Source organism: Desulfoplanes sp. PS50 (genome assembly GCF_053851535.1).
This window is the reverse complement of record NZ_JBSPZA010000016.1, coordinates 1-55,743: the sequence shown is the minus strand read 5'-3', so window position 1 is coordinate 55,743 and position 55,743 is coordinate 1. Positions and strand designations below refer to the sequence as shown.

Here is a 55,743-nt window from a genome sequence, read left to right as displayed (position 1 = left end):
TTTCAACTACTGATCGCCTTAGCATCTCTATGGCCTCATGGATGTCGTTTTGGGTTGTATGTCGCCCCAAAGAGACTCGAATCGTCCCTTTCGCTGTTTCACGATCACATCCAATTTTCTCAAGCACGTGAGATACCGTGATTGCATGATTGGAGCAAGCCGAACCCTCAGAAACAGCGAGTGTCTGTAGATTGTCGATGAGCAGATCGGCAGGAACTTTTGGAAAAGCGATTGAAAAGACCCCTGGCAATCTAGGAGTGGTCAGCGAGTGAACTATGCTTTCTGGAAATGCTCTTGCTATCCGCTCTAATAACTCTTTTTCGAGTCGAACGATTTCCGCTGAGCCATTCTTTTGAACATACCCTTGGCAAATGGAGCAAGCTTTACCGAAGCCAACTATACCTGGAACGTTATTTGTCCCAGGGCGCAAACCATGCTCCTGCCCCCCTCCACGAAACGGTCGTGCCCAAGGCCATTTCCGGGCACCTCCTCGGACAAAAAGCGCCCCCACCCCCTTGGGGCCGTACATTTTGTGGGCGCTAAATGAGGCAAAATCACAATTGACCACCTGTACATCGAATGGCACCTTGCCAAGCACTTGGGCAGCGTCAGTGTGGAAATAGGCCCCGTTCTCGTGGGCTAGATCAGCCAGCTCAGCTACAGGCTGCAGCGTCCCCAGTTCATTGTTGGCAGCCTGCACTGAAACCAGCAAAGTCTCCGGGGTGATGAGCTTTCTAGCAGCATCCAAATTGGTTACACCAGTCTGGTCTACGGGCAGCTCAACAACCTCAAATCCATGTTTTTCCAGTAGGTGGGCGGGCTCAAGGACCGACTTGTGTTCAATGGTCGATACCGCGATCCGTTTTCGGTCGGAGCGGGGCGTCAGTAGCACGCCCAGAAACAGCAGATTGTTGCTCTCGGTAGCTCCCGAGGTAAAAATCATTTCGGCAGGGAGCGCATTGGCCAAAGCGGCAACCTGCTCCCTGGCTGTTCTGACCGCCAACTCGGCCCGTCGCCCCATCAGGTGTCCGCTGGAGGGATTACCATATTCTTCATTCCAGTAACGCTGCATCGCCTCCACGACTTCCGGGGCGCATGGTGTTGTCGAATTATGGTCCCAGTAAATCATTGAAAAAAATCCTAAAGATGACAGATGTTGCAAGAGAGAGACTCGCCATCGTCGGAGTCATAGCCCCAAATATCTTTCAGTTTCTGATGTCCCTTAAAAGCATTCGTCTCACGCTCTTTCCTTTTTGCGTGCTCTTCCATAATTGCCTCTGCGCGTTGGGCCAGCTCATCAAGGGTCTCACCCTGATTCCAGGTATACCGTTCACCTGTTTCTGGATCGTATTTTTCGTATTTTTTTGCTTCTTCAAAAAGTTCAGGGTGATTTTGAAGCAATCCTACCCATTCACGCTTTTGCTGATAGAAGCAAAAATAACATCCTGACCGGGACCGCCACTCATAATAACGAGGCACCCCCAGCCCTGACTCATTAAGAATCCTTTCCACATCTTCAAGACGTATATTATTTTCAACAAAGGGTAAGACTGTTTTCATATTGGGTTTTGTTGAAATGTAGCCTGTACGGTGAGGTTCATCTGCTCGTATGCCGACATAGCTGATTACAGGATCGTTGCCTATGAAATCTTCGTAAGGCTTCAGTTTTAGATACTCTGTACACCAGCGAGACTTTGGAGATGGCAGGAAACCTTTCTTGATTTGAAGGATCTCGTCGAACCCATATCCCGATGAGTATTTAAGAAAATGAATCTTTTTGCCGAGAAAAGTTTCTAGTTTAACCAAGTACTCATACGTCTCATCAAGCTCCTTTTCTGTGTCACAGAAAACATATTCGACATCCGGAATCTTGCCCAACATGTAAACAGCTAGAGCAGAGCTATCTTTACCCCCTGACAGTGCCAGAATATGTCGCACAGGCTTATCGGATTTTGCAGATATTTGAGTATCGGAATACATCAGGAACTCCTTGCAATCTAATTCTGGTTCGACTCAATTGTGCTCAATAGCTCCCTTAAGGCAGCGGCAAGGGCGCGGGAATTGCCTTTCCCTCTTAGTTTGCTGAGCTGAGGTTCCAGCATTATCCGGAAGGCCTCCTTTTGCTCGAGCTCCTTGTCAGTCAAGACAGGACCAGCATCCCCATAGTTAAGCCAAGTCTGCCGGAACAGCTCCCCCATACCTTTTGCCAACCCTTCAAAACTCTCTAAGTCCATGTCAGTCCACTGCTCAAAAGGCCGGTTGGCGATCAGAGACAATGCTGGGCGTGCGTTGTGGTCGTCGGCAATGCCGTTATTTACACAGTTGAGAAAGGGGGTCAGCACCTCATGCTTAATACGTGGCACGAGCCATGCCGCTCTACGCTCGAGCTCGTGCCACCCATCGATGTTTTCGGCAAGCCCACAGTTACGGAGCAAGACCTTCCTTTTCTTCTCAAGCAACTTTGGGCCGTGGTTGTTTAAGGTGGAAAGACTGTTATTGAGCTGCTCAAAAAAATAATCCACGTCTCTTTCACGCCTCTGCCCCTGCATGAATGGCTGCAGCCCAAAACAACGTGGCAGGTCGACAAAAAGGAGCTGTTCCGGTGAAGCCGCGTGCAGCAGGCAGTCGCGCACTTTTACTGCCGCAGCATTCCCGATCTGGGTTGTTTTCTGCGTGACGGGTGGCAACGAATTCAATACACGATACAGTGCACGCACGACCGAGGCCGTCTTAGGAGCCTGTTTTAAACCTGTGGCCAGACGTTCCACAACCGCCTTGCGGGTGCCATCAAGCTTTGCGCCCGAAACCGCAAATAGGTCAGGCCTTCTTTGCAGCAGCTCCAGGTGGGCCGACAGGACTTCGGGAATAAAAGTACCTTCCCTATAAAGAAACAACTCATCCTGGTAATGGAGGTAAAAGGCAACAAATATAATTGGATGAACACCATCCGGAAGACCATATGGGACATTTGCAAGCTGTTCAAACAGGTCGACAAGTTCGATCCGCTGAATATTTTCCGCGAATACTATATCCTCAATCAAATCCCACGATGGCCGTAGGTTGCAGCTATTGCCCTCAGAAGGAGGTCCGAAGTCCCACCGCTGACGGTCAGCATTAAAGAAGTGAACCCCAGAAGCACGTAACACGGATTCATATACGCTGCGTTCAGGAGGGTAGCCTTCAATGCCAAGACACTCCTCACCGCGCCTTTCCAACATGCGCTCCAACAGACAACGTCGTGCTGCTGAAGCAGCGCTTGAAAGTTTTTTTCTGACGACCAGCTCATTTCGGACCATGGGGGTTAAATGGTATATTTGGTCACATGCTAGGGATAGCAATTTTGTTACATCAACAGGCTTTTGCGGCTGCTGGTCTTGACCGTGCCATATCCATTGACAAGAATTGCCCACCGGCGCAGGACGAGGATCTAGCAACGTCTGAATATGTTGGGCGATGTGCTGTTCTCCCATAGCGAGCCTCAAGTTTAACTCGCGCCGGGCAATGCGGTCATCACGGAGTTCAGGCGTATTTTTTTCGACCCAACGTAAGCAAGCTACCTCCTCCGCGACACCGCGTAAGGCATCAACTTGTGTGGGCAGAGCAATAATGAGCCTTTTTTGTCCTTTGGTCGCTTCGAGAGCTTCAGCCTTCAGTCGCTCTATGTTGGCTTGTGGCAGCAACACAATAATGGTGCCTGCTGCATCTTCAAATCTGTCAGCTGCCTTCAGAATACTTTTGCTCAAACTCTCCGCATACATCAGATTGAAATAACGGTTGACACCAGTTTTCAGGCTGTGGCGACGGGCAACGAGAGTCCTGGCAGGAAGGTGATGGCAAAGAGCCTCCAAGGGCGACACACTTTCAATCTGAAGCTTTCTCCTACCTTCATTCATTCGGGCTTCGATATCGACATCGCTGCCCTCCCAAACCCGATATGAGTTGTCCAATCGTCGATAAGTGACTACCGACTGCTGTCTCAAAAACTCCAGGTCCTGATCTAGTGTTGCCGGGCTAGAAACAGCACTCCTGAGAATTTGCGCTGTGGCGCGAAGAGGACATATTTCTGACAAGACATTTAAAAGCGCCACTGTCTGCACAATTTCAAGTTGGGCGTGACTTAGATAGTGACGGCTATTTATAATGTCGTTGGCCTCCAATAAACGTTTCGCGTGCGGCAAGCGAGCTAGCCCCGCCTCAAAGTTAGCTAATAAATAGGCATAGATATGATGCAGACGGATAAAGTTGTCACCCCCGTCAACAGGATGGTCAATATGATACTGGAAGGCAAATGGCTCGCAGCTGGTTAAATAAGAAAAAATGGATCGTTCATTCTGTGCGAGCCTTCTGAATAAGTAGGGCATTGCCAGCAATAAGCTAGGGTGCAATGGCCATGAGCGACGAGCTATTTTTTCAAATTCGGCATATTCCAGGCCAAAAGGGAGTGAGATTGCTCCCTTTTTGATGTCCAACAAAGCGTAATCCAACTCATCCGCTATTGGCTTTGGCAAATTGACAGCTGGATGTAATGCTGAAGCTATAAGCCTTATTGTGGTGCCCGCTGACTCGCTGAATTGAATAGACTGAAAACGCTCCTGGACCTTGTTCCACTCATTACGAAGAGTTCGATCAGACAGCTCAACATAGTCGTCAAACATTTGGTGCAGGGTAATGAGAAACAGCAGAGGTGTTTTCGATTGGCGGCTGGCGTATTCCGCCAACTCCTGGAAAATATATACGTCGCCACCTGCTCGATCCTGAAGGGCGTATTCCAGTGTTTTCCCCGCCTCGTCAACAAGCAAGAGAACGCCAGTGAAAAATTGTTTCTCCGCCTCTTTCTGAACGTCAGTCAGAAAACCAACCACAATGGCAGTGTCTCGCCAAGCCTTTCGCCGAAGCGCCTCCTCAATTCGAGCATGGAGATCCCTCACTGATGTAGAAGGTTTCATGCCCCTGACGGCCTCGAGCATTCCTTCCAACAGCAATTGCGCGATGGGGCGACGACGAGCCGTAACCGGGACAAGAAGAAATCCCTCTCGGCCGTCTTTGGTTTTGCGAATTTGCCGCAACTTTGCATTCAGCTTGGAGTATTCCGGGGCAAGCATTTTAGCTGCCTGGTCAACCTTCCTGGCATCCCGATCCAAAAGCTGACAAAGAAAAACCGCAAATGCTGATTTCCCGGTTCCGTATGGACCGGTCAAAGCGAAGGCCCGCTGCCCCTTTTCAGATAACAACCCTTCGCTCAGTTGCTCCAGCGCCTGAGCTACATTGGGGGTTACAATGTAACCGGACGCACTGCCAATGTTCTGCCAGTCGTTATGAAGGTTGACAGAGCGCAAAAATCGAGGCGCTACCGCAACATAATGAGATCTTTTCAGGCCTTTGCCCATCACACATCCCCTCGGCAGTAATAGCTGCTTAGCAACTCTTCGGCTTCATCGAGGGCTACATTGCAATGCACTTGTGCAACACCAGCGGACTCTGTGAAATCGAACCGATTCCCCCAAATCGAGTTTTCATGTAATTCCTGAACGGCCTCAATCAATGCGTTTTCATCCAGCATAAACACTTGCCCAGGGCTTCCTTCCTTGTAGAGCACTCCCTGAATTGTCATTGCGCTCTTGTTTTCTCGTCCGAAATACTCGCAGATTGCATAACCAATAATTTCTGCGGGAAGAGAAGCTTTGGCCCCGATTGAAAAGCGGTAAAAGTCTCCTCCACTCATCGCCTGAATTAAGTTCAGCTCTTGCAGGGGACAATCGAATGATTCCTCTCCGGATTTTTTTTTCTCAAATCGCTTGAGTCCGCAATAAGAGCGGATAAAGCAGTCGACATCTCTCATAATAATGTTGTCGGATGGAGATTTCTTGCCTGCATCAACAAAACGCAAGGCTGCTTCAGCCACATCCTGTTTCGAAAATTCAGGCTTTCGGAGGTAAGAGAAGAGAGCCGTGCCTGAAGTCTTATAGTTCAGGTTTGTAGTAAGTTTCCAATGCAACAACCACCAGGAAGCTTGGTCCTCCAAAAAAGGATCCCAGCCTGATCTCTCGTCCAATAGTTTCTTCCCGAAACGGGTAACAACATCGTCTTCGATGATCCCGGTCAAATCGCACCAGTACTTAATGCTATCGACCATGTTTTTTCCAACGCCCAAATCAACAATAGCTGATTCGTGAGAAAAGCTTTTTCTGTTTGCGGTGAACTCGTAGCCCTTCTCCAACCAACCATAGCGGAGGGAAAAAGTCTGATGTCCTGAAAATTTTACTCGCTGGTTATTCATGAATCGCCTTTACTCACTTATCAGTTGTGACATTTACCCTGTCAGCCGCACCACCAGAGCGGACCCATGCGTCTACCTCGTCCTGCTTGAACATCCAACGACGACCGACGCGATGACCAGGCATAGCCCGTTGTTCGATCCACTTGTAGACCGTCTCGTTGCTTACATTCAGATATTTGCAAATGTCATCGACTGTCAGCCATCTCTCATCCATAGCCTTCGTCCTTCGTTCATCAAGTTTTCGGTAAAAGCCCGAAGGCCTCCGGGAGTCCCGAAATCCGGACACAATGCCGCAAATTAACCTCCATAAACTACATTGATGGGTTGCCAAAATCAAGCGTTTTGTGCCGATTAGTGCCGACTTTTCCAAAAAACGGCCTGATTGTCGTTGGTGACCCGGTGGCCGTTTTGAGGCGCATGCATGGTGTAAGTCCATACAGCACAGGCGATTGTGCCCCTGGATGCCGCCACCATCACCCGCTGGTACATGCTGTGCCCGCCGGGCCGAAAGCCTTCCAGCCGGTCGATGGGCGGTAGATCGCGCTGAGGATCGGTGAAGGTCACCAGTTCCCCATAGATCAGATCCCAGTCGCCGGTCGGGCGGCCGAAGCGCGGTGTGCCGCTCTCCTGCTGCCTGCGGGCGTCGGCCAGCGGATCGTCGGTGCCCCGGGCCAGGATCAGACCTTCCGGCACCTCAAGCGCCGGGAACCCGGCATGGAGGTGGTAGAGCCTGCCCCAGACCACGGCCGGTTCGGTGCTGCGGGCCTGGGCGCAGAAACGTTGATGGTTCCAGTAGCCCCGTTTCAGGGTGCCGTAGACGAAGAGCCGGAGGATGGCCTCGGGAGAGTCTTCCGGGTTTGTGCTGACTCGGGCCGTCCCTGGCCCTCGCCCTGCGGGCGCACTTTCAGTGCGTCCAAATCCGCTGTCCTGCGGATTTGTCAGCTTCGAGGGTTCTTCAATGTTCATGCATTCACTCCTTCTGGAATTGTCCCTTTGCGCTCCTGGGGGATAAAGCGAAATTCGCTGTTCTCGATGGCCCGCACATCCGCGTGGCGGATGGTGAGCATGGTCATGGGCGGCACCTCTAGCTCGCGCCAGCCCTTCTCGTTATCCACGGCAAAGTCGATGAAAGCGTCGTCCGAGGCGTAGAGCAAAACCCGGTGCTGGCGGTGGATGCGCAGGCAGAGTGGCTTGTTGCCCTTGAGTACGGTGATGGTGCCGGGGTCGAGCCGTGAGGCCAGCACGGCGCTCATCTGACCGCGACAGAGGGCAAGCGCCTTCTTCAGGCCCTCCTGGTCGATGGGGCCTTCGGGCGCGAAGCGGTCGGCCAGGCGGAAGATCAGCTCGCTATCCACCTCGGCGTAGCGCGGCAGCCCGAGACGGCGGAACAGATAATCGGCGTTGTAGATGGTGCCGTTGTGGGTGCCGATGACGATCCCGGCCCGGATGGGATGATTGTTGCGATTATTGAACTCGTTGCCCCGGGTGCGCCAGCGGGTGTGGCCCATAAGGATGGTGGTCTCGTTGTCGACCTGCCCAAGCAGCTCCTGAAACGGCTTCTCGTAGACCAGCTCGTGCGCCCGCATCGGCCGCTTGAAGATGCGGTGGCTGCCGTCGGTCTTGAGCCAGGCCAGACCGGAGGCGTGCGGTCCGCGTTCCTCGCTGTGCAGCAGCATGCGGATGAAGAGCTCGCGCAGGTAATCCCGCTCGTTGGGCCGTCTGCGCTTGCGGCCGAAGATGATGCCTACTTGTCCGCACATGGAGCCGGGTCCTCCTTGCCGCCGAAGTTCTTACCGAGCGGTCTCGTCCCTTCGAGGACGAAGGCCGCGTATTCGCGCCGGTGGTCCGCCAGCCACTCGGCCACCTCCGGGTAGCCCATCTCGGCGGTCAGCCGGGTCACCTCCGGGTGGTCGAGCATGTTGGTGCGCCCGGAGAGCCGCACCGTCTCTAGGGCTTCGAGGAAGCGTTCCGGCCAGGGATCGCTGGCCTTGTCGTCGGGCAGAAACTCGATCAGGCCGTGCCGAGCCAGACGGGTGAGAAACTCGGCGGCCGCAGCGGCGGCGTCCTCCGGCAGTGGATAGGTCGGTCCGCCTTCAATGCCGGAGAGCACCTCGGTCATGTAGTCCCGGGGGGCTCGGCTGGCGGTAAAAGGTGTCTGGCCGCGCATCAGCTCGACCACTTCGAGGCAGTCGTCGGCTTGCAGGGTTTCCCCGCTGCCTGGGATCGGTTCGCCGTCCAGCGTGGTGGAGCGGATCAGAATCTTCATGGGGCACCTCCTTAAACAGTGAGGCCGGGAACTTGCCCGGCCTCGTTGGTGAGAGTGGTTGTTTCGTCCGGAAGGACGTCCTGCGGTTTGGGGCGTCCGTTCTTGAAGGCTGCGTCGCCGGGCATGTTGGCCATCAGATGCTTGCGGGCGGTCTTGAACTCATCGCCGATCAGCCCGAGGTGGAGCAGGAAGACCCGGAAGTCGTACTTGGCGCTCTGGGGATCGAAGTCTCGCTTGCGGCTGGAGGCGGCCCGACCATTGAGCGCCTTGGCGGCGACGGCGAGGCAGAATTGCAGGTAGGCCTTGATCCGCCCCGCGTGGAGGGACGCCTCGAACCAGCGGAACTCCACCGTGCCCCGGTACCAGACGTTGTGCAGGTTGACCCCGTGGTATCGGCTGTTGTCGTAGTGCTGGGGCTGGCGGTTGTGGTAGCCGTACCAGATGCGGTTGAGCTGGTCCTTGGTGCGGGGGCGATGCTGTTCGATGCGCTGGATCAGCTCGTCGCTGACCGGCCGGGTGTAGCGGTTGAGCCGGTCGCGGCTGATGCCGAGGGCGTGGAGGATCAGCGGCTCCTGCTTGTAGATGATCTTGGCCAGGTTACCCAGGTGCCTTCCGTCGAAGGGCGCGGCGTCGATATGGATGTGGATGCCGCACTGGCTGTTGATCTTGCCTCCGGCGCGGCGGATGGCCCGGACCACCTCCTGCAGTTGCGGGATATCGTCGTAGCCGAGCACCGGGCTGACCACCTCGGCCCGCAGATGGGCCGGGACGCTGGTCAGGGAGGCGTCCCCCACCACCTTCCAGACGCGGCCGCGCAGGTCCTCGACCTCCCAGGGGTCATAGCTGCTGGGGATGCCGACATGGCGGACCGTGCCGCCCACCACCGAGTGGATGGCCCAGGCGATCTGTTCCCGGGTGCGTTTTACGGTCTCGATCTCGATCCCGTAGTGGATCTCTTTCAGGTTCATGCGTGCCTCCGTCGTTCATGGCGCTTCTAAGTCGTTGTCAGGCAAGGCTTTTTAGCCTCTGCTTACACCATGAATGAATGCTTCTTTCCAGACACAAATCAAGTAGAAGAACAGCCAAAGCCGACATTTAACACCTTTATTTTCAATGACTTGCGAGTTTGGCCGGATTGGGCGGCGCACAGACGGCAGAAACCCCGGAACGGGCTGGCCGTATCCGGGGTTTCTGGGTTGGCGGTGGCAATGAGCCGGATCAGCCGGAGGCGGTATCAGAGGTGATCAGGCTGGCGTGCAGTTCGAGGTTACGCGACTCGTCGGCCCGCATCCGCGCCAGCAGCGCCGTGAAGGCCTCCGCTTCGGCGGTTTTACATCTGCATCGCACCACCAAGAGCTTGATACAAAGCCATATTGTTTTGGAGTTCCGACAGCCGCGCTACCGCCAGCGCTCGTTCGGCATCTCGCCGACTTTCCTGGGCATCCAGCCAGGACTGAAGTGCTGTAGCCCCCGACCGATAGCGTATTTTTGCTAACTCCTCGGCTTTGACGGACAAGGCCAGATACTCTTCCCGTTGCTTGACCTCCTCGGCAAAATGGCTGCGAGCGGACAACGCATTTTCGACGTCGCTCAGGGCTGAGTACAGCGTCTGCCTGAAATTGACAACGGCTTCTTCGTAATCGGTCTTTGCGATCTCGACATTCAGCTCCATCGTGTTCCACTCGATAAAAGGCAGCGATAATCCCGCCCCCAGGATGGTGTAGGGGTTCTTTAGAACGTCGGTCAGACTTGTGCTGCTCGTGCCGAGTGAACCGGTGAGAGTGAAGCTCGGGTAATAGCTGGCACGGGTATTGTCGACGTTTGCCAGATACTTTTTCAGTCGGAATTCTGCGGCCTGGAGGTCGGGGCGTTGGGCAAGGATGCTGGCTGGCAGGCCCGCATCCACTTGTGGCAATGACCCGGAAGGCAAGCGTTGCAGTTCCGGCAACGTGTTTTCCGGGGATTGGTCGAACAGGATCGCCAGTGCGTTACGCGCCTCATTGCGCTGTTGCTGCAACTGCGTTAGCTGGGCTTTTTGACTGACAATGGTCTGTTGAGCCTGAATCTTGTCTTGGCCCGAAACGGCTCCGGCTGCGTATTTGACTTCCACCAGCCCCAGGATTTTCTCGGCATTGGCAATGCTTGCCTCAACCGATGCGATACGGTCATTCAGATAGGCGATGGTCCAATAGTTCGTCGCAACTGTGCCGACCAGCGATAACGCAGTGCTTTGGCGATCGAATTCAGTCGCTTCAGTTTCCCAACTGCTGGCATCGCGAGCACCCGCTAATTTCCCCCAAAGGTCCAACTCATAGCTTGCCGATAGAGCCGCACCGCTCGAATCTGTGTCGACGTGGTTTGTCAGGTCGCGGCTCCGGCGGCTGCTGGCAGTCGCCGACAGTGACGGAGTCAGGTTGGTTCCGGTCAGCCGTGATGAGAGCTGCGCCCTCTTGACCTTGATGGTGGCAGCTGCCAGGTTGTTATTGGTTTTGAGTGCCCGCTCGATCAGTTCACTCAGGACAGGATCGTTAAAATCACGCCACCACTGTGCAGCGGTGGCTACTGAAGAACCGGTGACACCCGTTGCCTGCCATTGCTGCGGCATTGAAACATCAGGCCGGTTGTATTCGCTGCGATGGAGTAAACCACTACACCCTCCCAACATAGTGGCAACCAGGAGGATCAAGGCATAGCGGATTGTTGATTTACGTTTCATGTGGAGATTACTCCCGAGCCAATGCTTCGATCGGGTCGAGTCGTGCTGCGTTGCGAGCAGGCATGAAACCGAAGACAACACCGATCAGAGATGAGCAGAGAAAAGCCGAAATGATCGACATAAAGGAAAACTGCATGGAGAAACTGCTGACGAACATGGAAAAGACTTTGCCGACGCCGAAGGAGCAGAGGATTCCGATCATCCCTCCGAGCAGGCAGACCAGGACCGATTCGATGAGGAACTGCTGCATGATGTCCTCCTGACGCGCCCCGACCGCCATCCGGATGCCGATCTCGTGGGTGCGCTCCGTGACCGATACCAGCATGATGTTCATGACGCCGATACCGCCGACGATGAGGGACACGACGGCGATTGCCGAAATCATCAGCTTCAGTGTAGTGGTGGTTTTGTTGATGGTCTTCATGATGCTGTCGCTGCTGTTGGTATAAAAATCCTTGCGGCCGTGCCTCTGCGCCATCAATTTCGTGATGCTCTGTTCTGCGACCTGGTTGGAGATACCGTCCTTGACCCTCACCGTGATCGAGTTGAAATGCTGCTGCCCCAGCAACCGGTTCATCGCGGAGCTGTAGGGTATCCAGACCTGGAGGTACGAGCTGCTCCCCATCGGGCCGTCCTTTTCCTTGGTGACGCCGATCACCCGGCACGGAAGCTCACCGACAAAAAGGATCTGACCAATAGGGTCCTCCGAGGCGAAGAACTTCTTGCGGGTGTTCTGGTCGATCACCGCCACCTGCCCCTGCTGTTTCACGTCGTCGGCAGAAAAGGCGATACCGTCGGCTATCTCATACCCCTTAACCCGGAAATACTGTTCGCTCACGCCGTTCACCCATGCATTAGCAGTCAGGTTCTTAAAGCGGAGCAATTGGCTTCCACCGGTAGCCGGTGAGGCACTGTCGACATACACCTGAGCCTTCAATGCCTCCAGATCGGATGGCACGAGGGTCTGAATACTGGCGGCGTCTTCATCGCCCCAATCTTTGCCAGGGTTGATATCGATGACATTCGTCCCCATGGCGCTGATGTCCTTGATGACCTTCTGCTGCGCTCCCTGACCCAGTGCGACCACCGAAACCACCGAAGTGATCCCGATGATGATCCCCAACATGGTCAACAGGGTTCGCATGCGGTGCGAGAGCATGGCGATGAGCGCCATCTTGAAGGTCTCGGCAAACCGGCCCCAGTTGGCTTGGATAAAGTTGCTGGGCTGGTTGGTTGTTGCCTTGGGGGGCAGAGTGGCGGCCTCCGATGGCTGCTGTTGCGAATTGGCCTGGTCGCGAATGATTTCGCCGTCGCTGATCTCGATGATCCGTTCGGCGTGGCTTGCTACCTGCTGGTCATGAGTGACGAGGATGATGGTATGGCCGCCCGCATGCAGTTCATGCAGGACCGCCATCATCTCCTTGCCACTTTGACTGTCCAGGGCACCGGTCGGTTCATCCGCAAGAATGACATCGCCGCCGTTCATCAGCGCCCTGGCGACACTGACCCGCTGCTGCTGGCCGCCGGAAAGCTGGTTGGGGCGATGCTCGCAGCGGTCGGCCAACCCCAGACGCTCAAGTAGCTTACGAGCACGCTCCTGACGGGACTGCTTGTTGCTTCCCGCGTAGATCGCCGGGATTTCCGCGTTCTGAGTCGCGGTCAGATGGGGCAACAGATGGTAGCGCTGGAAGATAAAGCCGAAGTAGTCACGTCGCAAGCCAGCCAATTCGTCATCAGAGAGGCTGGCGGTCTCACGACCGTCGATCCGGTAGCTGCCATCGCTTGGGCGATCCAGACAACCGAGGATATTCATCAGCGTCGACTTTCCTGAGCCGGACGCACCGATGATGGCAACCATTTCTCCAGCATGGATGGTCAGGTCAATCCCTTTCAGGACTTCGATTTCTTGATCGCCCGTTGGGAAGCGCCGGACCAGGCCGCGTATTTCGAGTAACGACTTGCTCATGTCATCACCCTCTGGGAGGCCTGGGCATACTGCCTGAGTCAGCTGCAGGAAGGTTGGAGCTGTCACCAATGATGACTTTGTCTCCCTCGTTTAGCCCATTCAGGACCTGAACCTGGACGTTGTTGGAAATTCCGGTATGGATCGTCCGGGTTTCCGCCTGCTCACCAGTCAGAACGCGGACTGTCGCCTTGCCATCCATCTGTTTTGACCCGAGGGCCGATATCGGAATGCTAAGTGCTTGCTTGGCCTCATTGAGCACGACGGCAACTTGAGCGGTCATGGAGACTTTGAAGGTGTGATCAGGGTTGGGCACCTCGAACAACCCGTAGTAATAAATGGCTGAGCTGGAGCTGCTTGTTCCTGTCGAGGTTGTCCCACTCGACACTGGTCCGGGTTCTACAGCCCGCAAGGTTCCGTAGTAGCGGGTATCGCTGTCCCCCAAGAGGGTGAAATAGGTCGTGAGTCCAGGCTTGACCCGCACCACATCCGCTTCGGAGATCTTGGCCTTGACCGTCATGGTGTCCAAGGTCGCCAAAGTCAAAATGGTCGTGGCCGACTGGTTCGAGACCACGGTCTGCCCCTCCTCGGTATCGATGGAAATCACGGTCCCGTCGATGGGGGCATGAATGCGGGTGTAGCCAAGATTGGCCTTGGCCGTGTCGACCGCGATAAGCGCCTTTTTGATCTGGGCGTCCAGGGCCGCGATGTCGTACCTGGTGACATCCATCTGGGCCTGTGCGCTCTCCAGATCAGCTTGTGACGCGGCATCCTTGGCATTCATCTCGCTCTGGCGTTGATATTCAGCGTCATACTGTTTTAGCAGGGCCTGCTTTGACCGGCGCTGTGCTTTCAAGTTTTCTACCTGGGCCTCAGCATCCTTGAGATTGTTCTGCGGAAGAACCGGATCGATCTCGGCCAGCAATTGCCCCTTTTTCACCGTATCTCCCAGGTCGACGTGCAGGGTCTTGAGCTGCCCGTTAACCTGCGCCCCCACCGCGACAGTCTTGTAGGCCTTCAAGATGCCGGTGGCGAGGACGCTTTCTTCCAGATCCATGCGGGTTACCGGGGCGGTGATGTAGGTCACCTTCGGGGGAGAGAAATATATTTTGGCGGCGGCCACACCGGCAGTGATCAGGCATAGTGCCAATATGCCGATCATGATGGACTTCTTGTTGCGCATAATCATGAGTTGACTTCCTTGCTGCGAATGGTGTTGATCCCGGCCAAGGCGAATGCGACTACATGGTCCGCAAAAGCGTTTATGTCCTCTATGAAGAGGGGCACCTCACCAGCATGGGAACGCTTGGCGATTCTCTGCATCACCATGGGGTGAACACACATGCTGATGATGCTGATCTCACAGAATTGGACGTCCTGCTCGGTTGATTTCGGGCCGAGGAGTTCACGGACGAGCGTGAGGGTCTGTTGCCGCATGGGGATGAGTTCATTCTTCATCACTTCCTGCAACAGGCCTGTGGGGTTGACCATTTCCATCTGAGCGATGAAAAAGTCTTTGTTGTTCTCATCGGCAATACGTTGAATCGTTGAGGTCAGTTGGCCACGCAGTCTTTCCTCAGCTGGAGCCGACTCACTGACGCCACCGCTTAGGGGATAATTCTCTATCGACTCTTTAAAGGAATGTCGCCACGCTTGCTGGTAGAGGGCCTCCTTACTGCCGAAGTGATAGTTGACGGCCGAGACATTGGCTTCGGCCCGCGCACAGATTTCGGCAACCGTAGCGTCTCTGAAACCTTTTTCGATGAAGACATCACCTGCTGCTGCCAAAAGCTTTTCCTTTTTTGCTTCTGATTTTTTTCAGGCCATATCTGCCTCCAAAAAACAATACGGTTATTTCAAATAACAATTTGAAATAACCGTATGAAAATGTCAAGCGGAAATTTATTGTCTCTATAGGAATGAATCAGAAGATTTGCTGCTCGCTAGTTTCTGGGTTGGCGGTGGCAGTGAGCCGGTCAGCCGGAAGCGGTTTCGCCGGTGATCAGGCTGGCGTGCAGTTCGAGGTTGCGCGACTCGTCGGCCCGCATCCGCGCCAGCAGCGCCGTGAAGGCCTCCGCTTCGGTGGCCGGGAGCTTTGATGCCCGTTCCAGCCGCGCCAGGCGCTGGTGCAGATTCTCCAGCAGGCCCAGGGCGTGGTCGCGGATCAGCCCGTCGCGCTTCTCCTGCGGCGAAGGGATGAACTCGGTCAGTCCGCCTTTGCGTCGAACGATCATGGCCGTGCCTCCTTAGCTCAGGGTCGCGCCCAGCGAATGGATGCGCGGGTAGATCAGCGGCGTGCCGGTCATCTCGGCCTTGTAGCGGACCTTGTTGCCGGTGTTGTCGGTGAAGGTGCGCACCAGGGTGTACTCGGTCCAGTTCTCGTCGATGGGCCGGGTGTCCTGGATGGTCATCGCCTCCCAGGTCAGGCCGCCGTCGTTGCTGGCGAACCATTGCAGGGTGGTGCCGCTGGGGATTTGCATCTGCACATAGGCCTTGGTCGATTCCACGCCCTGGGTCAGCTCGTTCTCGCGGGTCAGGTATGCCCCGGTGGTCTTGTTGAGGTAGTCCACCAGGTTGACGTCGCGGAAGTTGATGGCCGGGGTGTCGTTGGAAAGCGAGCTGCTCAGGCGCACGCGGATCTGGACCCGGGTGGCGAGGTTGGGCAGCCGCTCCTCCTCTGCGGGAACCATGGCGTCCCAGGTCACGCCGCCGTCGGTGGAGTATTCCCAGTCGAGGCCGGTGCCCTGGGGGATGGCCGAGTACTCGTCGAGGTTGATGTCGGAGAACTGCACGCCGGTGATCGGCTGGAAGCGGATCATGCCCTCGGATTGGAAGTTGTAGCCGTAGATCTTCATCGCCAGGTCGGAGCCGTTGAGCGGCGTCCAGGTCTCGGCGTTGGAGCTCTCCAGCAGCACGCCTTCCATATAGGTCTGCCGGGTGATGATGCCCCAGCGGCCCATCTTGCCCAGGGTGGCGGTGCGCACCTTGTAATTGGTGCTGTTGGTCAGCAGCACCACGGAATAGCTGGTGTTGGCCTCGGCGTAGAACGGGTCGTCGAAGCGAATGCGGGTCTCGCCGCTCAGGCTGATCTCGTTCGGGGCCAGCACTTTCTCGGCGAACACCACGCCGTTGGGCAGACCGGTGGTGACGCCGCGAATCTGCACCGTGACCGGAATGCTCGGGTCCCTGGCGGTGAACTGCAGTCCGATGCTGGAAATCACCTGGTTTTGGGTGAAGCTGAAAGTCTGGGCCAGCGGATCGCGGGGCACGAAGATGGTCTGGGTGCGCCAGACCACCTGCACCACGGGCACGCGGATGATGCGGTTCTCGATGATGCGCTCGATGCGGGTGATGACCAGCGGATCGTTGATCTGCAGGCTGGCCCGGGCCGAGTAGACGCCGTCGGCCATCTCCACGATGCGGTTGCCGTTGCGGGCGTTGGTCGGGATGGTGAAGGAGGCGCTGACCCGACCGGCCTCGTCGCTGATCAGGTTGCTGGCCATCACCTGGCCGTCGCAGCGCAGTACGATGCCGGATTTGCTCGGGGTGAAGTTGATGCCGGTGACGGCGATGCCGGTCTGGCCGCGCCGCCCGAGGTTGGGCGTGATCTGCAGCATGGCCGGGGGCTTGTCGAACACGGCGTAGGGGTTGATGTTCCGCTCCTCGGACCAGTCGTTCTGTTCCACCAGCACGGTCTCGTTGCCCGGCAGCAGTGCCAGGCTGCCGAAGAAGCTCGCGTTGCTGCCCGCCTGATCGACCGAGAGCACCGTGGAGTGAGGAATGCGGTCCGGCGCGACGAAACGGGCGATCTCGTTGACTCGGGCGTCCCATTCGGCGTGGTAGATGTCTGACTGGGCGGTGTTCGAGAAGTCGTCCGAGTAGATGCCTTTCTTGGTCTGGGCGTCCCGGTTCTGCAGCTCGTTGTTCATCTGGTACTGGGCGTCGTTGTACTTCAGGTCCTCGACGTCTTGGATGATGTCGTGGATCTGGTCCATGGTGATGCGGGTCAGGCCGAAGTTGCGGATCTCCATGTCGGTGGAGTTGGGCGGGCAGTCGATGCTGCACAGCCCCAGGGCGTTTTCCGGCACGATGGGCAGCTTCGGAAAATCCGCCGGAGCCCCTTCCAGCCGTTTGATCTCGGTGGTGGTGGCGTAAACGATGTCGCGGCGGCCGAGGTAATAGTCGTAGTCCAGGCTGCAGTTGGAGCCGTTCACCGGCTGATCGCCGAGGCTGCCGCGCCCGAAATTGATCACGTTGAGGTTACCCAGCTCGAGCTGCACTGGCGACATGGTGAGCCCGGCGGTGTTGGTGGCCGGAGGCGAAACGGTGCCGATCTCCTCGACGCCGTCGTCGACGTAGGATAGCGCCTCGCTGCCCAGTTCCATCAGGCGCTTGTAGTCGGTGCGTGCGCCGTTGGTGGCGGCCCGGTAGACGCGATAGCCGGTCGCGCCGCTGACCGGCAGCCAGGAGAGCTTGTTCATCTCCCCGGCGGCGGTTGCCCGGGCGATGACCGCAGCGGCGTTGAAGGCCGTCTCGCCGGTGGCGTTGTAGGCAGTCACCAGATAGAAGTAGTTTCCGGCCGCCGGATGGTTGGCCTGCCCGAACCAGCCGCTGTCCACGTAGTCGGTGCCCTTGACCATCTGCTTGGTGTAGGTCCAGCGCACCGTGTAGGTGGTGCCGATGGCCGGTTCGTTGCCGGAGCCGAGCCAGTCGACATGGTTGCCCGACTGTTGCCAGTCCACGCCCTCCTGGAAGATGGTCGCCCCTTGGCTGACCTCGAGGATGTCCACCACGGGATTGGGGTCGAGCAGGTCTTCGCCGCCGCCCACCGAGCCGCGAGTGACGTTGCGGGTAATCTCGACGATGGCCTCCACCTGGGTCGTCTCCTTGAGCGGCGTGGAGTTGACCGGATAGCGGTGCTTGTTGATGTCGAAGGTCTTCTGCTCCCCGCGCACCGACTTGGTGGCGATGGATTTGGGCACCAGGGTCGAAGTGGGCAGATCGCGCTGATGCCGGAAGCCCTGGATGTAGGCGCGTCCGGCGTTGGTGATCGCCTCCACGCTGTCGTCGTCGACGCCGCCGATGAAGGTGTCGAAGCCCCGCACCAGATAGCTTCCGGCCTGGTCGAAGGTGCGCTCGGCCAGATTCTGAATCAGGGAATTGAGCCCTTCGGCGGCGGCGAAGGAGAGCTGGTCCTCGGTGATCGAGGAGACGGTGATCCGGCTGCCCGGCAGCGTGCCCAGCAGATCCCGCAGGTAGAGGTTGGACTTCTCCTGCACCGTGGGCGTGACATCGCCGCTCTCCCGGTCGAACTTGTAGATCGGGATCACCCGGCGCTCGGCCACGTTGTTGGGCAGCGTCTGGCCGCTGGTGTCTGTCGCCTTGAGAGAAAGAACCCATTTTTCCCGTTCGGCGGTGGGCTCGCCGGTGGCCGGATTGATCAGGGCCGGGTCCTGGGTGTAGCCGTAGTTGTACTTCAGCAGCTCCACATAGACGTAATCGGCCCCGCTGGTGGTGGCCGGATCATAGGTCAGGGTCGCGCCGCTCACCTGTTCCAGATGGCCGTCGATGTAGACCACGCCCGGGGCCATGGTCAGGACGTTGGCGGCCGCGCTGACCTCGAGGCCCATGATGATGGAGCCTTCCTTGAACAGGATGTCGGCGATCTTGCGCCGCTCCAGGTTGATGATGTCCTGCTGCTCGTTGAGTTCGGAATCCAGCAGGTCGCGATCCTGATGGTAGCGGATGCGCTTGTAGTTCTTGGTCGGGTCGAATGTCTCGCGTGAGATGCTCATGTTTGAATCCTCCAGTTAGATCTTGATGATCCCGACCAGCTCCACGCGGGTGTCGGAAATCTTGTTGAAGTCGGGAATGTTCTTCACCTCGTACAGGTAGCCCGGACGCAGCAACTCGCCGGTCGGGTTGGTGTCCTGATGGAACACGCCTCCCATGGCGAGATCCCCGGTGACGCTTTGCACGTACTGCACGTCGCCGCCGAAGAAGCCGTATTCGCGGATGGTGATGCCGTTGGCCTCTGCCTCGTCGAAGCGGAAGAAAATGCCGATGGTGTTGGTCTCCTCGCCGGTTTCGAGGTAGCGCACGCCGTTGACCAGCAGCGCCCCTTCGGCGTCCTCCTTGAGGAAAGTCCGCTTGTAGTAGCGCTTGCGGGCGCGTTCGTTTCTGAGCCCGGTCTGACCGATGTCCGGCGCGGGCGGATTCTGCGGGTCGCTGAAGCTGGCATCCCCGTCGCCGATGGCGCAGTGGGTGATGCCGTCCACGGCCTGGCCGAGGAGGAGTTTGGCCGTCAGTATCCGGCCGGTTTTGACGATGAGTCCCAGTGCCATTGCTGTTCTCCTTTAGGTCTGAATTTCGTGGTCTTGATCGATGAGCACCGCGAACAGGATCTGGCGCGTGTCGGCCAGCAGCCCGGCCGGGATCGCGATGCGCTGAACGGTGTCGGAGCGGCTGATGTGTGCGCCGGATGTCCGGACGCTGGTGTCGATACTCCGCAGCCAGGGGCGCGTCACCCGCACCGCCGCGTCAACATCGACGCCCAGACGGCCATGGACGACGAGCCACAGGTCGGCGCTCCGGTTCAGGCGGTTGTTCACGCGAAGCGCGAGGTCGGATCGACGTTCGAGCCGATGGGCGACCCGCATTGCGCTGTCGGCCCGAACCATCACCGTGCGCCTGGCCGGTGCCCCGGAAAACAGCTCGAAAAGCGCTCCGGGTTGCGCCGCTCCAATGGCGAGCAGTTCCGGCCGCCGTGTGCCTCTGCGGGTGGTGATGGATGCCAGTTGTCCCTTATGCACGGCCACGGCGAATCCTCCCGCTGAGCTTGAGCGCCTGGCCCCGGTTCATGGACATAAGCGTTTCCGGACGACGCTGGCCGGTGATCGTGCTGATGGGTTTGAGCTTTCCGCTATGCGTTGCCATGGGGTTATTCCTTCACCGCGCACCAGCCGCCGGTGGTCAGGTTGAACACGCGGTAGCTGTCCGTTCCGATTTGAATGGTGTCTTCCGAGGCGACGTTGCCGCCGCCCACGGAGAAGATCTCGATGAGTTCGCCGCGCAGTTCCTGGTAGGCAGCGGAACCGGACATCGAGGCGAGCCAGGGAAAAAGGATGGTGGTGCCGTAGCGCATCTCCGGATCGGTTTCGCCCTGGAGACCGCCGTTGGCCGCGCCGCAGCGGCCCTGCTGGCCGGAGGCGGAAGTCCAGCCGTCGAACTTGTTCACGGCGTAGAAGGTGCCCGGCGCGTTGTAGTAACTGTTTATGACCGGCTGCGGGTCCTCGCCGATCTTTGCCCCCGAGGCGTAATCCCGAACGAGGGCCTCCACAGTAATGGTGTTCGGCGTGGCTGCGGTGTCGATGGCGCTCACCCGCACGCGTTCGATGCCCGCGTCGTCCTTGATCACATAGTCTTGTCCGGGTGTGACTACGGTGGCGTCGTTGACCTGAAGCACCACGCCGCTTCCGGAGGTGACCGCCGCCTGCGTGAGCGCGATGGCCCCGGACCAGAAGCGTTTCAGCAAGCCGCTGTAATGGCCGTAGTAGGTAGAGACGAGCTTGGTCACCACGAAAACGTGATCCAGGTCGGCGAACAGCCAGAAGATGAAGTCGGCGCTGTCCTCCACCCGCAGGTAGGTGTAACTGGTGTGCGAAGCCTCGTTGACGCCGGTGTGGGTGGCCGCGTCCCAATACTGGAATGCGGCGACGTGAATCCGCCCGGAGGTGGTGCTGATACGGAACTGCAGATAGACGTCCTCGGCCCCGGATTCCCCGTGAGACTTGAAAACGAAATACGGCTGCGGGTCGGCCGACTGGTCGTCATGCAGTGTCCAGCCGATGGTGGTCACCAGAAAGGTCCGCAGTTGATTGAGCAGGTCGAGCCGACCGTGGGCGAGTCCTTGAATGCTGTGGTATGCCATGGCGGCCTCCTTAGAGAATTGGGTTTTCCGTGCCGGTCAGGCGCAGCTTGATGTCGAGTTTGTTTTGCACCGGCGTGCCCGGGAGCACGGTGCAGCGCCGCCAGAAAGACAGCGTCTGCTGGAAGGCCTTGTCGCCGAGATTCAGCGGTGCGCCCTGGGTGGCGGTGTCGAGTCCGGCCTGGGTCAGGGATAGTCGGTACCAGACCGATTCGTCGGTGCCGGTTTCGTCGATGGGATCGAGCACCAGCCCGGTGTAGTCGTAGCCGGAATAGACAGTCGTCCCGGCGTCGTGCGCGGTCGGAGCGGTGTTGGCCACGCCCCGCTGAACGATGAGATTGACGGTTCGGCCGCCGCTTTCGACGAGCATCTGCTCGCCGTCGATGATGATGAGTTCGCCGTCGGCAAAGCGCGGTTCGGCCAGCGCGATGGCGGTCTGCGCCGCGTCGATGGCCGAGGCAAGGCCAGTCTGCTCGTTGGCGACGTAGAGTTGCCGATCCTTGATCTCGCCGTCGGTGCCGTTGTAGCTCTCGGCCTCGGGACGGCTGAAATCCCCCTCGGAAATCTGCTGGGTCAGCGCTTCGTCAAGATAGAGGTGAATTGCCATGGGTTCTCCTTCAGGTGGGCCACTGGGTGGCGCGATAGTTATTAGTGGCGGCCTCGAACCCGGCCTGCGTGGGCGCGTGCAGGTCCTGCTGACGGAACAGCCAGCGGTAGGACGGCCGCGACCAGCGGAATCCGGCCTGGTTGAGGCGCATGCGGCTGACGCGCATGGGGCGGGTCCGATCCACGGAAAGGCGCAGGCCGGTGGTGTTGAGCGGGCTTGCGCCCAGCTTCATGGTCTCGACCCGATGGCGCTGGAGAGAGCCCGTGTCCACGTAGACTTCAAGCGAGGCCCGTTCGCCGGTCAGATTCGCATTGCTCAGATACCGGGTGTTCAGGGTGTTCGCGTTGAGCCGGAACACAGGCCCTCTCCGCCGCCATCGGTCGATCCGGTCGACGGCCAAAGTGACGTCCGCGTCGCAGCCAGCGGTGGAGGCGAGCAGCAGATTGCTGATGCCGCCCTGGTTGGCGGTGAGGTCGAGACCTTCGTTGAGCCTGGCGCGGCCAAGCTGGAAGCAGAGGCGGTGCCGGGATTCCAGGGGCAGACGCAGGTCGTACTTGGCTTCCGCCCGTTCGACCGGTTCCGCCTGCGTGTCGAAAAAGAAGTCCTTCTGCCGAAAGCAGTAGCGCAGCTCGGTCTCGCCATGGGTCAGCGATTTGCGGTTGAGATGGCTCTCGCCCAGCCCGAAGCCGCTTTCCAGCACATCGCCTTCGAAATCGCGGCCGGTGTAGATGGGCGTGCAGAAGGAAACCCGGTCCTCCCCGATACGGGTGTACGGCAACCGCCAGTCGTTGAGGGCCTTGTGGTTCAGACGCACCCGGTTCTGGCGGCCGTGAAAACGGGAGACCTTCACGGCGGCCCGGTCGATCTCCGGGATCATCTCCGTGGTGCTGGTGAGCTGCAGCAGCTCCCAGGCCCTCTGCTTGTTGGTCAGGTGACGACATGAACCGAGCGAGGATCGTCCGAGGACGAAGGTTTCGTCGGGAAACGCCAGCACGATCCGGCGCACGGCGTTGGTATGCCCGAAATCGAGCATCGCGCCGCCTTCGATCCATTCCAGGAGGAACTGGAGCCAAAAACAGCGCGTGCCCGCCGGGTGGTGAAACACCAGGGCGTCGCGCAGCCCTTCGGTCTGGTTGAGGCACAGCACACGAAACACGCCGAGGCTGAACACCAGCCCGGGCAGCTTGGCGCTGCTGAGTCGGGAACGGGCATTGAGACGCAGAGCCGAGCGGAAGGTCTCCTGCAGTTCTCCCTGCCAACCGAGCGCGTCAAAGTCGCGTTCGATGGCCGGGATGGTGCCCTTGCGGCGATAGATTTCGACCGCCTCCCACACGCGGCGGCGCTGACAGTCCGGCGAACAGGTGCCGTCCACTTCGAGGCCGACCAGTCTCGCCAGCAGCGGCAGAAAGCGTTCGTCGCAATGATCGACGTCGAAGATGGTCGGGAAGTCGTCGATAGCCTGCTTGAGCTCGTCCAGCGTTCCGGCGGGAAGGCTCAGAAAGGTGCGCAGGTCACCGGCCTCGTCGTTGTGCTCGTAAAGCGGCGGCAGCAGGCCGAGCAGATTGTCCTTGAACCAATCCGACATCAACCGGCCCTCCGCAGATCGAGGTTGACGCTGCCGAGAACCGGGATTTCGCCGTGGCGCAGCAGGATGTCCTGCCTGGGCGCGTAGAGATGCATGTGGCTGACGCCACGCACGCCATCGATCAGGGCCACCAGGTCGGAGAAGTGAATGGTCTGGCCGAAAGAGACTTGGTCGAAGGAAAAGAAATCGGAGAGCGCGGCTTCGATGCGGCTACGCACGTTTTCCAGCGGTTCACCGGGCCAGACGTAGACCTCGGCGTCGATGGAAACGGGGCGGTAGATCGGATCGAACAGGTTGATCTCGACCGTGATGACCTTGCGGCGTTCGAGAAACTCCGCGAGGTCCCGCTTGAGCAGCGCCGAGGGCATTCCGCCGCCGTTGGGGGCGATGGCCAGTTGGACGTTGTAATAGCGAATGTTCTGGCAGGCATTGGTGTCGAGCACCTTGGCCTTGGCGACGCCGGGGTAACCTTCGGCGAGCGCCTGGTAATCCTCCAGGGTGACGGCCTTCCAGAGACTGCGCAGCTCTGCCGGTGCCTGTCTGCGGGCGTGTTCGAGGGCTTCCCGCGAAGCGCCGCCAGTGGCGGGAACAGGATTGGTGACGGTCAGGGAGACCTGGCCGCCGTCGAGGTAGACCGGGCTCAGCAGTTGGGTGATCCGATTCGGACCGAGATTGCCCTGGTCTCCGATGGTCTGCAGATAGCTGACGGTGATGGCGCTTCCCTGAGCGGGTACAGCGCCGCTTTGCCCGTCGCCGAAAATCAGGGTAGAGATGTCGAGGGCGTCCAGGTCGGCCATGAAATGACGGCTGTCGGCCAGGCTGTCCTGGAAATGATCGACCTCGCTCCAGGCGTCGTCCCCCACCGTAACGGTGATGGTGCCCTGGGCGATGGCGTCGCCGGTCAGGCGGATGCGCTGGAATGGCAGCCCCGTCGATGTGAAGGTCTCGGTGCGGCGCACGCCTTGACGGGCCGGGATGTCTACCGAGAGCACGCCTCGCGGGATCAGGCCGTCCTCGACTGTCTCGAAATCCGCCTCGCCGTCATTCAGCAAGGCGCGGCAGGCCGTACCCGCCGGAATGGTCAAATCCTTGCCAAGCGGAGCGGAGAGCCGAAAACGCAGCGTGGTGGTGGAGGCCACCGGCGAATCCAGCCGGTAGCCGATGAGCTTGCAGAGGTTGATGACGTTCTGCCGCTGGCGGGCCGTGGGCAGGAAGGCCTCCGCCGCCTGGGCGTCCAGGTAGTAGGCCAGCATGTCGCCCACGCCGCAGAACAGATCGAGCAGGACGACGCCGAGATCGGAGTGGTTGAAATCGGTCCAGCGGTCGGTGAGCTGCGGGATCTTCGCCAACAGCTCCTGGCGGATCGATTCGTAATCCTTGTTGATATATCCGATGCTTGCGCGGCCCATGGTCTCTCCGGTTTTCGGCGGGTATGCGAGAGCGCCTGATGCTCTCGCCACGCCGGTTACTTACCGGAAGGGGCCTGGATGTGTCGGAGGCGGGATGCCTCAGAGCGGGCCGCGCAGTTGCCAGACGGGATTGGGCTGCCCGGAGGTGTTGTTGAGGTAGTGGGATTCCTTCTTGCCCTCGAAATAGAACAGGCCGATGCGACCAGACTCCGACGTGGTGATCCGGTGAACGGTGCCAGCGGCGTTGTCTTCCGCCTGGCTCTGGGTGTCGAAGCCCAGACCGCTCGCAGCCAGATAGAGGGAATGCTCGCTCTGGGGCGTTTCCGTTTCAGGTGCTCCCTTGAAGACCAGGTAATGGCCGTGATTGTCACCCGGATCGCTAACGATCCATTTGCCGTTGCGATCCTGATAGGCTCCCTCGATGTAGGCGACTTCGTATTCCCCGGCTGGCCAGATGAAGGAATCGTCCGGATCGGGGCTCATCTCGGCTGCGTCGAACCAGAGCAGATTGAACAGCGAGCGCACGTCCGGCGACAGGCGCACGCTGCGCACCGGCTGCGGTTCCGGCTCGGGCTCCGGCTGGGGATAGCTGGGCGCGGGATGGTTCGGGTCTTCTCTGTAGAAGGGATAGACCAGGTTGCCGTCCACCTGGCTCTGGATCACCCGGTAGGCGATATGCACCAGCAGCAGGTTGCAGTCGATGTTCAGCGGCCGGTCGTCGAAGCGCACCTCCGTGATGATCACCCGCTTTTCCCAGCGCTTGATGGCGTCGATCACGTAATGGCGCAGCAGACCCTTGAGCACCTCGTCGTTCTGTTCGAACACCAGATCCTTCAGCCTGGAGCCGAACTCCGGATTCATGAACCGTTCGCCGATCCGGGTGCCGAGGATCTGCAGGATGCTTTCGCGGATATGTTCGTGCTCCCGCGAGGTGGCGGCCGAGATCTGGGTGCCGCCGGATACCGACTGAAACCGGAACGGGTAGCGCAATCCCTTGCCGAGAAAGTCATAGCTCATCAGGTACGCTCCTCGCAGTCGATGCCGCACTGTCCCGAGCAGCCGCTTTCCGAAGTGTCGTCGTCGATAGCTTCTCCCTGGAAACGGATCACCAGATCCAGGCCGCTCTTGAGCCCCAGGTGAATGGTTCCGTCCGCCTCGATCAGCCCGCCGTGGCCGGACTTGCCGCACTGGAATCCCTTGGCTCCCCCGGAAAGCAGACGAACGGTGATGGTCTCGCCGATGCCCTCGATGCGGCCGATGCCGATGATGTCGATTGGTCCGGCCGGGTTGATCAGGGTGATGAACCGCTCCCGGTGATCGACGTCGAGACGGATGCCCTCGGGCAGATCCACCGCGAAGCGTTCCGCGCCCATGGCGGTCGGATCGATCCCGGCGGGCAGTCCGCTGATACCGGCTGCCTCCCGGGTCGCGCTCAGATAGGACTCGACCAGGGTGTAAAGGCGTCCCGGGGCGACCTCGACGGCCGTGCCGGGTCCGGGGGTGACGACCTGCTGCTCCCCGGCGTCGATGACGCAGATTCGCTGGTCGTCAGTGGTCCGCAGGATCATGCCGTCGGGCAAGGTGAAGAGCCGGTTGCCGTCCGGCAGATCCCGGGGTTCGGTGCCCACAGGCAGTTCGACGAAGGGATAGAAATCGGGCTCCGGCTCGATCTGAACCTGGTCCAGGTACTCCTGGGTCCTGGCCTGCTGGGCCTCCAGATAGGCCTGGGCCTGGCCGCGCATCGCCTCCGAAGCGGCGTGACCGGCTTCCAGCAGCGTGCGGATGCCGGAAAGCTCTTCACGGATGCCGGACAGGTGATCGCAGAGCGCCCGTAAAACATACTGCTGTTCGCCGGAATCGGTCTGCTCGATAGTGGCCTGCAATTCGGAGGGTTCTTCGGAAATCATGGATAACCTCCATTACATGCCGACATTGGCGGGTTGGGATTGATAGCTCATGGCGTTGACCGCCGTCACTGTTCCGGCCGCGCCGTCGATTTCGAACACGGTCCAGACCGTGCCGGGGGCGTTGGGAACGTTGAAGGTCTGCTCACGGCCATCGCTCAAGAACACCTTCACCGATGCTCCGGACTGCGCCAGGCCGGTGCTCGGATTGGCGTTGCGGTTGGTGTAGTCGTGGACTGCGTAGCGGTAGACACCGGGGATGAGCCGATGGATGGTGATGGTCTCCGGCCCGTAGGAACTGGTGTCGTCCACGTCCAATTCCGCCGCCTCGTTTTCGATGGTGTGGGAATAGAACACATGGAACCTGCCGCCGGATGGCGTCGGTCCGGTGAGATGGGAATCGAGATCCCGGGGGTTCAGGCCCCACTGCAACACGATGCGGGCGACCTGGCCGTCGAGTTCGGGCGAGAGAACGATCTGGATGTCGCCGGATGTGTTGGGGTCGGCATTCACCCAGCCATGCCAGGCGATGTATCCCGGCGCGGTGACCTCTATGTAATAGAACCCTTCAGGTACGGACAGCTCGAACCCGCCATAGGCGTTGGCGAAGGTCTGGAACGCCGTCGGGCCGGTTTCCGAGCGGCGGAATTCGATCAGCGCGTTGCCGACGCCGCTGGTGTTGAGGGCGTTGACCACCATGCCGCTGAGGAAGACCGTGGCTCCGCTGGCAAAGTCCGGGTGGTCGGCGAACCAGGACGGATCGCGGACCTCCAGCAGAACATGGCGAAGGCTGTCCCGGGCCGAGGATCGCCAGACCATGAGCACGGCGTTGCCGATGGTCCAGCCGCAGCGAATGACACCGTCCGGCCCGATCTCCGCGACCTCCGGATTGCTGGTGGCAAAGACCGGGGCGTCCACGTCGCCGCGCAGTGAGAGCGGAATCCGTTGCTCGAACTCGCCAGCGGAGAGGCGGATGGAGCGAGGCTGTACCTCCCAGTGGCAAAAGGTTGGCGGGGCATCCGTCATGAAGGGACCTCCACCGGTGCGGAGACGCCGCCGCCATAGACCTCGACCTGAACGTGCCGCAGGCTGAGCCGCTCGGGCGAATCCCAGACCAGAATCATGGCCGCTCCGGGAACGAAGCCGCATTCGACATTGCCGTCTTCATCGACACTGGCCACGTCGGGATTGGACGATTCGAACACCGGTGTTTCGGGTAGGCCACGGATCGAGAGCGGAATGCGCTGGACGAATGGGGATCGCGAGACGCGGATCAGCTTCGGGAAGACATCCCAGTAGTGCGGTTCCTGCGGCTGTTCGAGAGTGTTCATGGCGGCCTCCTCAGTTGTCGATGGTGTCGGGACTGCCGGTGACGATGATGGCTCCGCAGGCGGTGATGTCGCCGATGCGGGCGTTGGGCAATCCTTCGGTGATGGTATCGAAGCTGCCGGTCACGATGGGCGTCACGCCATGCCCCGGGATGGGACAGACGTGCAGATCCCCCATGCGGGCCACCGGCATGCCGTTGTCCAGCGTCCGGCTCGCTCCGGTGATGATGACGCCGCCGTGACTGCTGATGTCGCCGAGTCGCGCCTGGGAGCTCATGGGTTTACCTTCAGCAGCAGATGGATCAGAAAGCCGACGAGTCCGCCGATGGTGCTGCCGATGGTCAGCACCAGGCCGACGATCTTCCACATGGTCTCGGTCCCCATCTTGGAGCCGACCCGGGCGTGCAGCCGGTCGATCTCCTCGGCGTGCCGGTGCAGATCGGAATAGATCGAGCGGACCAGTACCTCGACGTTTTCCTTGTCCGATTTCTTCTCGATTTCACGCTCGATCTTCTCGAGTCGGTCCTGGATTTCCCGGCGGTGGTTTTCGAGGATGCTGCGGAATTCCTCCCGCCAATGATCGAAGGTCCGGGCCAGCAATTCCTCGCTGGCCGAGAGTCCGGAGGGCGTTGTTGTTCTTTCTCCCATGCGATGCTTCCTTCAGGTGTTGATCAAGACGGTGTTCGTCGAGCGAATGATGATGTTTCCGGCCACCCCATCCATGAACACGAGGCTGCCGGACTTATCGGTGGCGCTGATGCTCTCCTGGCCGGGCGCGGCGTTCATGCGCACCACCTGACCGGCCTTGTCTGTGAGCCGTATCTGTTCGGCGGCGGCGGTGGAATCGACCAGGATTTCCTGAGTGCCGTTGAGCCCCCAGATGTGAACCTTCTCCCGGCCCTTGGTGGTGTCGATGAGGATCTTCTGCCAGCGGGAGCGGCCCTTGTCGCACGAGAGGATGTGGACCTTCTCCTTGTCCTGCCAGGCTTCGAGGATCACCTGCTGGCGGCAGAGGTCGGTGAGCTGGATGCGGGCGCGGGAGCCGACGATCTGCGAGGCGATGTCGAGCTGGTCGCCTTTCTCGGCGTCCTTCGTGCCTCGCCGCAGGGCGTTGCCGCTCTGCATCTCCGGCTTCACCTTCCCTTCCATGGTGAGGATCTGCCCGGCGCGGTCGATGATCCGCAGCAGCTCGTCGCCGTCGCGGTCATCGGCCAGGATGGTATGGCCGGTTTCGGTCTTGAGCAGGACCTTCAGGCGCGGGCAGTAATACGGCGGATGGCCGTGGTACTTCTTGTGTTCGAGATCGTCATGCCGGTTGGCCTGATGCTCGACCTTGTCCTCGCAGTCATGGCAGAAGGCGTTGGCGCAGGTGCGCTTGGATTCCTCGGGCTGTTCGCCGGGATTGCTCTTGGCCAGCCAGACCCCGGTCCAGATCGGATACTGGACGACGCCGCCCTCGAACTCGGCCCAGACCGAGGCACCTTCCTCGGGGATCAGGAACATGCCGGTGTCGTCGTTGCCGCCGTAGAGGAAACAGGGCGCGGCCCATTCGGACCAGTTCTCCCGTCCGCTACCGAGCACGGCTGGGATTTCCAGACGGACCCGGCCAAGGCGTTCGGGGTCGTTGTTGTCGCGCACGAAGGCCCGGTACTTGCCGTACCAGCGGTTGCGGTAGCGTTCCTCGGATTGACGGTCGCGGGTTTCAAGCATGCTCCGCCTCCCGCTTTCGACTGGCGTCCCAGGCCAGCCAGCCGCCCAGACGAACCGCCCAATACATGACCTGCCTTTTCCACAGAGGCACGCCCAGGGCCGCCATCAGTTCGAGAAAGAGGCGGTCGGCAGCAAGCCGCGAGACCTTGCCGGTGTGGTAGAGATAGTCGTGAACGACGGCCGCCGGGGAATATCGTCCCCAGGGCGGCACCACGCGCCAGAACAGGCGCGGCACCGAGGCGAAGTCGGTCTCGAACCCGGCGGGCACTTCGATGATGCGGCCAGCGCCGGTGCGGACACGGAACGGCTGGGTCAGCCTCGCGGTCATTCCATTGGGCAGGATCTCCACCCGAAGCGGTCCGGAGAGACCCAGCGCGGTGCCGGAAAACAGGGTCTTGGTTTGGGCGCTCATGACCGCCACCTCGCCTTGCCCGACTGGCGCACGTCGAGATGAACCCAGGAGGCGTAGACCCCGATGCCGCCCTCGCGGAAGAGAGGGATCTCCTCGGCGATGACCGCCAGTGCTTCAGGCGAAACGCCAGCGGGACAGCTCACGTCGGCCGCCATGCCCAGCGTGTGGAAACTCTGTTCCGCGCCGCCCACCGCCTTGTTGTGTCGGTTGCAGCGAAAGCCGCTGGTGATGGACAGCGGTTTGCCGATGCGGTCGCGCAGGGTCTGCAGGGCGTCGACCAGGTCGGGATGGACCGCAGCCGAATGGCCGCAGCAGTTTTTGCCCTTGCAGGCGAATTCCGAACGGTTGAAATTCTTGCTGAGATCACCCATTGCCGCCTCCTTGTGTGACCGCGCCGGAGTCCGCGTCGATGGTCACCATGGCTGGCGGCTCGTTTTGCGGCGTGGGCGGGGCCTCCTTGTCGTTGGGTTTGCCCTGGGACTCGGCGGACTTGTCGCCCGCGCCCTTGCCGAGGGCGTTCTTCTTGAGTTTGAGTTCGCAGAGATAGCCTGCGCTGCTGATGCTGTGGCGCACCGAGTGGCAGTAGTAGATGCCGGAAAACTTCTGGCCCACGCCCTTGATCTCGACGTTTTTCTTGGCGCGTAGCTGGGGAATGCCAATGGTGGCGGCGTCCGCCTCGACCTGGCGCAGCTCGGCCTCGCGGAACTTGCCTTCGGCGCTGTCCTGGGCGGGCTCCTGGCGCGGCTCTTCGTGAAAGCCTTCGGAACGGTCGAAGCAGGGCACGATCTGCCCCGTCTCCTGTTCCTTGAAGCTGCCTTCGCCGGTGTTGCCGTCGACCAGATAGGTCTGCTTGCCCAGGGCCGTCCGCTCGGGCATGGTGGCGTTGTTGGCCTTGTGCTCGACTACGTCCTTCTTGCGCGGGTCGACGCCGACCGTCTTGGTCTCGACACCCGCGCCCTTGGCTCCCTGGGATTGGGTGCTGGGGCGGAACGAGCGCAGCAGGCCCTTGGTGTCGGTGAAATATTCGAGGGTCAGCAGCGGCGTTTGGTCGAGTTCGCGGGGATGGAAATGGAGTTCGTCGTCCTGGATGTAGAAGACATAGCCGCTGACGCCGTCGCCATCGCGGTCGCGGGCCTTTTCCGCCAGCTCCTTGAGGAACTGGGCGTCCGAGATGTTGCTCTGGGTGACGCGGAGATGGGTCCCCTTGGTGGCCGTGACCACCGGCGTGAGGCCGTTGGCGGCGGCGACTTGTTCGGCGATTTCCGAATAGAGGATGCCGGGAGCAGGTTTTTGCCAGACCTTCTGGTTTTCCTTGCCCGCGAGTTTGAAGCCCTTGTCGTAGGCCTTGATGCGGATGGTCGGATCGCCGTTTTCCGGGAAGTCGTAATCGATGTCCTTGATGACCGCTTTCTTGCGCGGAGAGAGGTTCCCCACGTAGCCGAAGCGGGCCACGATCTCGTTGCCTTCCTGGAACAGCGGATCGTCGACGAACTGCAGGTTGCGGTCGGTCACCGACAGTTCGAGGACATCCAACTCCTCCTCGTTGTCGGTGAAAACGAACGAGGTGATCTCCTGGGTGATGTCCTTCGAGAGGTCTTGCCCCTCGATCTGAATCAGAAATGTCGGCTTGAAGGTATCCAGATCCATGCGTCTCTCCGGTAGTTCGCAGTTCCCTGCTTACTTACCGGAAGGCATGGCGAGGTGTCGGACGCTTCAGTCGAGCAGGCGCATCTGGACGTGTTCGCGGGAGGGAATGCGCAGCGCCAGACCCGGCTCGAGCGCCAACGGGAAAAAGAGGTCGTTGTAGTCGCAGATGATCCACCAGAGCCTGGCGTCACCCAGATAGCGGTGCGCGAGCAGATCCAGGCGGTCGCCCTCGACCACGGTGTGCAGGCGGTCGTCGTGTCTGGGGGTGGTGTCGATGCGCTGGCGCATGCCGAGGGAGGTGCCGTCGCTGTCCCGGTAGAGAACGCAGCGGGCGTATCGGGAATCGCGGCCGATCATGAGCGCACCTCCGACCAGTTGATGGAACGGTCCACATATTCCTCGAGGACGATGTCCACCTCGGCCCGTTGCGGCAGCAGATTGTCCCGGTCGAACAGGCCGAAGAAACGCGCCTTCACCTGCCGGACGATGCAGGTCACGCCCGGGTAGAGATCGCCGAAAATCAGTAGCACACGATGCGGCGCGTTCTTGAGCATGGTTCCGGCGTGTTCCGGATATTGCAGCGAGCGGAGCCAGTCGACCTTCTGCTTCACCGGCCCCTTGAACAGCTCGACCTTGAAGGCGATCCGGCGCGGTTCCCCGGCGACGTACTGGTAGCGCGGATGGCTCATGCCGGGGATTTTGATCGTCGCGTAGTCGGTCGACTTCTCGTCGCTGATGGAGTTGGGGTTGTACTGGAATTCGAGCCGCTCCCCCGTGTCGGCGTCCACCAGATATCCCTTGATGGGCTGTTGATCCCAGGCCATTCCTTACACCTAGGCGATCTCGATGATCGGCTTGCCCAGTTGTCCGGCCCGGTCGAGTTCCAGCCGCATGCCGCTGGAAATGCCGTTGCCGGTGAACGCCCACACCTCGTCGCAACATTCCATGTAGGCCAGGCCGCAGGCGATGCCAGTCTCCCGCTGCTCGGGAACGCTGTCATCGGTGAAGGTTGGATACAACAGGTGCGGCGCGAACGGCGCGTGACCGTTTCTCATGACCCGTCGGCAAAGCGCCTCGGCGACCTTCACGTTTCGGGCTATGTCACCCGCGAACGGGCTGCAGACAAAGATGCGTTTCATCGGTCCTCTCACAGGGTTTCGTAGTTTCTGATCTTCCGCTCCCGAAGATCCTTGTAGACGGCCTCGGCCACCTTCCGGCCATCGATGTTGGTGGTCACGCTCAGTTCCACCGGGCGGTCGGCCAGGCCATCGAGGCGCGAGAGCAGCGATTCCAGAAGCTCGCGCAGACCCGGACCGGCGTCCTCTGCCCGCAGGGGTGTCGCGGGAGCGGTGCGGGCCGGAGCGATCAAGCGTTCGGAAGGCACCGTCTCGGTCAGTCCGGATTGCAGGGGCTTCGCTATCGGAGTCGGCGCGGCCGTCTTGGGCCGCTCGATCCCGGCCGGAGCGGGAGAGGCACTTCCGATTTCCGGTGCCGGTTCCACCGCAAACGGCTGGATGTAGCTCTTACTTACCGGCTCGACGGCCGCCGCGACGGTCTGCACGGTGCCGCTCATCGGTTGTGGGGGTGGCGCGGCCGTGGCCATGACTGGCTGGAGCATCAGCATGGCGCTCAGGGCCTTGGGCACCAGGCGTTCGTCCAGACGCGGCACGAGACTGAGCACGCTTTCGATGATGCGTTGCCCAATCGATTCGGCGGGCGGCGCAGCTCCGAGCGGTTGTTTCTGCTCGGCCACCTGCGGGACCGGGGTCTGGACTCCCAGCATGGCGCGAGCGGAGGAGAGCAAACCATTGGCGATCCCGGCGCTGCGATCCTTGATCGCCTGAATGCCCGCGCTCGCGCCACTGGAAAGCCTCTGCCAGAGAGATTGACCCTCGGTACCGGCACTGGCAAAGATTCGGCCCACAGCCCCGGGGACGGCAGACAGCGTGGCAACGATCCGGTCGCGAACAGTGACGGCTCCCGTGGCCAGCGCGTCCCAGGCATTGACCTGGGGCGGCGTGATCGCCAGCTCAGGCGTGCCGCCAAACAGGGATTGTTTGAGACCTTCGAAGATGGCACCGGCCTTGGCCGCGACGGTTTGTGCGCCGGAGGTCAGACCGTCCCAGAGTTTTCCGGCCATCCGGAAAGGAGCCGAGGCGGCGTCCATGAGGTTTCCGCCCGCCGTTTTGACCTGCTGCCACGCTCCCGCAGCGGCCGAGAGAATCCCGCGAGCGGCGAAGCCGAACACTTTCGCGGGCAGCGACTGGGTAAGGCTCATGCCGTCGGCGAGGGTCTTGAGCAGCGCGGAACCGGAGGCGGTCAGGCTGGCGAGTGGTCCCTCGCGGGCATCGGAGAACGGCAGCAGATTGCGCAGCTTGCCCAAGGCGTTCTTGAGCATGGTGAAGGGATAGGTCACCGCCGACCAGATCCCTTCGCCAAGGGTGATCAGTAGCTTCTTGCCCGCCTCAAAGAAGGTGGTGTCCCCGGCGAAGAAGGAGCGCACGGTGGCAAACAGATCCCGCAGGGTGCTGATGATCGGCAGATTGAGAATCGCCTGGCCGATCTGTCCGGCGGCGTCGGCCACCAGGCGTCCGATGGAGGTGAAGATCCCGGAAATGAAATTCCAGACACCGACCACCACATCCCGCGCCCACCGGAACGGGGTGGCGAGAAAATCGTAGACCGCGCCGCCGATGACCTTGAGACCGTCCAGCAGGGAAATGTCACCGGTCAGCACCTGCCAGACCGCATAGACAATCTTCCCGGTGGCCATGAAGGCCTCGCCGATCATGCGCACGGGCAACAGGAACTTGTAGATGAACTTGGCCGCTCCGACTAGAGACCCGACGATGATCTTGCCGACCCAGACCACGCTGCGCACCACCACCGCCAGGGCTCGGACGATGAGCGACAGGTTCCAGGCCACGATCTTCAGCGCGAATGCCAACCCCTGCAGAAGCACACCGGCGACGGTGCCGATAACCGTGCCGAAGGTGCGCCAGGACGACCCATCGGTGGCGCTGGCGGCCACGCCGAAGATCTCCACCACCGAAAAGACCGCGCTGGCCAGCGCCGCATAGGCGCTCATCAGGGTGCGGACGGTCGGTTCGAGGATGGCGCGGATGCGGCCAAAGGCATGGGAAAAAGCGCCCCACAATCCGGCCAAGGCTTCGCGAACGCGATAATAGGCTTTGAAGACGGTGACCACGAAGCCCAGCAGTCCGGCGGATTCGAGCTTATGGGCCAGTTCGGCCGACATCTGCCCGACGCCGCCGCTGAGCGAGCCCACCAGCTCCCTGATCCCCCGGAAGACCAGCGAGACCTTGTTCCAGGCCCCGGTGATGACATCCTGGATGCCGCCGAAATTGGTTTCCCAGGCGCGTTTTAGCAAATACACCGAGAGGATCACGCCAGCGATAATCGCGGTGACGGGCAGAAAATAGGTCGCGACCGCCGAACCCACTCCGGCGAGCGCGGCGCTGATGGCCACGAATCCGGCCTTGATGGCGGGCAGCATGAGTCCCACCATGCCTACGGCGGCGGTGACGGCTCCGGCTACGACCAGAATGGTGCCGAGGGCCATGGACAGTCCCAGGACAACCCGGGTCACGCCCGGCATCGATTTGGCCATGCGTTGCAGGAACAGAATGAAGCGGGAGACGCCGTTGATCACCGGCGTCACCACCGGTAGCAGAGTGCGTCCCAGGATTTCGCTGAGGTTGGCCACCTGCTGGCGCAGGAGCAGGAACCGGGCTCCGATGTCCTGGTTCATGGCGTCGGCCATCTGTTCGGTGACCGCCGTGCCGGTCTTCATGGCCCGGCCCACCGACTGGATATTGCCTTCGAGGCTCCCCATGCCCGCCGACATCTGCAGCAGGAACTTGACCGCCTCGTCGGAACCGAAGGCCTTCTTCAGCTTCACCTGGGCGGCGGCGTTGGAGAGATCGGGGAACTGGCGTTTGATCTCCTGCAGAATGGGAACCACGCCCTTGAGACGTCCGCTGGTGTCGGTGAAGGACAGGCCCAGCTCGTCACCGGCCTCGGCCGCCTTCATGATGAACGTCTTGTACAGCGTGCCCGCCTCGGAGCCGGGCATGGTGGTCTGGAGCTGGCCGAGCACGGCGAGCTGCTCATTCAGCGGAATGTTGCTCGCGGCCGCCACCGCGCCGATGTTCTTGATGGCGTCGGCCATCTGGGTGCCGTTGGTCTTGAACGAGGCCACGGTCTGCGCCATGGCTCCGGAAAAGGCGGTCGCCCATTCCATGTCGTTCATGTCTGCCATGATGGGCTTGAAGATCCCGTAGGCCGTGGTGAAGGTGCCGACCATTTCCTGGGTGGTGGCCTTGGTCGCCTTGGCCGTCATGGCTGCCATGGAGGTGAAGACGCCCACCGCCTCGTCGCTGAGGTTGGACAGGGCCGATTTCACGTCGTAGGTGGCGGTGATGAACGCCGCCTTGTCAGCGCCGGACCACTGGTTGGTGAAGGATTCTGCGGCGTCCTCGATGGCCCGGAGGTCCTGCACGCCAAGGGACGCCAGCTCGCCCAAGGCCTTCTGGGTCGCGGCGGTGGAAGCGACCAGGGCGGCGGGCACCGCCATCAGAGCCAGTCCCGCCCCCAGCATCATGGTGCCTTGCTGGATGCGATCCAGGTTGCGGGTCATCCGCTCGCTGGCATCCGCCACGGTGGAATCGAGGTCCATCATGGAGCCACGGATGCGCTGCGCGTTCTGCGAGAACGCATCCTTCATCGATACCACTATGCCCAGTCCGAGATCGCCGTTCATCTATCGCCGTTCCGTTTGCTCACGTTCAAAATCAAGCTGCCGCTCGAGGGCCTCGACGAACTGACGCCGGACCCTGAGCGGCAGCGAGCGGGTTTCCGACCAGCCCCAGTGCAGTCCGCCGTAAGCGAGAAAGAATGCGTCGCTTACAAGCGAACTCCGGGGAACAAAAAAGCCGGTTCTGCCTCCAGACGGGTTCGGATCTTGGTGCCGCAGCCATCGCATTCGGTTTCGACCGAGGTGTCGATTCCCGCGTCGACCCGCGACATCTCCTGCCGCAGTGCGTTGCGGTCGCGCATCGACATTTCCGCCAGGCTCTTCTTGGAGGGAGCCTTGCCGTCGATGTCGAGGATGCGGATGAGCATGGCCGAACTGATGTTGGGCTCGCGCAGGCTGGCCAGGCGCTTTTCCTTGTGGCCGTCGAGATATCCGAAGCGGACGGCTTTCTTCGAGCCGGGCAGCTTGAAGGCGAACTCGCGCTCCTCGCCGTAGGGGGTGACCTTGAGATCCTCGAGATTGACGGTCACGAAGTTGGTCATGCGGCAGGCGCTGTTCGGACAGCTCAGCTCCAGCTCCACCTCGTCCCCAAGGGAAATCTGGCGCAGGCGGACCAGGGCGAACAGCCGGTCACCCGAGAGCAGGTTCATCACCTCGGAAAGATCGGGGGCGGTCTTCTCGTCCAGCCGGACGAAACAGTTGCGGAGCACCTGGTTGATCGCCTCTCCGGAGCGGATCAGGCGCTGGTTGGTGAGTAGTTCTTCCTCAGCCCCGGTCATTTCCCGGAGCTCGAGTTCAGTGCCGCTTGGCAGTTCAAAGCTGTACATGGTCGATCCTCCGGTTTAGGTCCAGTATTGGAAGCAGATGGTGAGCTTCTCGATGGTGTTCTCGGTGTTGCCGCCCTCGAGCTCGTCGTATTCGAGCGCCTTCACCCAGGCCCCATGCAGGGTCCAGCGGCGGGTCTCGTTGCCGGTGCGGTCGTAGCGGACAACGTCGATGTCGCGCATGTAGTCGGCCGGAAGGCCGCCGGTGACGGCGTTCACGTCCACCTGTTTCTTGATCCATTCGCGTGCCGCCTCGTCGGAGCCGTCCTGCAGGTTGCCTTTCTCGAGGGTGATGTCCTCGAACTTGACCCGCCCCGCCACCTTCTGGTCGAACATCGAACCGGCCGGGGCAAAGGCCACTTCCTCGAATTCTGTTTTGGGCTCCTGTCCCTTGTGGAACAGGGCCACGTCGAAGCCGTTTACCTCGATGGCGAACTGCCAGTTCTGGTAAAGGCTCTTGGGCATATTTCCGCTTCTCATAGCCGTGTTCTCCCGTTAGATGATTTCTTTGAAGTCCGCAGAGGTAGCGGTCAGGATGAAGTTCAGCTCAATGAACTCCGCCGTCTTGGTCGGCTTGACGAACACGCGGGCCACCATTTCGTTGCGGTCGATGACCGCCGGGGTATTGGTCTCCTCGTCGCACTGGAAGGCGAAGTCGTAGAGGCCACCCTTGTCCTTGATGTCCTGCAGGAAGGGATTGATCAGGCGGCCGAGGGCACGCCAGGTCTGGGGATGATTCGGCTCGAACACCACGAAGCGGGAGGATTCCGAGATGGCTTCCTCCATGAACATCATCAGACGGCGCACGTTGATGCGGTCCACGGCCGAGGGCTGGCTTTGCAGCGTCTTCTGGCCCCAGATGTTGATGCCGGTGTCGGGGAACACGGCGATGACGTTGACCCCTTCCGGATAGAGCACATCGCGCTCGCCACGGCTGGTCTTGTAGGCCAGGGAGAGCGTGTTGAAGATGCGGCCACGGTCGATACCGGCGGGCGCGTTCCAGACGTTGGTCTTCTGGTCGCTGCGGGCGATGCATCCCGCCACCGCGCCGCAGGGCGGCACCAGCTTCTTGCGCGAGTTGACCGGATCGCTGATCTCCAGCCAGGGGTAGTAGAGCGCCGCGTAGGAGGAGTTGAAGGCCGCGTGGCTGTACATCCCTTGTCCCTTGCGGAAATCTACCGCTTCGAGCGGCTCCAGGTGCATGGGCGTGTCGGCGATGAACAGCAGATCCTTGCGCCCCTCGGCATAGGCGATTCCGGCGTTGATCACCGGCACCGTCGTGACGCCGGGGACCATCAGCAGGTTCAGGGCGTCGATCTCGTCAAAGCCATAGAGGCCGGTATGCTGCGAGGGATCGCCGATGAAGTCCGCATCGGCCAGATCGGTCAGACCATTGTCGCCGCCGCTGAGCGTGAACACGCCCAATGCCGGACGGTCGCTGGGCGTTCCCATTGCTGCGGCCAGATCCTGGACCAAGATGAAATCCGAGCGGTCGTTGATCGCCAGCTCCACATGGTTCGGCAGCGTCTCGTCCATGCTCAGATCCTTGAACACCTCGACCACATCGCCTTTGTGCCGGACCACCAGGTTGAAATGGTTGGCCGGATCGAGAGAACCGTCCTCGATGGAGATGGAGAGTCGGTCGCCCCAGACGCCTTCGTTCACGGCCTCGATCCGCAGGGCGTCGGCGGGCGTCGCCTCCCGGTTCTGCAGCACGATGGAAGATTTGAGCGCCGTCAGGGTGTCCCGGTCGGTGGAGTCGGTGAGATGGGCGATGCGGGTGACGTAGAGGACCGCCCCGCCGTTGTCGAAAAACGCCCGTGCGGCGTAGGCCAGATAGCTTTCGTTGATATAGGAGCCGAAACGGTTGATAAACTGTTCCCAGCTCGTCACCAGCACGGGCTTGTTGATCGGGCCTTTCTCGGCCACTCCGACCATGGCAGCCGACGAGGTCGAGATCTGCTTCACATAGAAACTGAAGTCCGTTTCCCGGGTGTAAATCCCGGGCGATAGATAGGTCGGCATGGTTATTTCCTCCGCTTGCTGGTGGTCTTGGCCTCATCGGCTGCGGCGTCCTCGGTTGCCGTGGGCTTTTCCGGTTCCGGTTCCGCGCCGCCGGTCAGGTCGGTGATGCGCACCAGGCCGCGTTTTCCGGCGGTCTTGATCTCGGCGGAGAGGTCCTTGCGGGCGATGCTCTTGCGTTCTCGCGGCCCGAGGTGAAGGGTTCCCTGGCCGGAGAGGTTGAACGTCAGGGGTTGGAACTGCAGGTTTCTGATCTCGATCACGGTTGTTCTCCTTTACGGTTGAATGGTTCGTTGCTCTGTCACGTCGCCGTGACCAACCGGCAGGACAGCCGGTTGGCACGACCGCAGGTCGCCCCGAAGGGGTGGAGCACAGGGATGTGCGACATGAAACTGGAAGGTCCGGTCCCGGATCAGCCGACCGTCGTGCAGGTCGCCGTCGTACACCGGGCAGGATTCGATGCGGATGCGTCCGGAGCTTTGCCGGAGGTTGGAGAGGTTCACCCGGGCCAGACCGCCCAGAGGAACCAGTTCGGTAAGGTTCAGGCTGCCCTGGTCGGCGATGGCGATCTCCGGGTAAAGCTGGAGGAACCGCGACACCGATTCGTGAAAACCAAGCAGTTCGGCCTCCCGGTCCACGGTCACCACCAGGTCGAAATCGAGGTGATAGAGCCTGGGAAACCGGCACTCCTCGAAAGTCAGCTCCGCAACATTCTTCTCGAATAGGCGGCTCTGGCTGCGGCGGAAACGGTCTTCCGCCAGCTTCGGCCCCTGGAGGATGACGCTGGGGGTGCGCTGGACCTCGAACAGGTCATCCGGGAACACCAGCACGGTGTCCGGATGGATGGCCTGCTTGGCCAGGCGGATCAGGGTTTCTGTGACGGTCTGTATCGTGCTCAAGGGACGCCTCCGTTTTCTGCCTGGTTACTTACCGGAAGCGCTGGCGATGTGTCGGAGGCTCAAAGCGCGGAGCGGATCGCCTCACGATAGTTCTGGAGGATCTGCTCGCGGTACTTCTCCATCACCGGATGTAGAAAAGGTCTGGCGGGGATGATGATGGTCGCGCCGTTCGGATGTTTGATGGTGGCTCCGTACTCCATGACGGCACCGATGTTCACCATGTCTTCACCGTCCTTGTTGACGGTGCCGCGCAGCAGTCCGACGAACGCCTTGTCTGCCATGATTTTTTGGGTGATGGCGTTGATGAGAAAGCCGGTGTCGATGAGCGCCTTGCTGGAACCTTTGCGCTCGATGGTGCTTTCGGCGAGTTTCACGAAAGCCTGTCCGCCCGGGGCCTGGGAGCGAATCCCCCGCTGGATCTCGCGCACCAGAAAAAGGGCGTTGCGGATCGTGGCCTGACGCAGGGCCGTGGCCAGGCGCGGCCCCATGCCGGTGGTCAGCTTGGCGCGGGCCTTGTCCCAGTCACCGGTCCGCCTAACGCCCATTGAGCTTCACCAGTTGCAGGTTCTTGTGAGTGACGGTGCCGAAGAAGTGTTCTTCTTCCACACTCTGTATGCGATAGGTTTCCCTGTCGGTGGCCAGGCGGTCTTCACCCCGGACATCGGCATCCGGAAGGACACAGGCGAGCGCGTCGATCTTGCCGCTCAGCTCCTCCGGCGGGGTTTCGTTCAGTTCGAGGGGGATGACGGAGATTTCCGTGTATTCGGCATCGTCGGTGCCGTAGAGCCGCTCGCCGGGAACCACGCGCAGGATGCGTGCGGTCTGGCCCGAGGAGAGGATCAGCCGGGCGACATCGGCCACGGCTTCGGCGCGTTCCCGGTCATTCAACAACATCGAGATCGATCCCTTGTTCGTAGATGACCGGCGTAAGGCCGCTCGGGGTCAGGATGTAGGCTTCCTGATCGAGCTGGGTGGCCGGACGCAGCTCGGTGAGCCGCTGCCGGTAGTCGGCGAGCAGATCGGCCTCGAGCTTGGCCCAGTGGCCGGGCTGTCCGGTTTTGTCCACTCTCTTGTCGCCGCTGGAAAAGGAGAAGGCGTTGGCGGTGGCCGAACGCATGACCTGGCAGGCGTGGATCTGCGCCATGATCACCAGGAGCTCGCGGACCTCGCCGGTGGGATCGGGGGTGATCTCTCCGGCCGTGATCGTCAGCGATTGGTCGAGGTCACGGCCGACCCGGAAAACGGCTTTCCGGACGCATCTCTCCAGAGTCTGGTCCTCGAAGAGAGATGCGCCCGGATCGGACAGGTCGAGCCGCAGGTCGGCGATCAGGTCACTCAGCAGCACCTTGCAGGCCCTCCAGACGGCTCTTGAGCGCGTCGATCACCGTGCGGCGTTTTTCGGTTTCCATGTAGCCCTTGAGGGTCTCCGGATTGGCCTCCTCGTTGACCTTGGAAATCGCGTCGGTGGCGGAGAGCTTGCTCAGGTCCACCGGTTCCGCGTCCTGGTCTGGCTCTGGAGGGGCGAGCGGTTCCTGCTTCGGTTTGTCGGCCATGGCCAGGCGGCCGTTCTTGAGAGCCGCCTGGATCTGCTTGGTGAGGCGTTCCACCTCGACCACCTGACCGGGTTTGAGCTTCAACCCGGCGTCGGGGATCACCAGAACGCCGGGACGGATGTTCTTGATTCGATTCATGTCACATCACCTCCCGGATTACGGAACCAGTTTGACCTTGGCCATGATGTCAGGGCGGGTAATGCCCTGGCCGATTTCGGACCACACCAGCCAGCCGGTCTTGAAGCGGGTCTTCTGATCGATGGACTCCGTCTTCAGGTTTTCGCGCACCGGCATCTTTCCGACCTCTTCATCCGGGACGATGATGATCTCGTCCAGCGGCATGGAGGCGGTCAGCAGAATGCCGCCGGTTCCGTAGTTCTTGATGACGCCCTTCTGGCGCAGCTCGAGCTTGGTCTGGGGATCGAGGTTCCAGCCGCGCATGTCGTTGAACCGGCGGCCGCGCATGACGATGTACTTCACCGACAGCTCCAGGTCCTCGATGATCGAGATGGCTTCGTTCAGCGCCTCTTCGGTGAGCAGGTCGCCGGTGACCTCGATGGTGTTGGTCGCCGGGATGGCCGAGGAGAGCACCGAGATGGTGCGGCGGTCCATCTCCTTGCGGATGGCGTCGGCGGCGCTGGTCTGGATGTCCATCAGCGTGCCGATGTTGCCGTTCTTGAGGACGGACACGTCCACCATCGGATTGGAGTGGATGCGGTTGGTGGGGAACTCGACCTCGTCTTTGCCCACCTCCTGCTCCTGGGCGTCGCCGTCCTTGCTGATCCAGTGGGCCTTGACGGTCGGTTTCTTCTGGTAGACCGGGCGTTCGCCCTTTGGCAGCGTGTGCTTGGTGAGCAGCAGCGAGGAGATCTCCTTGCGCTTGATCTCCTGTTCGATGGGCGCGGCAATGGCGGCGGCAAGCGCCCGCATGCCTTCGGGCGACTCGAGAGCCTCGCTCATGAGCCGCGCCATGGTTTCCATGTATTCCTGGGAATGGATCTTCAACTGATTGGTTTTCATGTGCGTTGGCTCCTTGGGTTAGACGAGCAGGCGGAATTTGAGGACGCCGCTCTGTACGGAAATGGCGTGGGCGACGACGTGCTCTCCGGCCGCGATGCCGTTGGTCAGCCGACCGCTCGCCGAAACTTTCAGGTCGTCTCCGGCGACGACGGTCCCTTCGAAGGCGTCAGTCTCGTAAACGCCGCCGTCGCAGTAGATGCCGGGCATTTCGCCACCGGCGTAATCCTTGATCAGGATGCCGAAGGAGCGCTTGGTGGGATCGGTGTTGACGGCGAACAGGTCGTCGCCGACCACGCGGACCACCTGGCCGAGTTGGCCGTCGCCCTGGATGTGGCCGTCGCCATAGGCGAGGCTGCGGTGACACGGATTGATGAATGACATGGTGTTTCCTCCTTATGCGTTGATTTGCGAGTGTTCGGGAAAGTCCTCGCCGACACGGTTGCGGTAAGCGGCCATGAACCCGTCGCGCAGACGGTCCTCGAGCGACACCTTGCGGTCGTCCACATCGTGGGGCCGGACACCGGCGTCGCTGCGTAGCGGGGTTTCCGTCGATGCCTTGGCGGCGGGCTTGCCGCCCTGGTCGCTGTCGGCGGGTTTCTCTTCCTTGTCCTTGTCCGCCTTGGCCGATTTGGGCAGGCGTTCGTAAGCGGCCTCGGTGGCGGCGAAGGCTTCGTCGGACAGTTCGGCCAGGCGTTTCAGCTCGGCTTCCCGGTCCTCCTCGGAAGCGAAGGAGAGCCCCTGCTTCTCCAGACGGGTGAGCAGCTTCTTGGCCCGGGAGCGGCAGGCGGCCGCCTTTTGTTCGGCTTCCAGTTCCTGGACTCGTTTCTGCAGCTCGGCCACCTGGGCCTTGAGCTGCCGGTTTTCCTTTTCCAGGTCGGTAACGCGGGCAGGATCGCCTTCCTGCTGGGCCGGTTTCTTCTTGGCCGCTTCGACGGCCGGTTCATCTGTAGGTTTGGTTTTGTCTTCCATCGTGGAATCTCCTTCGGGTTGGGATTGGTCGGGCTGGCTCTGAAGGGACGCCACCTGCAGAATCCTGGCGTTCTCGTCCGCGCCTTTGCGGTCGAGCAGTCCCAGTCCGGTGAAAGTGACGCCGTGCAGAATCTCGAAAACGGGTTGGCCGCCCACATCACGGCCCTTGAATTTGCGCAGGTGGGTGCAGTAGTCGGCCTTGTTCTGGAAGCGCTTGTGGCAGACCGAGCATTCGCCTTCCTGGTAGTCGCACTCCATGGAGACCTGGGAGATGATCCCGCGCTTCATCAGCTTGTAGGCCAGCCGGGCGGCCGGGGTGTCGTGGACATACAGCTCGCCGACGCATTCCACGCGGCCGCCGTTGTCGTCCTCCAGGTAGTCGGCGGCGACGATGCCACCCACGATGTCGTTGAACTCCTGCGAATGCTGCAGATCGACCTTCTTGTTCACGGCCGTCATGTGCCGACCGGACAACTCCTCGGCGGTGAAGTGGTCGCCGTTCTTGTTGGTCCCGGTTCGGCAGAGCACGAAGCTGAACTGGGGGTCGCCCGCCGAACCGACATCCATGGCCTCGGTCGCGAGGCGTTCACCATCGCCCAGCCGGATGTCCACGGGGATGCTGGTGTGGAAGTTCGCGGCGGCGGCCATCGGAACGGGTTTCTCCTCCCGTTCGGCGCTGGCCTTGGCCCCGGGAGCGCAGACGAACAGACGTTCTTTGGCGTTGGAAGCCTCGCCGTGCTTGGAGGTGATGGCGTAGTGGTGATCCTTGGACTTCATCCGGCTCTGTTTGCCGAAGGAGCCGATGATCCGCTTCATCTCCTGCTCGTTGGGATAGGCGTGATCGCGGTAGGAAATCAGCCAGTGCGGAATGTGCTTGGCATTGCCGAGAAAGGTCTGGAAGAACTCGCTGGCGTTGGCCTTGGTGACGGTCTTGTGGTCGGTCTCGTAATACTTGACCTTGGTGTCGGCCTTGATTTCGAGCCCTTCCCAATAGGTCATGAGCCCTTCCACGAAGTGGTAGGCCCGCTCGTAGTTGGTAGTCGAAAACTCGGTGGCGTAGGGCGGATCGAAGTAGGCCAGATCCGCCTTGGCTTTCGGCAGCAGGTCGTTGATGTCCTGCCGGTGGGCCTTGTTCTCCTTGTCGTTGTCGAAGACCAGGGCGTTGATGCGCTGCAGGTTCTTGCGCAGACGATCCTTGAATTCGTCTGGGGTGTCCTGGCGGCGGCCATAGTCGGTGGACGACGAGAAGTGGCCGAAGCCGCCCTTGCCGCTCATGCAGGTCTTGCCGAGGCCGAACAGGGCGATGTCTTTCTTGAAGCCGGAGAGCTTGTCGCAGTTGGCGCGGATGGTGTCGATCAGCGCATGGACGCCCTTGGCGAAGAAAATGCCCTTGAAGTTGTCCTGAACGAAGCTGCCCGCCTTGGCGTTGTCGGCCAGGAGCGCCTCGATCTCGTCCTCGCTCAGGCGAACCGAGTTGTTCTCGATGATCGCCTTGGCGGCGTGGTGGCAGTAGCGGAGCCGGTCGTTGGCGATGACCTGGAGGCCCTTGGTCTTGTACATGTAGGCCACGACCGCAGACCCCGAAAAGGCGTCGAGCACGGTGCCAACGCCTTCCGGGGTATGCTTCCAGATCCAGTCGACGAGCTTCTGCTTACTGCCGATGTAGTTGGTGATGTACTTGGGGCGCTTCTCGGGAGGGAGCTCTTCAGGAGCGGACTGTTCGGCGGCCTCGGTCCCGAGCGCATCGGGATCGAGAGTCAGCGCCGCATCGGCCTCCAGTAGAAACGCCAGCCTTTCCAGGTCTGTGGCGAACAGTTCCATCAACGTCTCCGGTCAGTTTGCTGTGCTCTCCGCGACCTGCGGGGAGCGTTCAGCGGTTACTTACCGGAAGCGTCGTTGATGTGTCGGAGGGTGACGGAGAATTTCAGCGGGTGGGGTTCAGCCGGGCCAGAACGGCCTTGCCGCAGGCGTCGAGGGAGGGGTATTCGTCGCTCTCGGTGATCTCGGAAAAGACCCCGTCATAGGGGGAGCGGGACAGCCGGTGATATTCGAGAAAATTCGCCGGAAGCGAGGTGGCCTCGGCCTCGACCAGACGGTTGACCACCCAGGCGGCCTCGTCCTTGCGGTCGGCAAGCCCGTTCGGCCCCCGGTCGAGGTAGTACATCTCCACATCCAGACCGGGACCCGGCCCCTGAACCCAGACGCCCACGGGCACGTATTCCGGGACGGTGGCTTGCCGGTCGGCCATTATCGAGTCGATCATATAGCGCAGTTTCATGACCAGTCCTCCGCGATCTGGAGATGCTCTTCCAGAAGCTGGGCGTCGATCCGGTGGAATCTTTCGGCGTTTTTTTGTCGGTAGGCGATCCAGCGTTGCCAGTCCGCCGCGAGCTCGGGCTCCGAGACCGGCTCCATCATTTCGACATGGTGAATCCGGCCCAGATCGTCGGTCAGCTCGACAATCAGCCAGCCTTCGGCCTCCTTGCCGTCATGTTCGGCCATCAGGGTGTCTTCGACCCGGACATCGACCACTTTGATGGTGTGGGCGTGCTGAAAGCCCTCGTCGTAACCGAGCGCCTTCCACAACAGCCAGAAATCGGTGCGCAGATGGTTGCCAGCAGCGTCGAAATGGGGTGCGATCCGGGTGACGGTGAAGCTGTCCACCAGGGTATCCAGAAAGAGATCCCCGGATTCTCTGACCGTCATGCGGCTGCCCCGGCTGTTGAACCAGTGCAGCGATTCTTGCAGCCGCCGTTTTTCCTGCTCGATAAAGTCCTTCATGGTCATTGTTTGCGTTTGCTCCAGCTTTGCGGGGTATGGACGATGTCCTCCACCTTGCGCCCGTCGGGCAGTTTCTTGATGCCGCGCCGGGTGAAACTCTGGACGATCTCCCGGCGTTCGTTGTCGCTTCTGGCCACGATGAACTCGATGTTGTCCAGTAGCGTCACCGAGTATTTGAAGATGGTCTCGTTGCCATGGCGCTGCGAGAACCGCTTCCAATCATCGATGCTGGCTCCCCGGTTGCGCTGCACGTAGTCGTCAATCACCTTGCCGTAGGCGTCATGGTCATAGCTGATGGCGTCCATGCGCCGCAGCATCTGTTTCTTGAAGTAGAGGGCCGGTGAGGCGTCGCTGGCCGGTTGCTTCTTGATTCGGGTGAAGAAATAGCTCGCGCCGCCGGTCTGCATGTCGGCCACCGGGGACATTCCGCCCGGAGCCACGCCCATGCGCATCTTCTCGACCGTGCTGACCATGGCTCCGTTGTTCTCCATGATCAAGTCGATGAAGCCGGACATGCTCTCGCCGTTGGTCAGATCGTGGACCAGCGAATAGCCCTTCATCTGTTTTTCCAGCTCCTCATCGGTGATGTCGAACCGGAACTGGTGCCGGTATCCGCCCTTGGCGTCGCGGTCCAGAAAACCCGCCTGGTATTCGCCCAGCGGGTTGTATCCGGAAAGCTGGGTGATGTCCTGAACGCCCAGTTCCTTTTGCCAATAGCCGCGCAGAGCCTGGACCCGCTCGGTGGTGGTGGCATTGCGGTCGTCGAGGGATTTCTGCAGTCGTTTGTAGTCGGCGCTCTTGTCGGTCTTGCGGATGTAGGCGAGCTTTTCGAGATACATCTGCTCGGCGTTTTCCGCCGTGGCCACCCGGGTATCGATCCCAAGCTGTTCGAGCTTTTCCAGCATCGCCTCGACCCGTCCAGGGGTGGCGTCGCCGTCCAGGATCATTTCCAGCTCGCCGCGCTGGGCATAGAGGTTGGTGTCGGACCAGGGGCGATAGCGGACCCGGGTGCCGTCCTCGAAGGTGACGGTGTACTGGTGCCCGTCCTGCATGCGGGAGTTGTGATTGAACAGCGTCCGGTTGTCGATGTCGTCGGCCTCGACGGTAATGGTGCCGGACCCGATCCTGCGCTTGGTATGGGTCACCTTGCCACGTTCCACCTTGAACGGCGGTTTCTCCTTGGGTTTCTGCGCGTCGAGCTTGGGCAAGTACTGATCGAATACGCCGTTGGTGGCCCGGTCCCAGTCGACGGACTCTTCGATCTCCTTGACCCATTTCAGATAGTGGTCCGCCATCTCCTTGACCTTGGGGTCGGCGCTCTTTTGCAGGGCTTCCAGTTTCTTGCGCAGGCGCAGGGCCTTGTCGATCTTGGTCCGGTTGTACTTGCCGTCGCCCACGTGGAAATTGACGTTCTTGACGGCGTCCAGAATCGTCGGAAAGAAGCTGTCTTCGACCAGCGGTTGTCCCTTTTCCCCGACCGCCGTCTGCACATACCTGCGCAGCACTTCGTCGATGCGGCGGTCCGTGTCCGGCCGGATCTTCATCTTGACCACGGTGCGCTTCTTCCCCTTGAAGGTCTCGGTGAAGATCAGCGCGTTCTGATCTTCCACGTCGCCGCTGTCGAAGGGCAATGTTTTGCCTTGCCAGCCGAGTTTGCGGGCTTCCTCAACCAGGGCTTCCTCGGCGGAGGAGAGCAGCTTTTTCTTGCCGGTGGCGGCCGTCAGCTTGTCGAAACGGAACCCCCGATCCCCCAGCACATCGGCGTAATAAGCCTCGAAGTCCCGTCGAAGATTGTGCTTTCGTTCCAGGGCCAGATCGTAGAAATGCCTCAGCCCGGCTGGGTCCTTGGCGAACCGGCCCTCGGCGTAGGGGCGCAGCAGATCGAGATAATCCTCGTCGGCGATCTTTTCGACTTCCTGGATGTAGCGAAGGGTCGCGTTCGGATCGACCCGTACCTTCCCTTCCTTGGCCGCCCGGAAGACCTTGTTGTAAAACGGCTCTTCCTCGCCGCAGACGCCGTTGGGGTGATAGTCGAGCGAGAGCTTGTCCTGGCCCAGAAACTTGAATGCCTGGCCTTTGTCGATGCCGTAGACGCGACCGTCCCGGGCGCGGATGAACTGCTTGGAATGTCCGTCGTGGTTGGCGATCAGCCAGTCGACCACATGCTCGCGCTGGATCTGCTCCAGTTCGATGGTGGTCAGATCCTGGGGCAGTATGTTGCGAAAATCGAAGTCGTCCCGCAGATCGGTGCGCCATTTCTGGATGGAGCCGGTGCGGCCGTTCAATTGGATGGTGCGCACCTCGATGGAATGGGGGTCGATCAGGCGGCCAATCTTGTAGGCGGCTTCCTCTCCGAAGGCGATGAACTCATCGTCCTTGCGGCCAATGGGCTTAAACAGCCATTTGTCGCCGTTTTCGTCGGTCCAGAACTCCTTTTCATGTGCGCCGCCGACAGCGGCCTTGCCGGATTTCTTGAATTTTGACGGCAGACCTTTCTGCTGCCACGCTGAATCGACTGTGGCGAACTCCGCACCTTTCTTGCCGATCTTGGGCTCGGGCGGCTTGACCGGGCTCGGTTGTGGAGCCGGTTTCGGTGGCTCTTTCTTCGGTGTGGCGGGCTTGGCAGGAGCGGTTTTCTTCTTGCCGCCATGTTTTTCGGCCCATGCGGCGTGCTTGGTGTCGATGCTGACCTGAACCGCCTTGATTTTCGCGGGGTCGGTCTCGGTGAAGAGCGTGGTCAGCTCGTCTTTGTTGGCCCACTGCCAATACTGGACCTTGGTCTCCTTGGCGAGCGTCTTGAGCTCTGCCGATTTCAGTTTGCCGACCTGATCCTGGAAGAGCTGTTTCTTGAGGGCGATTTCCTTGCTGTGGGCCGCAAGCAGTTCCTGGGGCAGATCGGTGCCGCCGGAAACCGCCTGTTCCGCCTTGGCAATCGCGTCGAGGAAATCCTTGTAGCCGGTCGGCGTGTCGGGAACGACCACGGCCTTGGCGGCGTCTTCGAGTGCCGTTTTCTGTTTCAGGATCAACTTCTGCTTGGCCTCGTCGACCGCCTTTTTCTTGACCGACTCGGCCATATCGGCACCGGCCTTCTTCTGTAGCGCCTCGACGAGCTGCTGTTTGTTCTTGAGGATGCCGATGCCGTGCTTCTGTTTGGCCGCCGCGAGTTCCTTGCCCATCAGGCCGCTGTGATCCACTCCGGGTTCCAGCTTGTCGAGCAGCTCGATGGTCTCCTGTTTGGTCATATTGAGGGAGATGCCGTTTTCCTTCGCCATCTCCTTGAGCTGCTGGGCGGTCATGCCCTCCAGCCCCTCGGCTGGAGGGATCTTTGCCATCTGGGCGGCGAGCAGCTTGGCCTGTTTGAGTTCCGTCTGCTTCAGCCCGAGCAGATCGACCAGTTCTTCCTTGGTCCGCAGCAGGCCGATCTTGTGTTCCTTGAGCTTGGCGCTGAGTGCCGCTCCGGCCAGGTCGCCGTGATCGATGCCGGGTTCGGCCAGATCGAGCAGCTTGATGAAATCGGCCTTGGTCCGGGCGATGGCCACGCCGTTCTGTTTCGCCAGGGTCTGGAGCTGTTTGACCGTCAGCGAGCCGAGGTCGGCGATGTCGCCGTTTTCAAAGGCGCTCTTGAGCTTGGCGTTCTCCTTGGCCTGGGCGTCGGCCATGCCTTCCAGCACGTGGGGCGGGAGAATGCAGGCGTCCCCCTGCGATGCCTGGGTGGCGGCCTTGGCGGCCATCTCGCTGCCGCAGACGGTCATCGGCCAAGCCACGATATTGGTGCAGCGGCAGTGCGGATGCGCGGGTTGCTGCGGGAACTTGTCGATGGGAAAGGTCTTGCCGTCCAGGCCGCCGCAGACCGGGCACATGCGCTCGTCCTCCATGGCCAGCCATTCCAGTTTCTGGATGCCGACCCGCTCGTGGAACTTGAGCCTGCCCATGTTGTGGGCGCGGAGGACCTCGGTGCGGGCGATCATCTCCATGCGGTACTGGGCCTTGCTGAACACCCGGCTTCCGGCCTGGCGAAAGGAGTCCTTGTCGACAATCACCTTGCCCATGTCCCGGACGATGTCGTCGGCTCCCTTGCCCGTGGCGACGCCGTTCAGGATGGTGCGCTTGATGCCGTCTGCGAGTTCGCGGTGGACGTCACCGGCAAGTGTGAGGTTGTACTGCGCCATGAAGTCGAGGGCGTTGGTGTCGACGATGGTGAACACCTTGGTGGCCAGCTTGTCGATGCCCTCGGGCTTCAGGTCGGCGTAGAACGGCAGCGCCGCGTCGGCGAGCTCTCCGATTCCCTGCTGGATGCCGTGCTTGAAGGAGTCCTTGGTCGTCTTGCGAAAGACCAGGGTCTGCTCCCGCTTGAGCCGTTTCATGGTGTCGTCGAGTTCGAGCTGGAGCTTTTCCAGCCCCTTGAGCGCGGCGAGCTTGTTGTCCGGCAGGGAGCCGAGGGTGCGGTACTGGAGAGTGGCGCGGGCGACCTCGTTTTCGGCCTGTTTCAGCGCCTGGGTGAGCTGGGCCGTGACCTGGTCGTTGTAGCGGTTGCGAGCCGTCAGGCTCTTCAGGGTGGCCGCCTGGATGCGCTGCTTGAGGTCCGACGGCATCAGCGAGGCTCCCGGCGGTCGATGAAGCGACAGGCCGGGGCGTCGAAGGTGCGCTCGCTGTTGTGGACCCGGCAGTGGTTGGTGTCAGCAATGAAGTGGTTGCACTCGTCGCACACGGCAGCATCGCCGGTGGACTCCAGGTCACCCGACCAGACCAATGCCGCCTCCGCCGTGGGTTCATCGTCCTCGGCCGGAATCCCGAGCATCTTCCGGGCGCGAGGCACGCTCAGGATGCCGGAGACAACCATATCCACCACCGGCTTCACCTGTTTCTCGTCCATCAGGTCGATCTGTTTACGTTCGGTCTCGCGGTTGGCGGCCTCGATGTCCGGGTCCAGGTCCATCTTGAGCTGAAGGCTGGAGCGGCTGATGAGTTTGCGGTCGTAGAGTTCGATGAGGAGCTTCTTGAAATCGACCGCGTCGCTGGGGTCGAGGTCGTTGAAGATGAACTGGATGCTTTTGTCGCTGTGGCCGTTCAGCTCCATCCAGTCGTCGAACACCCAGTCGAGGAGCTTGCGTGCGGCCTGTTTGATCTCGCGGATCATGACCATCATCTTCTGCATGCTCACCGAGGCGGTGGCGAAATTCGGGCCGTCTCCGGTCACCAGCGAGCGTGACAGACCCAGGGCCACCACGATGTCTTCCTTCACCTCCTTGACCTTGTCCTCGACGTTGAGGACCTGGCCGTCGGTGCCGTGGGTTTCGACATTGACGTAGAACGGGACCACCAGGCCGCTTTTCATGTCCATCTTGTTGACCATGTCGCGAACCTGTTCGAGCATCCGCTGGTCCGGCATCACCATCTTCTGGCCGAACGCGCCGCCCACCTTGAGCAGGCGGAATGGCGTGGCCCAGCGCTTGGCGATGGCCTGTTCGGCCCGGCGGTAGTCGCGCAGCAGTTCGATGGCTTGAAAGGCGGGAAGCACGAGGGAGTTGCCTCGGGGCGAGAAGGCCGGTGCGTCCCATTTGAGGTGGACCACCTGCTCGACGGGCAGCGGAATGGATTCGCCGCCGCCGGGTGTGTCCTCGGGAAATTGCCGGGCCTCGATCAGCTCGCCCTGGGCGTATTTGACCTTGACCGAAACCGGGTTGACGCAGACCAGCTCCTCGATGTCCTGGCCGGACTTGGTGAAGCGTTTGAAGCCGATGGCGTCGCCTTTCACCAGGAGCTGAAGAACCATGTCCTTGATGAACTGCGAGATGTTCAGCCGCCAGGCGGCCTCCAGAGCCTGCTCCTTGAGGGTCTCGTCATCGCTGGTGATCTTGATCTCGTCGCCCACGGCGAAGGTGCGCCAGGAGTTGACGCAGTTCTTCACCAGCGGCTCCTCGACATAGTATTCCCAGGCCTTGCGGGCGCGTTCTTCCCAGGTGGCCGGAATCGCTTCGGCGGCGTTCACCTTGGCGAAGGCGGCCGAGTCGAGCGCGGCCGCTGCTGCCATCGGCGCGATGACAAAGCCGGTGGTGTCCAGGCTTTCGGGTTGTTCGTCCTGATGGGCGGTGCTTTCCACGTGATCCTCTCGATAGTTTCGGCCATGACAGCCGCACATCCGGCCCGTGTGGGCCGAACCCGGCTCGATGCCCGTTACTTACCGGAGCGGGGTGGAAAGCGTCGAAGGATGCGGTCAGATGAAAACCGGATTGGTGAGCACCGGCTTGATTGAGACCACCTCTTCGCCGACCGGGTCGAGGTTGCCTTCTTCCCGGATCAGCATGGCGCAGCGCACCGCATCGATGATGTGGTCGTTGCCCTTGGAATAGATGATCTTGCCGTCCCGCAGGGTGTAGGTGTGGGTGGTGAACTGGTCTTCCACCTCCAGGTCGTCCGAGGGGAAAATGAGCTGCTTGCGTTGCAGGGCTCCGTTGATGAGGCTGGTCATCAGCTCCTTGGTCCGCTTCTTGACTTCCTTGCCGTCCCTCACCGCCAGCCGGGTCATGCCGCCGAAGTCGTATCCCTTGAGCCTGCCTTCCAGCTCCAGCCCTCTGTACTTGTCCAGGGTGAGCAGCTCTTGAACCACGGCCAGACCGTTGCCGCCATTGTCCACGCCGATGCCCGCCGGGGTGTAGTAACGCTCCAGCAGCGCAATGATCTGAGCGATGTGCGGATAGGATACGTGTTCGAGATGGACGCGCAGGATCATTTTCAGCAGCGTCCGCTCGCCGATCTCCAACTCCTGGAATACGACAATCTCGGTGGGATCGTTGGTGTAGCCCAGGTCGCCGCCGACCCAGAACTGACCGCTGCGGGGCGTGAGGTTAAGCAGCATCTCCAGCCGGTCATGGGCCGCTTCCTCGGTGTCGCAGTCGCGCATCTCGGAATCGGTGATGACGATCTTCTGGTACTCCAGCAGATCCTGCCGACAGAGGTTGAACTGCTCGACATTGAAGGCCCCGTAGGAGGGCTTGCCGTGTTCACCGGCCACCTCGTGCTGCCAACCGGAGCTGTCGCGGCCACCGTAGAACTCCAGCAGTTCGGCTTCGCGATCTTCGGTCCACAGGGGGTTGAGCCAGGACGGCCAGCGGAACACATGGAACTGCTCCGATGAGGTGAGCCGGTAATAGGTGGTGTCGCGCAGGCCGTTGGGCGTTGAGTAGATGCGTAGCGTCCCCCCGGCCTTGAGGCACTGGCGCAGCGCCTTCCAGGCCCGTTCGGTCAGCCAGGCTCCTTCATCGACCCAGACGCGGCCCACGTGCAGGGACCGGAAGGCGTCGCCATAAGCCCCGGCCGGGCGGAAATAGAGCACCGAACCGTTGGTGAACTCCAGGCGGAAATAGGGTTTGCGGTGGATCTTGGGCTTGCCGTACTTGGTCAGGGCAATGCTGTTCATCAGATCCGGGTTGGTGTCGAGCTGGAACTCGATCTCCTCGATGATGGTATCGAGGTGCCCCTGGTGCGGAGCCGCGATGAGGCCCTGGCCGCCCCGGGTGGTGAAGGCGTAATGGAGCGCGTCGGTCGAGAGCACAATGGACTTTCCCACGTCCCGGCCGTCGAGGTGGATGATGTTCTTGGCCGGGCAGCGCAGGTCCTCCACCTGGTGCGGCCAGTAGTCGCGGCCTGAGCCATCCCGGTTGTAGAGGTAGGCTTGCCCCCACAACACGGGATCGCTCAGGGTCGCCGCGAGTTTGCGCTCCTTGTCGGTTACCGCCATCAGTGCATTCCCGTCCTCAAGGCGTTGCCGAGGATGGTGCTCACCAGTTCCGTCAGGATCTGCTGCACGGCCAGGGTGTTCTTCCGGTCGTGGACAGCTTCCTGAATGTCGATGATGGCCTGGTCCAACTCCGCCCAGGCCAGGTACTGCTGCTGGGCCGCTTCCAGACGGCCGAGGGCGTTCTCTATCCGTCCAGCCGCCAGCTCGGTGCCGATTTCGACCAGGGCCTCACCGGCCTGGCGGACGGCATCGCTGTTTTCCTGAAGGATCTCTTTCATTGGCCTGCCTCCTGGTTCGAGCCGTTGGCCCACTGGTCAAGGGCGTCCACGGCGGTCTGCAAGCGCAGGCCGACACCGGTCAAGCGCTCGGCGTCCGGGTGGCCGACCTCGCGCAGCGCCTTGTTGGCCTCGGTCACATACTCGGGTGTGTGGCGGTTGACGGTGGCCACTGCCGACTGGATCTGGGCCGGAGGCCGGTAGGTGGCGCAGCCGGTCATGATCCCGGCCAGGACCAGCGGGATGGTCCATTCGAGTGTCTTCTTCAACATGTTGATCTCCTTTGGTTTATGGGTTTGGGGCACATGCAGAAAGATCTCTGCAAACACTTGATTTCCAACGAAATAGAAGCGTCATTGGATGTGACGCGGGATGGTCCCGCATCCAAGAAAACCGGAACCGGAGGCAGGCCATGACCTACGACAGAAACCGCCAGCAGGCACTCAAGGCGTACCGAGAAAAGCAGGAGAACATCACCCGGCTGATAGAGGGCATTCGCGGCAAGCTCGAAGCGGACGCGAAGCAGCCGGACATCACCTGGGCGAGCGTCGGCTCCCTCGGCCACGTCGAGGAACTGCTGCGGGAGCTGGACGAGTTCCTGTCCTGAACACACCGGGCCACCAACAAAGGAGACATCGACATGACCGAATGCACCGTGCATCAAGCCGCAGAGGCTTTCATCGGCTACCTGCGGGAATCCGGAAAGAAAGAGCGGACCCTTTACACCTACCGGAAGGACCTCGACGCGGTGGAGGCCTTCTTCGGCGCGGATCGCCAACTCGCCGAGATCCGGCTTCCCCAGGTCGGAAAGTTCTACAAGTCCGACCTGCTGCTCAAACTCCCCGACGGCAAGGAGCGGGCCGAGCGCACCATTGCCAAGACCGTCCGGGTGTTCCGCATGATGATGGTCTGGGCCAGGGAGTCGGGGCGCATCGAGGAGCTGCCTCTGCCCAAGAGCACACCCATGGGCCACAGCCGGGTGAAGGAGTCCAGCGATGAGCAACCGAACGGCTGACCTCGACCTGACGGGGGCGACAGAGGCGTTCTGTGCCCGCCTGTCGGCCGAAGGACGCTCCCCGGCGACCATATCCGCATACCGCCGGGACCTCGCCCTGGTGGCCCGCGTGGCCGGGA

The 55,743-nt window shown here is 60.7% G+C and carries 57 protein-coding genes and 1 pseudogene (2 of these 58 cut by a window edge); 2 read left to right on the top strand and 56 right to left on the bottom strand.

Annotation, left to right across the window (positions count from 1 at the left end; translation table 11 throughout):
• Positions 1-6 carry the start of a hypothetical protein gene (locus tag ACTVJH_RS08765; protein WP_455989482.1) on the bottom strand. The gene continues 2,325 nt to the left of window position 1, outside the view, so only the first 6 of its 2,331 coding nucleotides appear in the window; its start codon is at positions 4-6; the stop codon falls past the left edge of the window.
• On the bottom strand, positions 1-1,129 hold the 5' portion of the coding sequence (locus tag ACTVJH_RS08760) for a cysteine desulfurase family protein (protein ID WP_455989480.1). It extends 26 nt beyond the left edge of the window; only the first 1,129 of its 1,155 coding nucleotides appear in the window; it begins with the start codon at positions 1,127-1,129; its stop codon lies beyond the left edge, outside the window. The genes ACTVJH_RS08765 and ACTVJH_RS08760 overlap by 32 nt, the downstream gene beginning before the upstream one ends.
• An 11-nt stretch (positions 1,130-1,140) precedes the next feature.
• Positions 1,141-1,980 carry a phosphoadenosine phosphosulfate reductase domain-containing protein gene (locus ACTVJH_RS08755; RefSeq protein WP_455989478.1) on the bottom strand — a complete coding sequence of 280 codons (840 nt, stop codon included), beginning with the start codon at positions 1,978-1,980 and terminating at the stop codon, positions 1,141-1,143.
• A gap of 17 nt (positions 1,981-1,997) precedes the next feature.
• Complete coding sequence (locus ACTVJH_RS08750) at positions 1,998-5,387, bottom strand: hypothetical protein (RefSeq protein ID WP_455989476.1); 3,390 nt, start codon at positions 5,385-5,387, stop codon at positions 1,998-2,000.
• On the bottom strand, positions 5,387-6,277 hold the full coding sequence (locus ACTVJH_RS08745; protein WP_455989474.1) for a DUF4007 family protein: 891 nt from the start codon (positions 6,275-6,277) through the stop codon (positions 5,387-5,389). The genes ACTVJH_RS08750 and ACTVJH_RS08745 overlap by 1 nt, the downstream gene beginning before the upstream one ends.
• A gap of 13 nt (positions 6,278-6,290) precedes the next feature.
• Entirely contained in the window at positions 6,291-6,491 is a 201-nt protein-coding gene (locus tag ACTVJH_RS08740) for a helix-turn-helix domain-containing protein (protein ID WP_455989472.1), read from the bottom strand.
• A 137-nt stretch (positions 6,492-6,628) separates the two neighbouring features.
• Positions 6,629-7,243: a gamma-glutamylcyclotransferase family protein gene (locus ACTVJH_RS08735; protein WP_455989470.1), complete on the bottom strand. Its 615-nt coding sequence runs from the start codon at positions 7,241-7,243 to the stop codon at positions 6,629-6,631.
• The gene (locus ACTVJH_RS08730; protein WP_455989468.1) at positions 7,240-8,037 is read right to left on the bottom strand and encodes a glucosamine 6-phosphate synthetase; all 798 of its coding nucleotides are present in this window, start codon (positions 8,035-8,037) and stop codon (positions 7,240-7,242) included. The genes ACTVJH_RS08735 and ACTVJH_RS08730 overlap by 4 nt, the downstream gene beginning before the upstream one ends.
• Positions 8,022-8,543, bottom strand: coding sequence for a DUF5049 domain-containing protein (locus ACTVJH_RS08725; protein ID WP_455989466.1), 522 nt, complete (start codon positions 8,541-8,543; stop codon positions 8,022-8,024). Before ACTVJH_RS08725 ends, ACTVJH_RS08730 begins: the two co-directional genes overlap by 16 nt.
• 11 nt (positions 8,544-8,554) lie before the next feature.
• Positions 8,555-9,511, bottom strand: a complete 957-nt coding sequence (locus ACTVJH_RS08720) for an amidoligase family protein (RefSeq protein WP_455989464.1) — start codon at positions 9,509-9,511, stop codon at positions 8,555-8,557.
• Between the two features lie 362 nt (positions 9,512-9,873).
• Positions 9,874-11,259, bottom strand: a complete 1,386-nt coding sequence (locus tag ACTVJH_RS08715; RefSeq protein WP_455989462.1) for an efflux transporter outer membrane subunit — start codon at positions 11,257-11,259, stop codon at positions 9,874-9,876.
• A 7-nt stretch (positions 11,260-11,266) separates the two neighbouring features.
• Complete coding sequence (locus ACTVJH_RS08710; RefSeq protein ID WP_455989460.1) at positions 11,267-13,225, bottom strand: MacB family efflux pump subunit; 1,959 nt, start codon at positions 13,223-13,225, stop codon at positions 11,267-11,269.
• 4 nt (positions 13,226-13,229) lie between these two features.
• Positions 13,230-14,411 (bottom strand): macrolide transporter subunit MacA, encoded by a 1,182-nt coding sequence (macA, locus tag ACTVJH_RS08705; RefSeq protein ID WP_455989458.1) that lies wholly within the window; start codon positions 14,409-14,411, stop codon positions 13,230-13,232.
• On the bottom strand, positions 14,408-15,010 hold the full coding sequence (locus ACTVJH_RS08700; protein WP_455989456.1) for a CerR family C-terminal domain-containing protein: 603 nt from the start codon (positions 15,008-15,010) through the stop codon (positions 14,408-14,410). Before ACTVJH_RS08700 ends, macA begins: the two co-directional genes overlap by 4 nt.
• A 188-nt stretch (positions 15,011-15,198) precedes the next feature.
• Complete coding sequence (locus ACTVJH_RS08695; protein ID WP_455989454.1) at positions 15,199-15,456, bottom strand: VrlD; 258 nt, start codon at positions 15,454-15,456, stop codon at positions 15,199-15,201.
• A gap of 12 nt (positions 15,457-15,468) precedes the next feature.
• Positions 15,469-19,017 (bottom strand): DUF4815 domain-containing protein, encoded by a 3,549-nt coding sequence (locus ACTVJH_RS08690; protein WP_455989452.1) that lies wholly within the window; start codon positions 19,015-19,017, stop codon positions 15,469-15,471.
• A 15-nt stretch (positions 19,018-19,032) separates the two neighbouring features.
• Positions 19,033-19,566: a hypothetical protein gene (locus ACTVJH_RS08685; RefSeq protein ID WP_054033040.1), complete on the bottom strand. Its 534-nt coding sequence runs from the start codon at positions 19,564-19,566 to the stop codon at positions 19,033-19,035.
• 12 nt (positions 19,567-19,578) lie between these two features.
• A complete protein-coding gene (locus ACTVJH_RS08680; protein WP_054033039.1) occupies positions 19,579-20,040 on the bottom strand; it encodes a hypothetical protein in 462 nt (153 codons plus the stop codon).
• On the bottom strand, positions 20,027-20,158 hold the full coding sequence (locus tag ACTVJH_RS08675) for a hypothetical protein (RefSeq protein ID WP_268750702.1): 132 nt from the start codon (positions 20,156-20,158) through the stop codon (positions 20,027-20,029). The genes ACTVJH_RS08680 and ACTVJH_RS08675 overlap by 14 nt, the downstream gene beginning before the upstream one ends.
• A gap of 4 nt (positions 20,159-20,162) precedes the next feature.
• Positions 20,163-21,152 (bottom strand): hypothetical protein, encoded by a 990-nt coding sequence (locus tag ACTVJH_RS08670; protein ID WP_054033038.1) that lies wholly within the window; start codon positions 21,150-21,152, stop codon positions 20,163-20,165.
• Between the two features lie 10 nt (positions 21,153-21,162).
• Positions 21,163-21,756 carry a hypothetical protein gene (locus ACTVJH_RS08665; protein WP_054033037.1) on the bottom strand — a complete coding sequence of 198 codons (594 nt, stop codon included), beginning with the start codon at positions 21,754-21,756 and terminating at the stop codon, positions 21,163-21,165.
• Between the two features lie 10 nt (positions 21,757-21,766).
• Positions 21,767-23,341 carry a phage tail protein gene (locus tag ACTVJH_RS08660; protein ID WP_054033036.1) on the bottom strand — a complete coding sequence of 525 codons (1,575 nt, stop codon included), beginning with the start codon at positions 23,339-23,341 and terminating at the stop codon, positions 21,767-21,769.
• Positions 23,341-24,750, bottom strand: coding sequence for a baseplate J/gp47 family protein (locus ACTVJH_RS08655; RefSeq protein WP_054033035.1), 1,410 nt, complete (start codon positions 24,748-24,750; stop codon positions 23,341-23,343). The genes ACTVJH_RS08660 and ACTVJH_RS08655 overlap by 1 nt, the downstream gene beginning before the upstream one ends.
• A gap of 99 nt (positions 24,751-24,849) precedes the next feature.
• On the bottom strand, positions 24,850-25,767 hold the full coding sequence (locus ACTVJH_RS08650) for a GPW/gp25 family protein (protein WP_455989449.1): 918 nt from the start codon (positions 25,765-25,767) through the stop codon (positions 24,850-24,852).
• Positions 25,767-26,657: a hypothetical protein gene (locus ACTVJH_RS08645; protein WP_022661721.1), complete on the bottom strand. Its 891-nt coding sequence runs from the start codon at positions 26,655-26,657 to the stop codon at positions 25,767-25,769. Before ACTVJH_RS08645 ends, ACTVJH_RS08650 begins: the two co-directional genes overlap by 1 nt.
• Before the next feature lie 12 nt (positions 26,658-26,669).
• Positions 26,670-27,680, bottom strand: coding sequence for a YfaP family protein (locus tag ACTVJH_RS08640; protein WP_144234511.1), 1,011 nt, complete (start codon positions 27,678-27,680; stop codon positions 26,670-26,672).
• Positions 27,677-27,985, bottom strand: a complete 309-nt coding sequence (locus ACTVJH_RS08635; protein ID WP_022661719.1) for a hypothetical protein — start codon at positions 27,983-27,985, stop codon at positions 27,677-27,679. Before ACTVJH_RS08635 ends, ACTVJH_RS08640 begins: the two co-directional genes overlap by 4 nt.
• Before the next feature lie 10 nt (positions 27,986-27,995).
• Complete coding sequence (locus ACTVJH_RS08630) at positions 27,996-28,259, bottom strand: PAAR domain-containing protein (RefSeq protein ID WP_011366988.1); 264 nt, start codon at positions 28,257-28,259, stop codon at positions 27,996-27,998.
• Complete coding sequence (locus ACTVJH_RS08625) at positions 28,256-28,630, bottom strand: hypothetical protein (protein ID WP_011700612.1); 375 nt, start codon at positions 28,628-28,630, stop codon at positions 28,256-28,258. Before ACTVJH_RS08625 ends, ACTVJH_RS08630 begins: the two co-directional genes overlap by 4 nt.
• 12 nt (positions 28,631-28,642) lie before the next feature.
• Positions 28,643-29,692, bottom strand: a complete 1,050-nt coding sequence (locus tag ACTVJH_RS08620; protein WP_144234512.1) for a phage baseplate assembly protein V — start codon at positions 29,690-29,692, stop codon at positions 28,643-28,645.
• Positions 29,685-30,104, bottom strand: coding sequence for a DUF1353 domain-containing protein (locus ACTVJH_RS08615; RefSeq protein ID WP_133039028.1), 420 nt, complete (start codon positions 30,102-30,104; stop codon positions 29,685-29,687). Before ACTVJH_RS08615 ends, ACTVJH_RS08620 begins: the two co-directional genes overlap by 8 nt.
• A complete protein-coding gene (locus tag ACTVJH_RS08610; RefSeq protein ID WP_015721235.1) occupies positions 30,101-30,475 on the bottom strand; it encodes a YcbK family protein in 375 nt (124 codons plus the stop codon). Before ACTVJH_RS08610 ends, ACTVJH_RS08615 begins: the two co-directional genes overlap by 4 nt.
• Positions 30,468-31,751 (bottom strand): phage late control D family protein, encoded by a 1,284-nt coding sequence (locus tag ACTVJH_RS08605; RefSeq protein WP_455989446.1) that lies wholly within the window; start codon positions 31,749-31,751, stop codon positions 30,468-30,470. Before ACTVJH_RS08605 ends, ACTVJH_RS08610 begins: the two co-directional genes overlap by 8 nt.
• Before the next feature lie 66 nt (positions 31,752-31,817).
• Complete coding sequence (locus tag ACTVJH_RS08600) at positions 31,818-32,108, bottom strand: LysM peptidoglycan-binding domain-containing protein (protein ID WP_022661714.1); 291 nt, start codon at positions 32,106-32,108, stop codon at positions 31,818-31,820.
• A complete protein-coding gene (locus tag ACTVJH_RS08595; RefSeq protein ID WP_011366981.1) occupies positions 32,105-32,575 on the bottom strand; it encodes a CIS tube protein in 471 nt (156 codons plus the stop codon). Before ACTVJH_RS08595 ends, ACTVJH_RS08600 begins: the two co-directional genes overlap by 4 nt.
• A gap of 9 nt (positions 32,576-32,584) precedes the next feature.
• Positions 32,585-32,890, bottom strand: a complete 306-nt coding sequence (locus ACTVJH_RS08590; protein WP_022661713.1) for a DUF7768 domain-containing protein — start codon at positions 32,888-32,890, stop codon at positions 32,585-32,587.
• A gap of 2,444 nt (positions 32,891-35,334) precedes the next feature.
• A pseudogene (locus tag ACTVJH_RS08585) lies at positions 35,335-36,348 on the bottom strand (phage tail tape measure protein); the annotation flags it as partial.
• A 329-nt stretch (positions 36,349-36,677) separates the two neighbouring features.
• On the bottom strand, positions 36,678-37,355 hold the full coding sequence (locus tag ACTVJH_RS08580; RefSeq protein ID WP_455989443.1) for a T4 family baseplate hub assembly chaperone: 678 nt from the start codon (positions 37,353-37,355) through the stop codon (positions 36,678-36,680).
• A 15-nt stretch (positions 37,356-37,370) separates the two neighbouring features.
• Positions 37,371-37,817 (bottom strand): phage tail protein, encoded by a 447-nt coding sequence (locus tag ACTVJH_RS08575; protein ID WP_225940361.1) that lies wholly within the window; start codon positions 37,815-37,817, stop codon positions 37,371-37,373.
• 30 nt (positions 37,818-37,847) lie between these two features.
• Positions 37,848-39,377, bottom strand: coding sequence for a phage tail sheath C-terminal domain-containing protein (locus tag ACTVJH_RS08570; protein WP_455989441.1), 1,530 nt, complete (start codon positions 39,375-39,377; stop codon positions 37,848-37,850).
• Positions 39,378-39,379: 2 nt separating this feature from the next.
• Positions 39,380-39,637, bottom strand: a complete 258-nt coding sequence (locus tag ACTVJH_RS08565) for a hypothetical protein (RefSeq protein ID WP_011366975.1) — start codon at positions 39,635-39,637, stop codon at positions 39,380-39,382.
• A gap of 12 nt (positions 39,638-39,649) precedes the next feature.
• Positions 39,650-40,273, bottom strand: a complete 624-nt coding sequence (locus ACTVJH_RS08560) for a hypothetical protein (RefSeq protein ID WP_455989439.1) — start codon at positions 40,271-40,273, stop codon at positions 39,650-39,652.
• Positions 40,274-40,332: 59 nt separating this feature from the next.
• Complete coding sequence (locus ACTVJH_RS08555) at positions 40,333-40,818, bottom strand: phage virion morphogenesis protein (protein WP_011366973.1); 486 nt, start codon at positions 40,816-40,818, stop codon at positions 40,333-40,335.
• Positions 40,808-41,167: a hypothetical protein gene (locus tag ACTVJH_RS08550; protein ID WP_155314805.1), complete on the bottom strand. Its 360-nt coding sequence runs from the start codon at positions 41,165-41,167 to the stop codon at positions 40,808-40,810. The genes ACTVJH_RS08555 and ACTVJH_RS08550 overlap by 11 nt, the downstream gene beginning before the upstream one ends.
• On the bottom strand, positions 41,154-41,618 hold the full coding sequence (locus tag ACTVJH_RS08545) for a hypothetical protein (RefSeq protein WP_015721246.1): 465 nt from the start codon (positions 41,616-41,618) through the stop codon (positions 41,154-41,156). Before ACTVJH_RS08545 ends, ACTVJH_RS08550 begins: the two co-directional genes overlap by 14 nt.
• Entirely contained in the window at positions 41,605-41,964 is a 360-nt protein-coding gene (locus tag ACTVJH_RS08540) for a hypothetical protein (RefSeq protein ID WP_011366970.1), read from the bottom strand. The genes ACTVJH_RS08545 and ACTVJH_RS08540 overlap by 14 nt, the downstream gene beginning before the upstream one ends.
• A gap of 18 nt (positions 41,965-41,982) precedes the next feature.
• Positions 41,983-42,846: an HK97-fold major capsid protein gene (locus ACTVJH_RS08535; protein WP_011366969.1), complete on the bottom strand. Its 864-nt coding sequence runs from the start codon at positions 42,844-42,846 to the stop codon at positions 41,983-41,985.
• 18 nt (positions 42,847-42,864) lie between these two features.
• A complete protein-coding gene (locus ACTVJH_RS08530) occupies positions 42,865-43,227 on the bottom strand; it encodes a hypothetical protein (protein ID WP_011366968.1) in 363 nt (120 codons plus the stop codon).
• 12 nt (positions 43,228-43,239) lie between these two features.
• The gene (locus tag ACTVJH_RS08525) at positions 43,240-45,636 is read right to left on the bottom strand and encodes a DNA adenine methylase (protein WP_011366967.1); all 2,397 of its coding nucleotides are present in this window, start codon (positions 45,634-45,636) and stop codon (positions 43,240-43,242) included.
• A 103-nt stretch (positions 45,637-45,739) separates the two neighbouring features.
• Positions 45,740-46,093: a hypothetical protein gene (locus ACTVJH_RS08520; RefSeq protein ID WP_011366966.1), complete on the bottom strand. Its 354-nt coding sequence runs from the start codon at positions 46,091-46,093 to the stop codon at positions 45,740-45,742.
• Positions 46,090-46,602 (bottom strand): hypothetical protein, encoded by a 513-nt coding sequence (locus tag ACTVJH_RS08515; protein ID WP_011366965.1) that lies wholly within the window; start codon positions 46,600-46,602, stop codon positions 46,090-46,092. The genes ACTVJH_RS08520 and ACTVJH_RS08515 overlap by 4 nt, the downstream gene beginning before the upstream one ends.
• Complete coding sequence (locus ACTVJH_RS08510; RefSeq protein WP_455989436.1) at positions 46,599-51,188, bottom strand: minor capsid protein; 4,590 nt, start codon at positions 51,186-51,188, stop codon at positions 46,599-46,601. The genes ACTVJH_RS08515 and ACTVJH_RS08510 overlap by 4 nt, the downstream gene beginning before the upstream one ends.
• Positions 51,188-52,696, bottom strand: coding sequence for a phage portal protein family protein (locus ACTVJH_RS08505; RefSeq protein WP_455989434.1), 1,509 nt, complete (start codon positions 52,694-52,696; stop codon positions 51,188-51,190). The genes ACTVJH_RS08510 and ACTVJH_RS08505 overlap by 1 nt, the downstream gene beginning before the upstream one ends.
• Positions 52,697-52,810: 114 nt before the next feature.
• Positions 52,811-54,334, bottom strand: coding sequence for a terminase large subunit domain-containing protein (locus ACTVJH_RS08500; protein ID WP_455989432.1), 1,524 nt, complete (start codon positions 54,332-54,334; stop codon positions 52,811-52,813).
• Positions 54,334-54,612 carry a hypothetical protein gene (locus ACTVJH_RS08495; protein WP_455989430.1) on the bottom strand — a complete coding sequence of 93 codons (279 nt, stop codon included), beginning with the start codon at positions 54,610-54,612 and terminating at the stop codon, positions 54,334-54,336. The genes ACTVJH_RS08500 and ACTVJH_RS08495 overlap by 1 nt, the downstream gene beginning before the upstream one ends.
• Positions 54,609-54,881 (bottom strand): hypothetical protein, encoded by a 273-nt coding sequence (locus ACTVJH_RS08490; protein WP_013258631.1) that lies wholly within the window; start codon positions 54,879-54,881, stop codon positions 54,609-54,611. The genes ACTVJH_RS08495 and ACTVJH_RS08490 overlap by 4 nt, the downstream gene beginning before the upstream one ends.
• 140 nt (positions 54,882-55,021) lie before the next feature.
• Between ACTVJH_RS08490 and ACTVJH_RS08485 the strand changes: the two genes are divergently transcribed.
• Positions 55,022-55,216: a hypothetical protein gene (locus ACTVJH_RS08485; RefSeq protein ID WP_011367833.1), complete on the top strand. Its 195-nt coding sequence runs from the start codon at positions 55,022-55,024 to the stop codon at positions 55,214-55,216.
• Between the two features lie 33 nt (positions 55,217-55,249).
• Positions 55,250-55,624 (top strand): hypothetical protein, encoded by a 375-nt coding sequence (locus tag ACTVJH_RS08480; RefSeq protein ID WP_013258632.1) that lies wholly within the window; start codon positions 55,250-55,252, stop codon positions 55,622-55,624.
• Positions 55,625-55,743: the final 119 nt, after the last annotated feature.

Excerpts from the sequence above, each read along its gene's own strand:
- ACTVJH_RS08755 (WP_455989478.1), bottom strand. The coding sequence starts at position 1,980 with ATGTATTCCGATACTCAAATATCTGCAAAATCCGATAAGCCTGTGCGA.
- ACTVJH_RS08750 (WP_455989476.1), bottom strand. The coding sequence starts at position 5,387 with ATGGGCAAAGGCCTGAAAAGATCTCATTATGTTGCGGTAGCGCCTCGA.
- ACTVJH_RS08745 (WP_455989474.1), bottom strand. The coding sequence starts at position 6,277 with ATGAATAACCAGCGAGTAAAATTTTCAGGACATCAGACTTTTTCCCTC.
- ACTVJH_RS08740 (WP_455989472.1), bottom strand. The coding sequence starts at position 6,491 with ATGGATGAGAGATGGCTGACAGTCGATGACATTTGCAAATATCTGAAT.
- ACTVJH_RS08735 (WP_455989470.1), bottom strand. The coding sequence starts at position 7,243 with ATGAACATTGAAGAACCCTCGAAGCTGACAAATCCGCAGGACAGCGGA.
- ACTVJH_RS08730 (WP_455989468.1), bottom strand. The coding sequence starts at position 8,037 with ATGTGCGGACAAGTAGGCATCATCTTCGGCCGCAAGCGCAGACGGCCC.
- ACTVJH_RS08725 (WP_455989466.1), bottom strand. The coding sequence starts at position 8,543 with ATGAAGATTCTGATCCGCTCCACCACGCTGGACGGCGAACCGATCCCA.
- ACTVJH_RS08720 (WP_455989464.1), bottom strand. The coding sequence starts at position 9,511 with ATGAACCTGAAAGAGATCCACTACGGGATCGAGATCGAGACCGTAAAA.
- ACTVJH_RS08715 (WP_455989462.1), bottom strand. The coding sequence starts at position 11,259 with ATGAAACGTAAATCAACAATCCGCTATGCCTTGATCCTCCTGGTTGCC.
- ACTVJH_RS08710 (WP_455989460.1), bottom strand. The coding sequence starts at position 13,225 with ATGAGCAAGTCGTTACTCGAAATACGCGGCCTGGTCCGGCGCTTCCCA.
- macA (WP_455989458.1), bottom strand. The coding sequence starts at position 14,411 with ATGATTATGCGCAACAAGAAGTCCATCATGATCGGCATATTGGCACTA.
- ACTVJH_RS08695 (WP_455989454.1), bottom strand. The coding sequence starts at position 15,456 with ATGATCGTTCGACGCAAAGGCGGACTGACCGAGTTCATCCCTTCGCCG.
- ACTVJH_RS08690 (WP_455989452.1), bottom strand. The coding sequence starts at position 19,017 with ATGAGCATCTCACGCGAGACATTCGACCCGACCAAGAACTACAAGCGC.
- ACTVJH_RS08685 (WP_054033040.1), bottom strand. The coding sequence starts at position 19,566 with ATGGCACTGGGACTCATCGTCAAAACCGGCCGGATACTGACGGCCAAA.
- ACTVJH_RS08675 (WP_268750702.1), bottom strand. The coding sequence starts at position 20,158 with ATGGCAACGCATAGCGGAAAGCTCAAACCCATCAGCACGATCACCGGC.
- ACTVJH_RS08670 (WP_054033038.1), bottom strand. The coding sequence starts at position 21,152 with ATGGCATACCACAGCATTCAAGGACTCGCCCACGGTCGGCTCGACCTG.
- ACTVJH_RS08665 (WP_054033037.1), bottom strand. The coding sequence starts at position 21,756 with ATGGCAATTCACCTCTATCTTGACGAAGCGCTGACCCAGCAGATTTCC.
- ACTVJH_RS08660 (WP_054033036.1), bottom strand. The coding sequence starts at position 23,341 with ATGTCGGATTGGTTCAAGGACAATCTGCTCGGCCTGCTGCCGCCGCTT.
- ACTVJH_RS08655 (WP_054033035.1), bottom strand. The coding sequence starts at position 24,750 with ATGGGCCGCGCAAGCATCGGATATATCAACAAGGATTACGAATCGATC.
- ACTVJH_RS08650 (WP_455989449.1), bottom strand. The coding sequence starts at position 25,767 with ATGAGCTATGACTTTCTCGGCAAGGGATTGCGCTACCCGTTCCGGTTT.
- ACTVJH_RS08645 (WP_022661721.1), bottom strand. The coding sequence starts at position 26,657 with ATGATTTCCGAAGAACCCTCCGAATTGCAGGCCACTATCGAGCAGACC.
- ACTVJH_RS08640 (WP_144234511.1), bottom strand. The coding sequence starts at position 27,680 with ATGACGGATGCCCCGCCAACCTTTTGCCACTGGGAGGTACAGCCTCGC.
- ACTVJH_RS08635 (WP_022661719.1), bottom strand. The coding sequence starts at position 27,985 with ATGAACACTCTCGAACAGCCGCAGGAACCGCACTACTGGGATGTCTTC.
- ACTVJH_RS08630 (WP_011366988.1), bottom strand. The coding sequence starts at position 28,259 with ATGAGCTCCCAGGCGCGACTCGGCGACATCAGCAGTCACGGCGGCGTC.
- ACTVJH_RS08625 (WP_011700612.1), bottom strand. The coding sequence starts at position 28,630 with ATGGGAGAAAGAACAACAACGCCCTCCGGACTCTCGGCCAGCGAGGAA.
- ACTVJH_RS08620 (WP_144234512.1), bottom strand. The coding sequence starts at position 29,692 with ATGCTTGAAACCCGCGACCGTCAATCCGAGGAACGCTACCGCAACCGC.
- ACTVJH_RS08615 (WP_133039028.1), bottom strand. The coding sequence starts at position 30,104 with ATGAGCGCCCAAACCAAGACCCTGTTTTCCGGCACCGCGCTGGGTCTC.
- ACTVJH_RS08610 (WP_015721235.1), bottom strand. The coding sequence starts at position 30,475 with ATGGGTGATCTCAGCAAGAATTTCAACCGTTCGGAATTCGCCTGCAAG.
- ACTVJH_RS08605 (WP_455989446.1), bottom strand. The coding sequence starts at position 31,751 with ATGGATCTGGATACCTTCAAGCCGACATTTCTGATTCAGATCGAGGGG.
- ACTVJH_RS08600 (WP_022661714.1), bottom strand. The coding sequence starts at position 32,108 with ATGATCGGCCGCGATTCCCGATACGCCCGCTGCGTTCTCTACCGGGAC.
- ACTVJH_RS08595 (WP_011366981.1), bottom strand. The coding sequence starts at position 32,575 with ATGGCCTGGGATCAACAGCCCATCAAGGGATATCTGGTGGACGCCGAC.
- ACTVJH_RS08590 (WP_022661713.1), bottom strand. The coding sequence starts at position 32,890 with ATGAAACGCATCTTTGTCTGCAGCCCGTTCGCGGGTGACATAGCCCGA.
- ACTVJH_RS08580 (WP_455989443.1), bottom strand. The coding sequence starts at position 37,355 with ATGTACAGCTTTGAACTGCCAAGCGGCACTGAACTCGAGCTCCGGGAA.
- ACTVJH_RS08575 (WP_225940361.1), bottom strand. The coding sequence starts at position 37,817 with ATGCCCAAGAGCCTTTACCAGAACTGGCAGTTCGCCATCGAGGTAAAC.
- ACTVJH_RS08570 (WP_455989441.1), bottom strand. The coding sequence starts at position 39,377 with ATGCCGACCTATCTATCGCCCGGGATTTACACCCGGGAAACGGACTTC.
- ACTVJH_RS08555 (WP_011366973.1), bottom strand. The coding sequence starts at position 40,818 with ATGGGCGTTAGGCGGACCGGTGACTGGGACAAGGCCCGCGCCAAGCTG.
- ACTVJH_RS08550 (WP_155314805.1), bottom strand. The coding sequence starts at position 41,167 with ATGTTGTTGAATGACCGGGAACGCGCCGAAGCCGTGGCCGATGTCGCC.
- ACTVJH_RS08540 (WP_011366970.1), bottom strand. The coding sequence starts at position 41,964 with ATGAATCGAATCAAGAACATCCGTCCCGGCGTTCTGGTGATCCCCGAC.
- ACTVJH_RS08535 (WP_011366969.1), bottom strand. The coding sequence starts at position 42,846 with ATGAAAACCAATCAGTTGAAGATCCATTCCCAGGAATACATGGAAACC.
- ACTVJH_RS08530 (WP_011366968.1), bottom strand. The coding sequence starts at position 43,227 with ATGTCATTCATCAATCCGTGTCACCGCAGCCTCGCCTATGGCGACGGC.
- ACTVJH_RS08525 (WP_011366967.1), bottom strand. The coding sequence starts at position 45,636 with ATGGAACTGTTCGCCACAGACCTGGAAAGGCTGGCGTTTCTACTGGAG.
- ACTVJH_RS08520 (WP_011366966.1), bottom strand. The coding sequence starts at position 46,093 with ATGAAACTGCGCTATATGATCGACTCGATAATGGCCGACCGGCAAGCC.
- ACTVJH_RS08515 (WP_011366965.1), bottom strand. The coding sequence starts at position 46,602 with ATGACCATGAAGGACTTTATCGAGCAGGAAAAACGGCGGCTGCAAGAA.
- ACTVJH_RS08510 (WP_455989436.1), bottom strand. The coding sequence starts at position 51,188 with ATGCCGTCGGACCTCAAGCAGCGCATCCAGGCGGCCACCCTGAAGAGC.
- ACTVJH_RS08500 (WP_455989432.1), bottom strand. The coding sequence starts at position 54,334 with ATGGCGGTAACCGACAAGGAGCGCAAACTCGCGGCGACCCTGAGCGAT.
- ACTVJH_RS08495 (WP_455989430.1), bottom strand. The coding sequence starts at position 54,612 with ATGAAAGAGATCCTTCAGGAAAACAGCGATGCCGTCCGCCAGGCCGGT.
- ACTVJH_RS08490 (WP_013258631.1), bottom strand. The coding sequence starts at position 54,881 with ATGTTGAAGAAGACACTCGAATGGACCATCCCGCTGGTCCTGGCCGGG.
- ACTVJH_RS08485 (WP_011367833.1), top strand. The coding sequence starts at position 55,022 with ATGACCTACGACAGAAACCGCCAGCAGGCACTCAAGGCGTACCGAGAA.
- ACTVJH_RS08480 (WP_013258632.1), top strand. The coding sequence starts at position 55,250 with ATGACCGAATGCACCGTGCATCAAGCCGCAGAGGCTTTCATCGGCTAC.